The sequence below is a fragment of the Streptomyces sp. NPDC088116 genome (assembly GCF_044741745.1).
Lineage (GTDB): Bacteria > Actinomycetota > Actinomycetes > Streptomycetales > Streptomycetaceae > Streptomyces.
The window spans coordinates 56378-114048 of sequence record NZ_JBIUTF010000009.1; the positions used below are offsets into that span (position 1 = coordinate 56378).

At 71.0% G+C, this 57671-nt stretch carries 44 protein-coding genes and 3 pseudogenes (1 of these 47 cut by a window edge); 14 read left to right on the forward strand and 33 right to left on the reverse strand.

What is annotated here, in order from left to right; translation table 11 throughout:
• Both ACIOJD_RS31125 and ACIOJD_RS31130 read right to left on the reverse strand, forming a co-directional pair.
• A protein-coding gene (locus ACIOJD_RS31125) for a Gfo/Idh/MocA family protein (RefSeq protein ID WP_401919481.1) crosses the window boundary here: on the reverse strand, nucleotides 1–930 show its 5' portion. The gene continues 414 nt to the left of window position 1, outside the view; only the first 930 of its 1344 coding nucleotides appear in the window; the start codon lies at nucleotides 928–930; its stop codon lies beyond the left edge, outside the window.
• Nucleotides 931–1320: 390 nt separating this feature from the next.
• On the reverse strand, nucleotides 1321–2322 hold the full coding sequence (locus ACIOJD_RS31130) for a LacI family DNA-binding transcriptional regulator (RefSeq protein ID WP_401919483.1): 1002 nt from the start codon (nucleotides 2320–2322) through the stop codon (nucleotides 1321–1323).
• Between the two features lie 165 nt (nucleotides 2323–2487).
• On the opposite strand from ACIOJD_RS31130, the gene ACIOJD_RS31135 reads away from it, so the two are divergent.
• The 5 genes from ACIOJD_RS31135 to ACIOJD_RS31155 all read left to right on the forward strand — a co-directional run bounded on the left by ACIOJD_RS31135 (nucleotide 2488) and on the right by ACIOJD_RS31155 (nucleotide 8067).
• Complete coding sequence (locus ACIOJD_RS31135; protein WP_401919484.1) at nucleotides 2488–3768, forward strand: ABC transporter substrate-binding protein; 1281 nt, start codon at nucleotides 2488–2490, stop codon at nucleotides 3766–3768.
• On the forward strand, nucleotides 3769–4710 hold the full coding sequence (locus ACIOJD_RS31140; RefSeq protein ID WP_401919486.1) for a carbohydrate ABC transporter permease: 942 nt from the start codon (nucleotides 3769–3771) through the stop codon (nucleotides 4708–4710).
• Nucleotides 4711–4823: 113 nt separating this feature from the next.
• The gene (locus tag ACIOJD_RS31145) at nucleotides 4824–5600 is read left to right on the forward strand and encodes a carbohydrate ABC transporter permease (RefSeq protein WP_401919740.1); all 777 of its coding nucleotides are present in this window, start codon (nucleotides 4824–4826) and stop codon (nucleotides 5598–5600) included.
• The gene (locus ACIOJD_RS31150) at nucleotides 5597–6253 is read left to right on the forward strand and encodes a hypothetical protein (protein ID WP_401919487.1); all 657 of its coding nucleotides are present in this window, start codon (nucleotides 5597–5599) and stop codon (nucleotides 6251–6253) included. The genes ACIOJD_RS31145 and ACIOJD_RS31150 overlap by 4 nt, the downstream gene beginning before the upstream one ends.
• A complete protein-coding gene (locus ACIOJD_RS31155; protein WP_401919488.1) occupies nucleotides 6250–8067 on the forward strand; it encodes a hypothetical protein in 1818 nt (605 codons plus the stop codon). The genes ACIOJD_RS31150 and ACIOJD_RS31155 overlap by 4 nt, the downstream gene beginning before the upstream one ends.
• Before the next feature lie 118 nt (nucleotides 8068–8185).
• Here the strand turns inward: ACIOJD_RS31155 and ACIOJD_RS31160 are convergent, their stop codons facing one another.
• The 15 genes from ACIOJD_RS31160 to ACIOJD_RS31230 form a co-directional block, all read right to left on the reverse strand.
• Nucleotides 8186–9109 (reverse strand): LysR substrate-binding domain-containing protein, encoded by a 924-nt coding sequence (locus ACIOJD_RS31160; RefSeq protein ID WP_401919490.1) that lies wholly within the window; start codon nucleotides 9107–9109, stop codon nucleotides 8186–8188.
• Between the two features lie 482 nt (nucleotides 9110–9591).
• On the reverse strand, nucleotides 9592–10269 hold the full coding sequence (locus ACIOJD_RS31165) for a 4-carboxy-4-hydroxy-2-oxoadipate aldolase/oxaloacetate decarboxylase (protein WP_401919491.1): 678 nt from the start codon (nucleotides 10267–10269) through the stop codon (nucleotides 9592–9594).
• A gap of 111 nt (nucleotides 10270–10380) precedes the next feature.
• Nucleotides 10381–11421 carry an L-idonate 5-dehydrogenase gene (locus tag ACIOJD_RS31170; RefSeq protein WP_401919492.1) on the reverse strand — a complete coding sequence of 347 codons (1041 nt, stop codon included), beginning with the start codon at nucleotides 11419–11421 and terminating at the stop codon, nucleotides 10381–10383.
• A 93-nt stretch (nucleotides 11422–11514) separates the two neighbouring features.
• A complete protein-coding gene (locus tag ACIOJD_RS31175) occupies nucleotides 11515–12300 on the reverse strand; it encodes an SDR family NAD(P)-dependent oxidoreductase (RefSeq protein ID WP_401919494.1) in 786 nt (261 codons plus the stop codon).
• Nucleotides 12297–13343 carry a TIM barrel protein gene (locus tag ACIOJD_RS31180; protein ID WP_401919496.1) on the reverse strand — a complete coding sequence of 349 codons (1047 nt, stop codon included), beginning with the start codon at nucleotides 13341–13343 and terminating at the stop codon, nucleotides 12297–12299. Before ACIOJD_RS31180 ends, ACIOJD_RS31175 begins: the two co-directional genes overlap by 4 nt.
• Nucleotides 13336–14103, reverse strand: coding sequence for an SDR family NAD(P)-dependent oxidoreductase (locus tag ACIOJD_RS31185; protein ID WP_401919498.1), 768 nt, complete (start codon nucleotides 14101–14103; stop codon nucleotides 13336–13338). Before ACIOJD_RS31185 ends, ACIOJD_RS31180 begins: the two co-directional genes overlap by 8 nt.
• Nucleotides 14100–15146 (reverse strand): NAD(P)-dependent oxidoreductase, encoded by a 1047-nt coding sequence (locus tag ACIOJD_RS31190; RefSeq protein ID WP_401919499.1) that lies wholly within the window; start codon nucleotides 15144–15146, stop codon nucleotides 14100–14102. The genes ACIOJD_RS31185 and ACIOJD_RS31190 overlap by 4 nt, the downstream gene beginning before the upstream one ends.
• A gap of 336 nt (nucleotides 15147–15482) precedes the next feature.
• Nucleotides 15483–16295 carry an aldo/keto reductase gene (locus ACIOJD_RS31195; protein WP_401919500.1) on the reverse strand — a complete coding sequence of 271 codons (813 nt, stop codon included), beginning with the start codon at nucleotides 16293–16295 and terminating at the stop codon, nucleotides 15483–15485.
• 94 nt (nucleotides 16296–16389) lie between these two features.
• Nucleotides 16390–17424 carry a M24 family metallopeptidase gene (locus tag ACIOJD_RS31200; RefSeq protein ID WP_401919501.1) on the reverse strand — a complete coding sequence of 345 codons (1035 nt, stop codon included), beginning with the start codon at nucleotides 17422–17424 and terminating at the stop codon, nucleotides 16390–16392.
• A 55-nt stretch (nucleotides 17425–17479) separates the two neighbouring features.
• On the reverse strand, nucleotides 17480–18805 hold the full coding sequence (locus ACIOJD_RS31205; RefSeq protein ID WP_401919503.1) for an MFS transporter: 1326 nt from the start codon (nucleotides 18803–18805) through the stop codon (nucleotides 17480–17482).
• A gap of 285 nt (nucleotides 18806–19090) precedes the next feature.
• The gene (locus ACIOJD_RS31210; protein WP_401919505.1) at nucleotides 19091–20320 is read right to left on the reverse strand and encodes an aminotransferase class I/II-fold pyridoxal phosphate-dependent enzyme; all 1230 of its coding nucleotides are present in this window, start codon (nucleotides 20318–20320) and stop codon (nucleotides 19091–19093) included.
• Between the two features lie 78 nt (nucleotides 20321–20398).
• The gene (locus tag ACIOJD_RS31215) at nucleotides 20399–21370 is read right to left on the reverse strand and encodes a biotin-dependent carboxyltransferase family protein (protein WP_401919506.1); all 972 of its coding nucleotides are present in this window, start codon (nucleotides 21368–21370) and stop codon (nucleotides 20399–20401) included.
• The gene (locus tag ACIOJD_RS31220) at nucleotides 21363–22106 is read right to left on the reverse strand and encodes an allophanate hydrolase subunit 1 (protein WP_401919508.1); all 744 of its coding nucleotides are present in this window, start codon (nucleotides 22104–22106) and stop codon (nucleotides 21363–21365) included. Before ACIOJD_RS31220 ends, ACIOJD_RS31215 begins: the two co-directional genes overlap by 8 nt.
• Nucleotides 22103–22924, reverse strand: a complete 822-nt coding sequence (locus ACIOJD_RS31225) for a LamB/YcsF family protein (RefSeq protein WP_401919741.1) — start codon at nucleotides 22922–22924, stop codon at nucleotides 22103–22105. Before ACIOJD_RS31225 ends, ACIOJD_RS31220 begins: the two co-directional genes overlap by 4 nt.
• Nucleotides 22925–23223: 299 nt before the next feature.
• Nucleotides 23224–26157, reverse strand: coding sequence for a glycoside hydrolase family 3 C-terminal domain-containing protein (locus tag ACIOJD_RS31230; protein ID WP_401919510.1), 2934 nt, complete (start codon nucleotides 26155–26157; stop codon nucleotides 23224–23226).
• Nucleotides 26158–26544: 387 nt separating this feature from the next.
• Between ACIOJD_RS31230 and ACIOJD_RS31235 the strand changes: the two genes are divergently transcribed.
• The 6 genes from ACIOJD_RS31235 to ACIOJD_RS31260 all read left to right on the forward strand — a co-directional run bounded on the left by ACIOJD_RS31235 (nucleotide 26545) and on the right by ACIOJD_RS31260 (nucleotide 35506).
• Nucleotides 26545–28218 carry an extracellular solute-binding protein gene (locus tag ACIOJD_RS31235; RefSeq protein ID WP_401919511.1) on the forward strand — a complete coding sequence of 558 codons (1674 nt, stop codon included), beginning with the start codon at nucleotides 26545–26547 and terminating at the stop codon, nucleotides 28216–28218.
• A 72-nt stretch (nucleotides 28219–28290) separates the two neighbouring features.
• Entirely contained in the window at nucleotides 28291–29373 is a 1083-nt protein-coding gene (locus tag ACIOJD_RS31240; protein ID WP_401919512.1) for an ABC transporter permease, read from the forward strand.
• Nucleotides 29370–30368, forward strand: coding sequence for a carbohydrate ABC transporter permease (locus tag ACIOJD_RS31245; protein WP_401919514.1), 999 nt, complete (start codon nucleotides 29370–29372; stop codon nucleotides 30366–30368). The genes ACIOJD_RS31240 and ACIOJD_RS31245 overlap by 4 nt, the downstream gene beginning before the upstream one ends.
• Before the next feature lie 59 nt (nucleotides 30369–30427).
• Nucleotides 30428–32644 carry a 1,4-beta-glucanase gene (locus ACIOJD_RS31250; protein WP_401919516.1) on the forward strand — a complete coding sequence of 739 codons (2217 nt, stop codon included), beginning with the start codon at nucleotides 30428–30430 and terminating at the stop codon, nucleotides 32642–32644.
• Nucleotides 32644–34620 (forward strand): beta-galactosidase, encoded by a 1977-nt coding sequence (locus ACIOJD_RS31255; RefSeq protein WP_401919518.1) that lies wholly within the window; start codon nucleotides 32644–32646, stop codon nucleotides 34618–34620. The genes ACIOJD_RS31250 and ACIOJD_RS31255 overlap by 1 nt, the downstream gene beginning before the upstream one ends.
• A 178-nt stretch (nucleotides 34621–34798) precedes the next feature.
• Nucleotides 34799–35506 carry a hypothetical protein gene (locus ACIOJD_RS31260; RefSeq protein WP_401919520.1) on the forward strand — a complete coding sequence of 236 codons (708 nt, stop codon included), beginning with the start codon at nucleotides 34799–34801 and terminating at the stop codon, nucleotides 35504–35506.
• A gap of 35 nt (nucleotides 35507–35541) precedes the next feature.
• Here ACIOJD_RS31260 and ACIOJD_RS31265 read toward each other — a convergent pair whose 3' ends face one another.
• The 8 genes from ACIOJD_RS31265 to ACIOJD_RS31300 all read right to left on the reverse strand — a co-directional run bounded on the left by ACIOJD_RS31265 (nucleotide 35542) and on the right by ACIOJD_RS31300 (nucleotide 44979).
• A complete protein-coding gene (locus ACIOJD_RS31265) occupies nucleotides 35542–36567 on the reverse strand; it encodes a LacI family DNA-binding transcriptional regulator (protein ID WP_401919521.1) in 1026 nt (341 codons plus the stop codon).
• Between the two features lie 251 nt (nucleotides 36568–36818).
• A complete protein-coding gene (locus tag ACIOJD_RS31270; protein WP_401919522.1) occupies nucleotides 36819–39089 on the reverse strand; it encodes a 2-dehydropantoate 2-reductase in 2271 nt (756 codons plus the stop codon).
• On the reverse strand, nucleotides 39086–39940 hold the full coding sequence (locus ACIOJD_RS31275) for an SDR family NAD(P)-dependent oxidoreductase (RefSeq protein WP_401919523.1): 855 nt from the start codon (nucleotides 39938–39940) through the stop codon (nucleotides 39086–39088). The genes ACIOJD_RS31270 and ACIOJD_RS31275 overlap by 4 nt, the downstream gene beginning before the upstream one ends.
• Nucleotides 39940–41253, reverse strand: coding sequence for an MFS transporter (locus ACIOJD_RS31280; protein WP_401919525.1), 1314 nt, complete (start codon nucleotides 41251–41253; stop codon nucleotides 39940–39942). The genes ACIOJD_RS31275 and ACIOJD_RS31280 overlap by 1 nt, the downstream gene beginning before the upstream one ends.
• Nucleotides 41250–42182: a polysaccharide deacetylase gene (locus ACIOJD_RS31285; protein ID WP_401919527.1), complete on the reverse strand. Its 933-nt coding sequence runs from the start codon at nucleotides 42180–42182 to the stop codon at nucleotides 41250–41252. The genes ACIOJD_RS31280 and ACIOJD_RS31285 overlap by 4 nt, the downstream gene beginning before the upstream one ends.
• Before the next feature lie 100 nt (nucleotides 42183–42282).
• Entirely contained in the window at nucleotides 42283–43266 is a 984-nt protein-coding gene (locus tag ACIOJD_RS31290; protein ID WP_401919743.1) for an Lrp/AsnC family transcriptional regulator, read from the reverse strand.
• A gap of 291 nt (nucleotides 43267–43557) precedes the next feature.
• Complete coding sequence (locus tag ACIOJD_RS31295) at nucleotides 43558–43776, reverse strand: ferredoxin (RefSeq protein ID WP_401919528.1); 219 nt, start codon at nucleotides 43774–43776, stop codon at nucleotides 43558–43560.
• 3 nt (nucleotides 43777–43779) lie between these two features.
• On the reverse strand, nucleotides 43780–44979 hold the full coding sequence (locus tag ACIOJD_RS31300; protein WP_401919529.1) for a cytochrome P450: 1200 nt from the start codon (nucleotides 44977–44979) through the stop codon (nucleotides 43780–43782).
• A gap of 241 nt (nucleotides 44980–45220) precedes the next feature.
• Here ACIOJD_RS31300 and ACIOJD_RS31305 point away from each other — a divergent pair, with 241 nt between their 5' ends.
• Nucleotides 45221–45928, forward strand: a complete 708-nt coding sequence (locus ACIOJD_RS31305; RefSeq protein ID WP_401919530.1) for a TetR family transcriptional regulator — start codon at nucleotides 45221–45223, stop codon at nucleotides 45926–45928.
• Nucleotides 45929–45958: 30 nt separating this feature from the next.
• Here the strand turns inward: ACIOJD_RS31305 and ACIOJD_RS31310 are convergent, their stop codons facing one another.
• The 3 genes and pseudogenes from ACIOJD_RS31310 to ACIOJD_RS31320 form a co-directional block, all read right to left on the reverse strand.
• Nucleotides 45959–46336 carry a toxin Doc gene (locus ACIOJD_RS31310; RefSeq protein WP_401919532.1) on the reverse strand — a complete coding sequence of 126 codons (378 nt, stop codon included), beginning with the start codon at nucleotides 46334–46336 and terminating at the stop codon, nucleotides 45959–45961.
• Nucleotides 46336–46578 carry a hypothetical protein gene (locus tag ACIOJD_RS31315; RefSeq protein ID WP_401919533.1) on the reverse strand — a complete coding sequence of 81 codons (243 nt, stop codon included), beginning with the start codon at nucleotides 46576–46578 and terminating at the stop codon, nucleotides 46336–46338. Before ACIOJD_RS31315 ends, ACIOJD_RS31310 begins: the two co-directional genes overlap by 1 nt.
• 42 nt (nucleotides 46579–46620) lie before the next feature.
• Nucleotides 46621–47167: pseudogene (locus ACIOJD_RS31320) on the reverse strand (EamA family transporter); the annotation flags it as partial.
• A 285-nt stretch (nucleotides 47168–47452) separates the two neighbouring features.
• Here ACIOJD_RS31320 and ACIOJD_RS31325 point away from each other — a divergent pair.
• Nucleotides 47453–50482 carry a glycoside hydrolase family 2 TIM barrel-domain containing protein gene (locus ACIOJD_RS31325; protein ID WP_401919535.1) on the forward strand — a complete coding sequence of 1010 codons (3030 nt, stop codon included), beginning with the start codon at nucleotides 47453–47455 and terminating at the stop codon, nucleotides 50480–50482.
• Between the two features lie 69 nt (nucleotides 50483–50551).
• Here the strand turns inward: ACIOJD_RS31325 and ACIOJD_RS31330 are convergent, their stop codons facing one another.
• The 4 genes and pseudogenes from ACIOJD_RS31330 to ACIOJD_RS31345 form a co-directional block, all read right to left on the reverse strand.
• Nucleotides 50552–51424: a phosphogluconate dehydrogenase C-terminal domain-containing protein gene (locus ACIOJD_RS31330; protein WP_401919537.1), complete on the reverse strand. Its 873-nt coding sequence runs from the start codon at nucleotides 51422–51424 to the stop codon at nucleotides 50552–50554.
• Complete coding sequence (locus tag ACIOJD_RS31335) at nucleotides 51424–52224, reverse strand: sugar phosphate isomerase/epimerase family protein (RefSeq protein ID WP_401919539.1); 801 nt, start codon at nucleotides 52222–52224, stop codon at nucleotides 51424–51426. Before ACIOJD_RS31335 ends, ACIOJD_RS31330 begins: the two co-directional genes overlap by 1 nt.
• A 207-nt stretch (nucleotides 52225–52431) precedes the next feature.
• Nucleotides 52432–53721, reverse strand: a pseudogene (locus ACIOJD_RS31340) (dihydroxyacetone kinase subunit DhaK); the annotation flags it as partial.
• A complete protein-coding gene (locus ACIOJD_RS31345) occupies nucleotides 53718–55094 on the reverse strand; it encodes an MFS transporter (RefSeq protein ID WP_401919540.1) in 1377 nt (458 codons plus the stop codon). The gene ACIOJD_RS31345 and the pseudogene ACIOJD_RS31340, both read right to left, overlap by 4 nt.
• Nucleotides 55095–55444: 350 nt before the next feature.
• Here ACIOJD_RS31345 and ACIOJD_RS31350 point away from each other — a divergent pair.
• Nucleotides 55445–55837 (forward strand): annotated as a pseudogene (locus ACIOJD_RS31350) (FadR/GntR family transcriptional regulator); the annotation flags it as partial.
• A 7-nt stretch (nucleotides 55838–55844) separates the two neighbouring features.
• Here the strand turns inward: ACIOJD_RS31350 and ACIOJD_RS31355 are convergent.
• Nucleotides 55845–57605, reverse strand: coding sequence for a DUF885 domain-containing protein (locus ACIOJD_RS31355; protein ID WP_401919542.1), 1761 nt, complete (start codon nucleotides 57603–57605; stop codon nucleotides 55845–55847).
• Nucleotides 57606–57671 lie beyond the last annotated feature (66 nt).

Genomic DNA, 57671 nt, shown 5'->3' on the forward strand with positions numbered 1-57671 from the left:
GGTGAGGTGGTAGGTGAGCGTGGCGCCGGAGGCGTACCGCACCAGTACGGCCATGTCGTCCTCGATCGTCACCCCGGGGCCGAACACGTTCTGGTCGCGGTGGTAGCCGTCCTCGGCCTCAGCGTCCAGGTAGAGCGCGCTGAGCACCGGGGAGTCCGCCAGGTGTACGGCGAACGGGTCGTCGGCCGCCGCCGGGGAGCCGTGCGCGCGGGCGTAGTCGCGGGCGAGGCCGCGGCGCCGGCCCGCCTCGTCGCCGTAGAAGAAGCGCCCGCCCTGCGCGAACACCGTCTCCGGCTCCGAGTCCAGCCACCAGTTGACCAGGTCGAAGTGGTGGGTGGCCTTGTGCACCATCAGCCCGCCGGAGTTGGCCTTGTCGCGGTGCCAGCGGCGGAAGTAGTCGGCGCCGTGCCGCAGGTCGAGCAGCCACTCGAAATGCACCGAGCCGACCTCGCCGATCCGGCCGGCCGCGAGGGTCTCGCGTACGGCGGCGTGCACCGGGTTGTAGCGGTAGTTGAAGGCCACGCGCACCTGGCGTCCGGTACGTCGCCGGGCGTCCAGGATGCGGCGGGCGCGCTCGGCGTCCGTGGTCATCGGCTTCTCGGTCACCACGTCGCAGCCCGCTTCCAGCGCCCGCACGATGTAGTGATCATGGGTGCGGTCCACGGTGCACACGACGACGAGGTCGACGCGTTCGCGGCGCAGCATCTCCTCGAACTCCCCGGCGCCGTAGGCCGGTACGGCCGGCCGGCCGGTGCCGGAGGCCGCGATCCATTCGTTGTGGACGGCCATGCGGTGGGCGTTGACATCGCAGAGGCCGACCAGCTCGATCCGGTCCGCGTACGGTCCGGTCAGGGCTTCGGTGAAGAGCTGGGCGCGGGCGCCCAGGCCCACCACGGCGCAGCGGCGGCGTGCGGTGTCGTCGGGTGACATGCGGTCTCCGTTCGGCGAGGTGGTGTGTACCGTTGCGTGGCATCGCGCGGTGTTGTGTTCGGTGTTCTCCTTCACGCCGGGGGCGGATGACGGCGGCAACGGTTGCACGCGGCCCGGCGAACGGCAAGAGACGCGACGTGCCCAAGAGGCCACCCCCGGCCTCTGCGCGCGGCCTCCAACTTTCAGCTGGTGATTCGGTACACGGCATTGACGGAAGTCCGCCGACGCGCGTAACTTCCGGGCCAGTTCGAGACAGAGTGGGAACGTTTGCAGACGTGCCTCCGCTCTCCCAGACCCGTCGAGCGAAGGACCGCGATGTCCGCCACCCGCTGTCCCACGGCGGCCCCGTCCGGGCCCCGGGCACCCCGGCGCCCGGCGCGGAGTCCGGCCTCAGCTCTCGATCGCGGCGGTCGATCCCCGTACCACCAGGTGCGTGGGCAGGATCCGCTGCAAGGGCTCCGCCCCCTCGACGGCGGGCGTCCCCAGGGTGCGGAACAGCAGATCGACGGCGGCCCGTGCGCCGTGCGCCTTGGGTACGTGGACGGTGGTGAGCGGCGGGGCGGCCATCCCCGCCAGGGCGATGTCGTCGCAGCCGACCACGCTCATCTCGTCCGGCACCCGGACCCCGCGCGCGGTGAACCGGCTGATCAGACCGAACGCGACGATGTCGTTGAAGGCCACCACCGCGCTCGCCCCGCTGGCGAGGACGACATCCGCCGCGCCGGTGATCCCGCCGTCGAAATGGGGGGCCACGCTGCCGACATGGACGATCTCGACCTTGCCGGACTCGGCCATGGCCTCGATCCCGGCCGCCCGCTCCCCCGCCGCCCAGGTACTGCGCGGGCCGCCCACATAGGCGATCCTGCGGTGGCCCAGCGCGTGCAGATGGGTCAGCGCGTCGCTCATCCCCTCCAGCAGGTCGGCCGTCACACTCGCGAAGCCGGGCTCCTTGCGATGCAGCAGCACGATGGGCTTGTCGGTCAGTTCGTGCAGGGACCGCAGCTCCTCGCCGCTGAGGTGCGGCGAGCACAGCAGGATGCCGTCCACCTGCGGGGCGAGGGTGCGGATCGCGTCCAGTTCCAGGCCCTCGTCGCGCTCGGCGTCGCTCACGAACACCGCGTGGCCGAGGCCCCGCGCGCGGGCCTGCACACCTTTGCAGATGTCCGCGAAGAAGGGGTTCAGCAAATCCGGGACGATCAGTCCCAGGTGGCCGCTGCGTCCGGTGATCAGGCCGCGCGCGGCGGGGTTCGGCTGGTAGCCGAGCCGGTCCGCGGTGGCCCGTACACGTTCACGCGTCACCGGACTCACCGTTCCGCCGGGCGCCAGCGCCCGGGACACCGTGGAGGGGGAGACCCCCGCCGCCTTCGCTACCTCTCGAATCGTCACCTGCACGCCCCGAGGTTGGCACCCCGGTCCACCGGCGTCAATGAAGATCGCTCCCTGTTCGAGGAGCACCGTATGCGCCGCCGGCGGTTCCGGCACCGCGCGCCCGCTTCCCGGCGGGGACCAACAACGCGACACATCTGTCAACTCACATAGACACGACGGGAGTTCAGAATGCCCGCAGACAGGACAACGAGGTCCTGTGCGCTCCTCGCCACCCTCGCGCTCAGTGCGCTGCTGACCGCATGCGGCGGTTCCGGCGGTACGAGCGTCGACGGCAAGGCCACGCTGCGCTACACCTGGTGGGGAAATCCCGACCGGGCGGCCCGTACCGAGAAGGCCGTCGCGCTGTTCGAGAAGGAGCACCCGGGGATCGACGTACAGACGTCGTTCGCCGGTTACGACGCGTACAAGCAGAAGCTCGCCACTCAGGCGGCCGGCGGCGACGCGCCCGATGTGATGCAACTCGACTACCGGCAGATCGACCAGTACGCGTCCGGCGGGGTCCTGCTCGACCTCGGCGGGCAGTCGAAGTCGCTGCGCACGGACGAGATCGACGCCGGGCTGCTCGCCACCGGAAGGCTGAGCGGTACGCAGTACGCGATCCCGATGGCCCGGGGCACCGAGACCGTGGTGTACGACGCCGAGGAGTGGAAGTCCTCCGGGGTCGCGCTCCCGCGCGAAGGCTGGACCTGGGACGAATGGGCCGATTCCATGCGCGAGCTGAAGCGGAAGACCGGGAAGGCCGGCTCCGTCGACCCCGGTCAGAGCGAGGACGCCTTCGAGGTGTGGCTGCGCGGCCAGGGCAAGTCCCTCTATCTCAAGAGCGGCGGGCTCGGTTTCACGGCCGGTGACCTGGCCCGCTGGTGGACCTTCGCCGATGGGCTGCGGCGCGAGGGCGTGGTCTCCGCAGCCGAGCAGACGACACAGCTCGACGGCTCGGTGGAGAACACCCCGCTCGGGCGGGCCAAGGCCGTCTCGGACCTCAACTGGGACGCCCCGTCCAGCGGTTTTCTCGCGCTCGTCGGGGACAGCGTGACGCTGGCGCCGATGCCGTCCGGGAAGGACGGTACGCCGGGGCAGTACTTCAAGCCGTCGATGTTCGTCGGCGCGGCGGCCACCACGGCGCATCCCGAGGCGTCGGCCCTGCTCATCGACTTCCTGATCAACGATCCGGAGGCGGCGAAGATCCTCGGCGCGAGCCGTGGCATCCCGGTCAACGAGTCGATCCGCGAGGACGTGGTCCCCGGTCTCGAGGACTTCGACAAGACCATCGCCGACTACCAGGCCTCCCTGGAGAAGAGCCTCAAGTCCCCTCCCCAGGCGCCTCCTTCGGGCGACAACGCCTTGCAGACCACCTTCAGCCGCGACTACGACCAGGTGTCGTTCGAGCGGATGTCGCCGCGTGAGGCGGCCGAGAACTACGTCACCGAGGCGAAGGCGGAGCTGAGGTAGATGACCACCACCGACATACCCGTGACCAGCCCCCGCACCGGGCGGCCGGCACCCCCGAAGAAGCCCGGCAGGCGCCGGCGCGAGGGCGCGGCGTGGGTGTTCCTCTCCCCCTGGGTGCTCGGCGCGACGGTGCTGACCCTGCTGCCGATGGCCGTGTCGCTGTATCTGTCGTTCACCGACTACGACATGTTCAACGCCCCGAGATGGGTGGGGCTGCGCAACTACGCGCAGATGTTCACCGAGGACCCCCGCTACTGGCGGTCGGTGGGCGCGACACTGACGTATGTCGTCATCGCCGTGCCTCTCCAGCTGGCGCTCGCGCTGGCCGTCGCGCTCGCGCTGAAGTCGATGCGGCGCGGCAGGGGTTTCTACCGGTCCGCGTTCTACGCGCCCTCACTGCTCGGCGCGTCCATGTCCATCGCCCTGGTCTGGCGGGCGATCTTCAACGACGGCGGTACGGTCGACAAGCTGCTGGGCACCGGCGGCTGGGTCACCCGGCCCGGCTGGGCACTGGTCGCGGTGGCCCTGCTGACGGTGTGGCAGTTCGGCGCCCCCATGGTGATCTTCCTGGCCGGTCTCCAGCAGATTCCCGCCGAGCTGTACGAGGCCGCGGCGGTGGACGGGGCCGGCCGGCGGCGGCAGTTCCTCTCCATCACCCTGCCGATGCTGTCCCCCGTCCTCTTCTTCAACCTGGTGCTCCAGACCATCCAGTCCTTCCAGGTCTTCACGCCGGCCTTCGCGGTCAGCGCGGGCAAGGGCGGGCCCGCCGACTCCACCCTCTTCTACACGCTCTACCTCTACGACCGGGGCTTCGTCGCGTCCCACATGGGCTACGCGTCCGCCATGGCCTGGGTGTTGCTGCTCGTCATCGGCGCCGTCACCGCGGTGCTGTTCCGTACCTCCCGCTCCTGGGTCTTCTACGCCGGCGAGGAGGCACGATGACCACCACCCTGCCCACCACGAACCCCACCGCTGCCGTGAACGGTGCCACGCGCGGGGGCTTCGACCGACGCCGGATCGCTCTGCACGCCGGCGCTCTGGCCGCGCTGCTGGTGATGCTCTATCCGCTCGGCTGGCTGCTGGCGACCTCGCTCAAGCCCGCCGACGAGGTGCTCGCCAGCCTGAATCTGCTGCCCAGCCATCTGGAGTGGTCGAACTACACGACCGCTCTGGACGGTGTGAACGACGTGTCGATCGGGCGGCTGCTCGGCAACTCGCTGCTGATCGCGGGCGGTGCGGTCCTCGGCAACGTACTGAGCTGCTCGCTGGCGGCCTACGCCTTCGCGCGGCTGCGCTTCCGCTTCCGGGGGCCGCTGTTCGGCTTCATGATCGCGACCATCATGCTGCCGCACCACGCCGTGCTGATCCCGCAGTACATCATCTTCAACCAGCTCGGCATGGTGAACACCTACTGGCCGCTGATCCTGCCGAAGTTCCTGGCCACCGAGGCCTTCTTCGTGTTCCTCATCGTGCAGTTCATGCGTGGCCTGCCGCGTGAGCTGGAGGAGGCGGCCCGGATCGACGGCTGCGGTCCCTTCCGCAGTTTCCTGCTCATCATCCTGCCGCTCATCCGGCCGGCGCTGATCACCACCGCGATCTTCACCTTCATCTGGACCTGGAACGACTTCTTCACCCAGCTGATCTACCTCTTCTCTCCGGAGAAGTTCACCCTGACACTGGCGCTGCGCTCGTTCGTGGACGCCTCCAGCCAGTCGGCGTTCGGCCCGATGTTCGCGATGTCGGTGATCGCGCTGCTGCCGATCGTGCTGTTCTTCCTCGCCTTCCAGCGGTTCCTGGTCGAGGGCATGGCCAACTCCGGGATCAAGGGATGAGCGCGGCACGGGCCCGCGAGGCGGGCGAGATGTTCGGACCGCGGATGACCCTGTTCGCGGATGTGCTGAGTGTCGGGGTGGTGACGGCGGTGTCCTGTCTGCCGCTGGTCACCGTCCCGGCGGCGCTCTCCACCGCCTGCGCGGTGCTGCGCGGGGCGGGAGAGGGCCGGCCTGCCACCGCCGTACGGTATTTCGCCCTGCTGCGGCGGCGGCTGCGCCCCGGCGACCTCGCCGCGGGGCTCGTCGCTCTGGCCGGTGTGCTCCTGCTCATGGCGGACGCGGCGCTCGCCGGGGCCGGACTGCCCGGGGCACGGGTCTTCGCGGTGGCCGCCGCGGTGATCGGCGCGTACGCCCTGGCCGTGGGGGCGCGCTCGTGCGGGCGCCCTGAATCGCTCACCGACTGGCGTCAGGCGCTTCGGCACGCGGCCCGGGACACCACGCGGGACCCGGGCGGCAGCGGGCTGGTGCTGCTCGCCCTCGCCGCGGCCGTGCTGTGCGCCTGGACGATGGTGCCGCTGGCCTTTGTGGCGCCGGGTCCGCTGGCGCTCGCGCTCACGGCCGTCGACGTACGCCACCGCGTGTCCGCGGCGCGTGCCGCCCCCGGCGCGCCCGACCAGAGCCGTACCTACGACAAGCACCGGGAGATCGTGTGATAGCCCGCAGAACCTTCCTCGCCGGCACCGCCGGCACGGCCTCGGTCGCCGCGACCACGGCCCGGGGCACCGCCGAGGCCGCCGACGGCTCCGGCGCGCAGCAACAGGTGGACGACGACTTCGTCGCGTTCCTCACCACGGCAGCCGACGCACGGGTGGCGGCCGTCCTCGACGGTGTGACCGGCAACCTCACCGAGCTGCGCGACCAGTGCAAGGCCCGCGCCGCCGCCCGCTCGGTGCGCGCCCTCGTCTCCGTCTACGTACACGGCGGATCGGCCCATCACCACCGGCGATCCCTCCTCGCGCCCCTCGGCCGGCTCGCGGACGCGCTGGCGGAGGAGCAGTACGACGACGGCCTGTGGGACCAGGGCGCGGTCCACTCACCACCGGACACCGCCTTCTCCGTCGTCGACCTGAACATGGCCCACAGCCTGCTCACCGAGGACGCCCACCCGCCCACCGAGAGGCTGCGGGCCACGATCGCGCGCATCCTCCGCAAGGCGGGCCCCGGACTGGCGACCGGTGGTGTGCACACCGCGAACCACCGCTGGCTGGTGTGCGCGGCGCTCGCCCGTATCCACCGCCGATGGCCCGATCCGTCATACGCGCGACGCATCGACGCCTGGCTCGCCGAGGGCATCGACCAGCTGGCGGGCGGCGAGTACAGCGAGCGCAGCCCCACCTACTCGGGGGTCGTGACCAACCCGGCGCTGCTGACGATCGCCCGCCACTACGGCCGCGCGGACCTCTACACGAACGTACGGGACAACCTCACCGGATCCCTCTACGTCACCGAACCCAACGGCGAGCTGGAGAGCGTCCATTCGCGCCGCCAGGACCAGACCGCACTGCGCTACATGCCGGAATTCCTGATGCAGTACCGGGAGTTGGCGATCCGCTACGGTGACGGGCGATTCGCCGCGGTGGCCGCGCTGCTGCGCGAGCGCGGGGCCGGGCAGACGTTCGGCGAGACGCCGCTGGGCGACCGGCTCGCCGAGGTGCTCGACCGTCCCGAACTGGCCCGCCCGCTGCCCGGCATCACCTCCTTCCCCACCGATTTCGAGCACCACGACGCCAGTTGCCGGCTGGTGCGCGTCCGGCGCGGCGAGCGCACCGCGACCATCTTCGGCGGTACGGACCTCCCCGAGCTGCACGCCATCTCCTCGGGGCTGTCCACCAATCCGACGTTCTTCAAGATGCGCAAGGGCGCGGCGATCCTGGACTCGCTGCGGCTGTCCCCGCAGTTCTTCTCCCTCGGTCACTTCCGCTCCCAGTCCCTGGAGCGCGACGGTGACGGCTGGCGGCTGCGCGCCGATGTGCGCGCCGCGTTCCACCAGCCGCTGCCGCGCCGCCACCGCAGGCGCGACGGCCTGTATCCGCTCACGAACGACGGGCGTTTCTGGTCGTCGATGGACTTCCCGCACCGCCCGAAGGAGTACCGCCGGCTCCGTACGGAGATCCTGCTGCGGGAGACGGCGGACGGCGGCTGGGACCTGTCCTTCGAGGTGTCGGAGTCCGAGGTGCCGCTGGCCCTGGAGCTGTGCTTCCGCCGTGGCGGCAGGCTGACGGGGGACGGCCTGGAGTCCGTCGCCGGCGCCGCGGACACGTACCAGCTGGTCAGCGGCGAAGCCATCTACGCCGTCGGCGACGACCGGATCGTCTTCGGCCCCGGCAACGGCAAGGGCGGCCGACAGCCCCCGGTCGTCGACCCCGGCGAGCGCTACACCTGGCTCGGCGGCTCGCTCACCCCGGACGGCATCCGCGTACTCATCACGGGACGCTCGCCGTTGACGTACCGGCTGAGCCTGCACTGACGGGGCGTCAGGTCAGGGCGCTTCCGCCGGGAGGGCGTCCGGCCCCGTTGTGTGTCCGCTCCCAGGACGGGGCTGGACGCGCCCCCGGCTCTCCTGTGTTCACGCGGATGTCCCACGCTCACGCGGACTTCCGGCCGGAGACCGGCGGGTCCAGCAGCAGCGTGCGCAGCAGGTCCGCCACCAGCGCGGCGGCGTGCGAGAGCGGCTGCACCTCGGGGGTGCACAGGGACATCGCGGTGGACAACTGGGCGTCGGCGAAGCGGTAGACACGCACCTCGTCGGAGGCGAAGTTGGCCCTGGCGGCCGTGAGCGGCAGCACCGTGACCCCGAGCCCGTTCACCACGGCGTCCCGCAGCACCTTGTCCGGCTCGACCTCGGCGACGACCGAGCAGTGCAGTCCCACGGAGCGGAAGGCGGCCTCGGTGACGCGCCGGACGGTGTGCAGTTCGCTCGGCATGATGAAGTCCAGGCGGCTCGCCTCCTTGAGAGTGATGGTGTCGCGGCGGCTCGTGACGGGCGGTGTCCTGACGCCGGTGATCAGATGGAACTCCTCCTCCAGGACGTGCTCGAAGACGACCCCCTTGACATAGCCGGGGTCGTAGATGAGCGCCATGTCCACCTGGCCGAGCAGCACGGCCTGGCTCATCACCACCGTCAGGTTCTGGATCAGCTGCAACTGTATGTTCGGGTACCGTTCGCGCACGGCCCGCAGCAGTGGTGCGGCCAGGCCCGGCGCCATGCTGTACGAGGCCAGGCCGACGGTCACCAGCCCGGCCGGGGTGTCGCTGCCGGCGCGCAGGTCGATCCGTGCGGCCTTCTCCAGGCGGAGGATGCCCTGCGCGTAGCGGTAGAGGGAGCGTCCGGACGCCGTGACCTCCACGCCTCGGCCGGTACGTTCGAGCAGACGGGTCTTGAAGTCGTTCTCCAGCGCCGAGATGTGCTGGCTGAGCGCCGATTGCGTGATGTGCAGCGAGTCCGCGGCCCGGGTGATGTTGCCGATGTCGACCACCCTCACGAAATAACCGAGCCTGCGGGTGTCCATCGCGCTCCTCCTCGGAAATCGTCGACTGGTCTCACACTCCGTCGAGCGTGAGTGGGGACGGCCGCCGTGAAGGACTCCGCACCCTCTCCTGGGTGGCGGTCCTCGCCGTGGCCGGCCGCGTCCGACGCTGCGGCCCATCGCGTGAGGACGGTCGGCGGCGTGCGGGCCCCGGGCCGGAAGGCCGGGACGGCCCGCGCCCGCCGGAGAGGGTAACCACAGGTCGGGAGGCACGCAGGTGAAGGTACCCCTTGATGGCCACGAGGGGAATGCGTGTGCGTGTTCGAAGGGGCTCGGGCCTCCCGGGCAGGTGCCCGGGACGCGCCGCCCGGATCGTGGGACGACGTTCGCACGGGCGGCGGCCCGCCGCGTCGTTCCGCCGGGACGACTGCCGAGGTCGCCGGGACGACTGCCGAGGTCCCTGGCGAGCCCGGTCGTGCACCGGAGGTATTCGACCTGGCCGGCCGCGGCGACCGGGGGTTGCCTCATTCCTCGACGACCAGCCCCTTGGCCTTCAGCTTCTCGACGAGTCCGTGCACTTCGATCAGCGTCCTGTCACCACGGCGGTGCTCCTCCCGGATCCTCGCCTCGTGATCCTCGCGCTCCTGGCAGAGCCGGACGACCTCCTCGGCCTCCAGCGGGTCGACCACGACGATGCCGTCGGCGTCGCCGCGCAGGATGTCGCCGGGCCGGACGATCTGTCCGCCGATGGAGATCGGGCGGTTCACCGGGCCGAGGGTCTCCTTGACCGTCCCCTCGATGCAGACCGAGCCGGAGAAGACGGGGAAGCCCAGCTCCCGCAGGTCCGCGCTGTCGCGCACCCCGGAGTCGGTGACGAACGCGGCCAGCCCCTTGCTCCGGCAGGCGGTGGCGAGAACGTCACCGAAGGAACCGGCCTGCTCGAACTCCGAGCCGGCGACGATCACGACGTCACCGGGCTCGGCGTACGAGATCGCGACCTGGACCATGATGTTGTCGCCGGCCTGCGCCTGGGCCGTGAAGGCCGGTCCGCAGAACGACATGGCGGGGTCCACGGGCTTCAGCCGGTGCGCCAGGGCGCCCTTGCGGCCCTGCGCCTCGTGGATGGTCGCGGCGGAGAACCCGCCGAGCGCGGCCACCACCTCGGCGGACGGGCGGTCGATCTTGGTGCGTACGTGGATCATGACAGGGCTTCCCTTCTTCGTGGCTCGGGTCTTCGTGGCTCGGGTCCTCGGGCCCGGGTCCTCGGGGTCAGGTCCTCGGGGTCAGGTCCTCGGGCCCGGGTCTTTCGGGGCTCAGGACTCAGGGTCGTCGGACACCCGCAGCACCGTCTTCGACGACTGTGAGGAGTCCGCCGCGCGGCGGAACGCCTCCGCGGCGTCGTCGATGGCGAACTCGTGGCTGAGCACCGCATCGAGCGACGGGTCCGCGGTGAGCACGGTGATCGCGGCGTCCAGTTCGATGTCGAAACGCTGCGAGCCGTACAGCGCGACCTCTTTGGCGATCACGCTCGACATGGCGACCGGAACCGGCTCACGCGGCAGCATGCCGAGCTGAAGCACCGCGCCGCCGGGGCGCACCGCGCGCAGCGCGGTGGCGAGCGAGGGGACCGCGCCGGCCGCCTCGACCACCACGTCGAACGAGGACTCCGCGACCGTGCCGTCCCGGGACAGGTTCACCGTCGAGGAGGCCCCGACCGCGGCCGCGATCTTGAGCGGGAAGTCCTGGAGGTCGGCTGCGGTGATCTCGGCGGCGCCCGCGTGCCTGAGCGCGGCGACGGCCAGGGCGCCGATCGGTCCCGCGCCGCTGACCAGTACCTTCGCGCCCCGTACCCGCTCGCCCAGGCGCGCGACTCCATGCAGGGCGACGGCCAGCGGTTCGGCGAGCACGGCCCGGCGCAGGGGCAGTCCGGCCGGCAGGGGCCGCAGCTGGCCGGGCAGCACCTCCAGCAGTTCCACGAAGCCGCCCTGGGTGTGCGGCCGGGTGGAGGCACTGCCGAGGTAGGTGCCGCCGGGGCGCAGATGCAGGCCGGTGGGGGTGGTGGCACCGGGCGGCGCGCAGGGCGTCGCCGGGTGCAGCGCGACGCGGGTGCCGACGGCCGGTGCGTCCGGCACGTCCCGGCCGACCTGCGCGACGACGCCGACCACCTCGTGGCCGAGCACCAGCGGCTCCGTGACGGTGTAGGGCCCGTTGCGGCCGTCCGCGGCGTAGTGCAGATCGGAGCCGCAGACACCTCCGTACACGATGCGGACCACGACCCGGTCCGGTGTCACCTGGAGGTCGGGCAGTGTGTCCACACGCAGGTCCCGCGCTCCGTGGACGACGACGGCTTTCACGGCAGTCGGTTCCTTGTCTGTTGTCCGGTTCGGCATTCGGTGTCTGTTGTCCGGCTTGGGTATTCGGTTGTCCGCTTCGGCATTCCCACGGGCTCAGCGCCCGAGGTAGCCGCCGTCGACGGGCAGCACGGTCCCGTGGATGAACCGGGCGGCGTCGGACACGAGGAACAGCGCGACACCCGCGATGTCCTGCGCGGTGCCCCACCTTCCCGCCGGGATGCGTTCGAGGATCTGGCGGTTGCGGGTCTCGTCGGCGACGAGCGTGACGTTCATCTCGGTGTCGATGAACCCCGGCGCGATGGCGTTGACGCGGACGCCCTTGGGCGCCCACTCGTTCGCCACCGACTTCGTGAACTGCCCGACGGCGCCCTTGGACGCGGCGTACGCGGAGGCCGTGAATCCGCCGGTGAAGGAGAGCATCGACGCCAGGTTGACGATCGCCCCCGCGCCCCGCTCGAGCATCGGCCGGCCGAACAACTGGGTCAGCTCCATGACCGTCCGCACGTTGAGCTGCTGCACCCGGTCCCAGTCCTCGGCCGGGAAGTCCTCGACCGGGTGGCGGATGTTGAGCCCCGCGTTGTTGACCAGGATGTCGACCCGGTGCTCCCGCAGCACCCCGGCCGCGGTGGCGCGCACCTGCGCAGGGTCGCCGAGGTCCGCGACCACCGGTACGTACTTCCCCTCGTGCCCGGTGACCGCGCGGCGGTGGATGCCCACCACCGTCGCGCCGTTGCGCAGATAGAGGTCGGCTATCGCGTGACCGATGCCGGTGCTCGCTCCGGTGACCACGGCGGTCCTGCCGGTCAGATCGGCGGTGAAGGGAACATTCACGGTGACGTCCTTGTCGTCGTGCGCGTTGTGCTGGTCCTGTCGCCTCATGCGATGGGGGTGCGGGGAAGGACGCGCCTCAGGTACGCGGCGTTGGTGGCACCCACGCTCAGGCCGTCACCGCCGTAGTGCTCGACCACGAACGTGCCGCTGAACCCGTGGGCGATGGCGTAGCGGACAGCGGCGCGGTAGTTCACGACACCGAGTTCGAGGGAGGTCGGGTGGGTGAGGACGGTGCCGGTGGCCGGGTCCTCCAGGCGTGCGTAGTTCTTGACGTGCCAGTAGTTGGCGCGTGGTGCGGTGACCGAGACCAGGTACTCCCAGGAGTCCACCGGAGCCTGCTGACGGATGAGGTTGCCGAGGTCGGGGTTGAGCCCGACCGCGTCGTGGCCGATGTCGTCGAGGAAGCGGACCGCCTCGTCGCCGCTGCCCAGGTAGGTGTTCTCGTACAGCTCCAGGGAGAGTTCCACGCCGACGTCCGCGGCGTGGTCGCCCAGTTCCCGGAACCGGCGCACGGCGAGCGCGCGTACGTCGGGGTCGCTGGCCGGGGGTACGTCGCCCTGCGGCGCCGTCCAGAACCACAGCGCCCGCTGCTGCTCGGGGCCGAGCGTGTCGTGGATGCCGAGGCACACGACCTTCGTGCCGAGGGCGGCGGCCGCGTCGATGGTCCGGTGCGAGAACGCGAGGTTGCGCTCTCCGCGCTCGGGATGGAGGACGCTGCGCCGGACGACGACGGCACCGGCAACGGTCAGCCCGGCGTCGTCCAGGACGTCGTGGAGTTCGGTGAGCCGGGCGCTGTCCAGATCGCCCAGGGGCAGCCAGGAGGTGGCCAGCTCCAGGTGGGTGAAGCCCTCGTCGACGACGGGCTGGAGGAGGCGGCGCCACTCGTCGGGCGCCAGCTCCTCCACCGGGGTGCCGTCCGCCGCGTGCGGCGGGAACTGGAGCATGGCGGCGGCGATGGGCCAGTCCTCGGGCGTGTGGGGCACGGGGAACCGGGACGGCGCGACCAGGGACGGCCGCTCGACGTGTACGGGCGCGGGGGGTGCGGGCGTACGGGACGCTGGGGGTGCCCAGGACGCCGGGGACTCAGCCAATGCGAAGACCTCCGTTGATGTTGTGCGTCGCGCCGGTGATGTAGCCGGCCTCCTCGCCGACGAGGAATTCGATGAGCGCGGCCACGTCACGTGTGGTGCCGAGGCGTCCGACCGGGAGCTGCGCCAGGAACGCCGGCCTGCGGTCGTCGGTGATCGGGCCGCCCATGATGTCGGTGTCGATGGTGGCCGGCGCGACGACGTTGACCGTCACACCGTGCGGGGCCACCTCCAGCGCGAGCGCGCGGCTGAACGCCTCGATCGCGCCCTTGGACGCCGCGTAGGTGGACTTGCTGTACGTGCCGCCGCCGTTCTGCATCGCCGTCGACCCCAGGCTCACCACCCGGCCGTAGCCGCGCTCGACCATGCCGGGCACGACACGCTTGCTCACCACCCAGGTGCCGGTGGCGTTGATCCGCATGACGCGTTCCCAGGTGGCCAGGTCCGTGTCGAGGAACGACACCGGCGAGCTGACGCCCGCGCTGTTCACCAGCGCCGCGACGGGCGGCAGTTCCGCCTCGAAGACGCGGACGGCGGCGTCCACGGTGGTGGGGTCGGCGATGTCTGCGACCGCACCGAGGGCGGGGACGCCGTGCTCGGCGCCCAGGTCGGCGGCGGCCTGCTCGACGTCCGGGTCGATGTCGAGCAGGCCGAGGCTCCACCCGGTGGCCGCAAGCCGGTTCGCCAGCGCGCGGCCGATGCCCCGCTCCGAGGCCGCTCCGGTGATGACCGCCGTGCCTCGGCGTCCGGTGTTCTCCGTCATGCCCTGTCCCTCTCGTCCTCGTTGTCGTGACCGGGTCGCGTATCGGGCCATGTGCCGGGCGGGAATGGCGTGTTGACCGTCTCGTGGGGCTGTTCGCCCCGGCTCACCGCGATGAGCGACGCCATCACGCTCGCCGAGACCGCTTCGGTGTACCGGTCCGTCCAGCACAGGGAGTGCGGGGCGAGGACGACGTTGTCCAGCGTGGTCAGCGGGCTGTCCGTCCTCAGCGGCTCCTCGGTGAACACGTCCAGGCCAGCGCCGGCCAGCCGGCCGTCCGACAGCCGCGCGGTCAGCGCCTCCTCGTCGACCACCACCCCGCGGGAGACATTGATCAGCCGGGCGGTGGGCCGCATGAGGGAGAGTTCACGCTCCCCGATGAAGTGCCGCGTGCCGGGATTCGACGCGACGATGACGACGACGTAGTCGCTCTCCGCGAGGACCTCGTCCAACGGGCGCGTCTCGATGCCGATGTCCGCCGCCTCCCGGCCGCGGTCGCCGCGGTTGTACCCGAGTACGCGCAGCCCCTGCGCACGCACCCGGCGCGCGGTCTCCTGTCCGATGCCGCCGAGCCCGACGATGCCCACCGTCGCTCCGGTCAGTCCCGAGCCACGCCACGCCGCGCGTTCGGCCCACCGCCCCTGTCGCACCAGCCGGTCCTTGACGACCAGGTGGTGCGACAGGGCGTAGAGCAGGGCGACCACGGAGTCGGCCACCGGCCGCCGTACCGCGTCGGGGGCGTTGGTGACCAGCACACCGCGCCGGGCGCAGGCGCCGGTGTCCACGGCGTCGAAGCCGGCGCCGAACCGCGCGACGTGCCGCAGCCGTCCCGATGCCGGTATCGACCGCGCCGAGACCCGCTCGTGCCCCAGTACGAGAACCGCGTCCGCCCCCTCCAGCTGGTCGGCCCGGAGCTCCTCGACCTCCTCGTCCAGCACGCGCCACGCCAGCCCGGCGCCGGTCAGCCGGGAAAGCCCGATGTCGCCGAAGACGGTGCTCCCGTCCGGCTCGGCATAGCCTCGTGTGACCACGACCTGATAAACCACGGCGGCCTTTCTGAAAGATCGGGGAAGAGAGAGGAAGAGATCGGGGAACTGCTTGGTGAAGCGTAGGTCCGCGAGTCTGCGTGAAGAAGGCGGAAGGGAAATCGGCATGGCGGCATCACGATTGCCGATGACAGGTCGAAGCCGGGCTTGATCAGCGCGTATGGCCAGGTCGACGGCAGGGAACGGGCCGTCGGAATACTGCCGGAGAAGGACATGGGAATATCACGGTCGCCTCATGGGATGGGCGACCGTGATATTCCCGTGCCTGGCCGGCCGGCATCCGGGAATACCGGAAGGCCGGGGGTCTTCGGTATTCCCGGATGCCGGTCCGTTCGGCTATCGCGCCGTCGGCACGGTCGACAGGCCGTCGATCGCCTCGACGTCCGCCGGGGACAGCGCGATGCCGACCGCGGACAGGTTCCGCTCCATGCGTACGCGGTGCGCTGACTTCACGGTCACCGCGACCTTGTGGTGGAGGTTCCACGCCAGGACGATGTCGCGCACCGAACAGCCGTGCCGCCGCGCGATGCCGCCGAGCACCGGGTGGTCGAGATCGGTGCTGCGCAGCGGGCTGTGCGCGCTGAGCACCACACCGCGCCGGCGCATCGCCTCGGCGAAGCCGGGGTCGTGGTCGGCCGGCCCCCACTGCACCTGGTTCACGGCCGGGTAGACGCCGGTCTCCTCGTGGAGCGCGTCGATGAGTTCGACCGAGTAGTTGCTCACGCCGATGGCCCGTACCAGGCCCTCGTCGCGGGCGCGGACGAACTCGCGCCAGCTGGTGACGCCCGGGTAGCCCCCCGGCGGCCAGTGGATCAGCCACAGGTCGACGTAGTCGCAGCGCAGCGCGGCAAGGCTCTGCTCCAGCGTCAGCCGTTCCCCGCCGACCCGGTCGGGCGGCATCTTGGTGGTCACGAACAGGTCGGACCTGGGCACGCCGGTGGCCGCCAGGGCCGCTCCGACGGCGTCCTCGTTGCGGTAGCGGGTGGCTGTGTCGACGAGCCGGTAGCCGACCGAGAACGCGGTCAGCACGGCCTCGGTGGCCAGGTCGCCGCGCATCGGATGGGTGCCGAAGCCGATCAGCGGCATGGCGCGGCCGCCCGCGTCGGCCGTGGGCACCCGGCCCGCTCCGGGCGGGAGGGTCGATTCCATGGCGGTTCTCCTCATACGGTTCGCACGGCCGCACCGTCGTACGGCCGTGGCGTCGCAAGGTCGTACTGGCGTACGGCCGCGGCGGGTCGGTGGGTCAGTACAGTTCGACGAGCCGCAGCGGTGTCCCCGCCTGCGGGTCGGCGCCCGAGGCGGTCACCACGACGGTCTCGGCGAGTTCGACCGAGCCCCGGCCGGGGGCCACGACCTCGGTCCGCACACCGAGCACCATGCCTGGCTCGGCGATCACCGTGCTGTCGGGCAGCAGCGGCGGCGAGGCCCCACCTCCGCGCAGCGCGACGATCCGGCAGGCCGCCATGTGCGCTTCGGCCTCGCGGTCGAAGGCCGCGCGTGCCTCGCGGAGCGGTTCGCCCGGTCGCAGCGCCGCCAGCAGCGCGGCGGTCGCGGCGGCACAGGTGTCGCCGGCGGCGCGCAGCGGGCCGTCGGCCTTGCTGAGCACGGCGGTCGCGGCGGCGTACCCCGCGACCCCCGCCAGCAGCGGGTGCAGGACGTAACGGAGCGGGCTCGTGGCGGTCAGCAGGGCGGTGCCGGGGTCGTGGCCGCGTACGGTCACCAGGTCCGAGCCGGCCGCCCCGTTCGCGCCGTACGGGTCGTACCACCCCAGCAGGCCACCGGCCCGGCGGATCGAGCGGTCGACGTTGCCCGACAGCTCCCGTACGTCCATGCCGACACGCAGGTGGTCCATGACCGCCGTGTAGCCGACGGCGGCGAGTTCGGCGGCCGCGGCGAACGCGGGAAGCTCCCCGGGTTCGCAGCGGGCGAGTTCGGCGAAGACCACGTCTGCCGCGGGGCGCAGCAGGACGCCCGCGTCGCCCAGCCGCTCGAACACCTCCCACGGCAGGTCGGCGTCCGCGCCGATCACACCACCCACGACGCCGGCCGCGCCCAGCGCGGTGGTGATCGCGGAGGAGAGGTCACCGGCCGCGCTCACCACCGTGCCGTCGGTGGTGAGCAGGACGGCGGTCCCGTCGGCGAGGCCGGGCGCCGACCCCAGCGCGTACCGTCGCCCGCCGGGCGAGGTCAGCACCAGGGCCGTGAAGCCCTCCTTGTCCAGTTGTCCGCGGAGCCCGTCGAGTCCGGCTCCGGCCTGGCACGTGGCCGCTGTCGCCACGGGACCACCGTCCTTTCGAAAACGTGTGTTCGGCAGTGTGTCCGGCTGGGCCGGTTCAGCGTTTGAGCGGTTCGAAGGCCGTCTCACGGATGCGCAGCGCGGTGAACCCGGCGACGGCGGAGGTGAGGACGAGATAGATCGCCGGTATCCAGATGCTGCCGGTCGAGGCGATGAGCGCCGAGATGAGCAGGGGCGCGGCGCCGCCGAAGATCGCGGTGCCGAGGTTGTAGCCGACGCCGTACGCCACGGTGCGCACCCGGGTGGGGAACATTTCCGCGAGCGTCACCTGCATCACGCCGTTGGTGCCGGCGAAACACACGGCCATGAGCACCGCGCCGACCACGGCCGTGGCGAAGGATCCCCGTGTCAGCAGCCAGTAGCAGGGGAAGCCGATGACGACCATGCCGAAGGCCGAGGTGCTGAGCATCTTCTTGCGGCCCACCCGGTCGGACAGCCGGCCGGCCCACAGCACCGCGAACGTGCCGACGGCCAGCATGATGGCCGTGACCAGCAGCCCCTCCAGGGCCGTGAAGTGCATCTCGGTCTTCATGTACGTCGGCATGTAGATGAAAAGGACGAAGTAGCCGGAGCTGTTGAGCAGCGGCAGCACGATGGTCAGTCCGATCGCACGGAGAGTCTCGGGGGAGGTGAACGCCTCCTTCAGGGGGCTGCTGGTCACCTGGCCCCTCTCCTCGGCCTTTTCGAACTCCGGCGACTCGTCGGACAGCCGCCGGACGATCAGGCCCGCCGCGCCGAGCGGGATCGCGAGCAGGAACGGCAGCCGCCACCCCCATGCCTCCATGGACGAGGTGCTGAGGACCGCGGTGAGCAGGGCGGCGAAGAGGGTGCCGAGCAGCATCGCGACGAACGTGGCGGCGTTGGCGTAGCTGACCACCTGTCCCCGGCGCCCGTCCCCGGCGTGTTCGGCGAGGAACGAGTTGCCGTTGCCGGGCTCGCCGCCCATCGCGAAGCCCTGGACGAAACGCAGCAGCACCAGAGCGATCGGCGCCCAGACACCCGCCACGGCGTAGCTCGGCAGGAGGCCCACCAGGCCGGTGGACAGGCTCATCAGGGTGATGAGCACCAGCAGAACCCGTTTGCGGCCTATCCGGTCGCCCCACGACCCGGCGACCGCGGCGCCCACCGGGCGGAAGAAGAACGGAATCGCGAAGGCCAGGAAGGTCAGCATGACACTGGTGGCCGGAGCGTCGGTGGGGAAGAACACCACCGCGAGGGTCCCCGCCACGAAGCCGTAGACGGCGTTGTCGTACAGCTCGATGAAGACGCCGACGAGGCCACCGACGATGGACACCCTCGTCGCTTTCGTGGGGGCCGGGGGAGTCTGCGGATGCGGCGGAGCCGCGGAGACCTTGCTGTTCACGGGCACTACCTTTCACAAATGGTGACGTCGTCGTCACCAGAAGGTTGACGTCGACCGACAGGTCATCGGACCAACCCGCCCCGCGACTCCACCGCGGGAGTCGTCACATCGGCCGCGTCTTCGCGTTGTGGCGGGTCACCGACACGAAGAACTCTGGCCCGTTATTATTTCCTCGGCATTGCCGACTGGTATACCTGTCGGCAAACTCAGCTCGTTTTCCTGTTCCGCCATAACGGAAACTTATTGCTATCGGCCCGGCGGGCCGGAGAGCGGCGGAAAGAAATTTCAGCGGTGCAGCAGGGAAACCGAATGCGCGAGCCCCGCGACGGCTTCCCGAATGGTGTCGGAGGACAATGCGAAGCTCGCCCGGAAATGACCTGGGCAGCCGTAGGAGTCGCCCGCGATCACCACTACGCCGGACGTTTCCAGGAAGTGCTCCGCGAGATCGGCGTCGGATTCCAGCACCGCCCCCGAGGGGGTCACGGCCCCCATCAGCGCGGAGGAGTCGATCCACACGTAGAAGCCGCCTTCGGGGACCGTCGGGCTCAGCCCGTCGATCGCGTCGAGACCGGACACGAGCAGGTCCCGGCGCCCGGCGTAGATGCCCACCGTGCGGTCGATGAACTCCCGGCCGCCGTCCAGCGCGGCGACCGCCGCCGCCTGGCTCACCGACGACGGGCACGACGAACTCTGCGACTGGAGCGTGCCTATCGCCCCGCACAGCCGAGCCGCGCCGGCGCCGTAGCCGATCCGCCACCCGGTCATGGCGTACGCCTTGGACACACCGTTGACGAGGAAGACGCGTTCTCGCAGGTCGGGAGCTACGGTGACCAGGCTGGGCACTGGCTGTGCACCGAAGTTGATCTCGTCGTAGATCTCGTCGCAGAGAATCGATACATGCGGGTGCGCGCGCAGCACGTCGGCGAGTCCGCGCAGTTCCTCCTCGCCGTAGACCGCGCCGGTCGGATTGTTGGGCGTGTTGAGTACGACCCATTTCGTCCGGTCGGTGATGGCCTCGCGCAGCGGGTCCGGGGTGAGCTTGTACCCCTGGGCGGCCGATGTGCCGACGACCACGGGGCGCCCGCCGCTCACCGCGACCATGTCCGGGTAGGACACCCAGTACGGCGCCGGGACGATCACCTCGTCCCCCTCGTTGAGTGTCGCCACGAACGCCAGGTAGATGAGCTGCTTGGCGCCGCCTCCCAGGCAGATTTGGTCGGTGGCGTAGGTCTGCCCGGTCTTCCGCAGCAGTCGGGAGGTGATCGCCTGCCGCAACGCGGGGGTGCCGTTCGCCGAGGTGTATTTCGTCTCGCCCGCGCGGATGGCCGCGATCGCCGCTTCCTTCACATGGTCCGGCGTATCGAAATCGGGCTCGCCGATCGTCAGCGGGAGTACCTTGCGGCCCGCCTCCTGAAATGCGCGCACCCGGTCCGCGACCCGGGAACTCGGTGACTCTTTGACACGCGACATCCGCTCGGCCGGCACGGGCCCCGGGAGCGTTTCGGAAAGGGTCATCCCTTTTCTCCTTCGGTGGTACGAAAGTTGTGGGCGAAAGGTCCTGAGGCGAGGGGTCGGGGGCTCGATCGTGAGGTGTCAGAGAAGCGCGGCGAAAGCGGTACGCGCGCGCAGCGCGATCCGGTCCAGGAGCCGTCGCCGCTCCAGGTAGGCGGCCGTGGCGACGGCGGCGGTCGTCCGGCGGAAGCGGATCTCCTGGCCGGGCCGGAGCTGCGCCGCGTTGTCCAGGGCGCAGGAGGTCAGCACCGCGAGCACCGGATACCCCGCGGTGATGCCCCGGCCGCGCATCAGAACGAGCAGTTCGTCGCCCGTCGGGGTCTCGACCGCCCCGATGGGCACGCCGCGCGACAGCACCTCCCCCGCGACCGGACGCTGCGGCACATGCCCGGCCACGCGCAGCCCGACGTGGTTGATGCGTGGCGTGACCAGGTACGGGGAGTCGTAGAGCCGCTGGAGCCCCGGGCCGAATTCGGCGGCGTCGGGCCCGTCGACCACGTCCAGGACGGCGGGCACCCGGCCGACGTCGTGGGGGATGCCGAAGTTGAACACGGTGGCGCCGAAGCGCCGGTTGACCAGCGGCGGGTGGGAACGGAAGAGGGACAGGGAGGTTCCGGACGTGACATGCGTGCCGAATTCGATCATCGAGTCCGGTGCGCAGCTCCCCATCAGCCGGGGAACGTCGAACGAGCCGTGCACGGCGACGTAGGCGCGCAGCCCCGCGTCCGAGACGCCGACTCGCACCGTCTCGCCCGCGCGCACCGACAGCGGCGCCCAGGCCGGATGCGGGCGGCCGTCGACGGTGGGCTCCGCGGGGGCGCCGGTGACGGACATCAGGACGTCATGGCTGGGGCGCAGTGTGACGCCGAAGCCGGTGGCCTCGATGAGCGGGTCCGCGGGCGCGTTGCCGACCAGGGCGTTCGCGGCACGGGCGGCGAACTGGTCGAGCGCGCCGTTGACCGCCAGTCCGCGCGGGGGGCCCGAGACCCGGCCGAGGTCGGTGACCACGCAGGCCGTCGCGGACTCGACGTACAGCTCGGGGCGATCACTCATCATTGCGGTACCCCATCGGAGCCCCGAGCAGGCAGGTGTAGGTGGCCTCGTCGACCGGCAGGAACCGCACCCTGTCCCCCGGCCGGTAGGGGACGACGCTGTCGGCACCGGTGCCGTGGTCGGTTCCGGTCCGCAGAATGTCCAGGGGGGTGCGTCCTATCTGCCGCCAGCCGCTCGGCGCGGCCACGGGGCCGATGACCGCCTGCCGGCCGGCGACGGAGATCGCGCCGGGCGGCACACGCAGCCGGGGGGTCGCCAGCCGGGGAATCGGGACGTCGAAATCGGGTCCGTCCATCATGGCCGACGCGGCCGGGCCGCCCAGGCAGCGGATGAGGTGTTCCTTCGCGCAGACGAGGTCGACGACCTTCTCCGCCGGCGCGCCGACCACCTCGGCGACCCATTCCAGGTCGGGGCCCGCCTCACCGCCGAACAGCACCGGCACGTCGATGACACCGCCGCCGGTCTCCTCCCCCTCGCCGGCCGTGGTGTCCCAGGAGCGGATGTGCGAGGCGATCACGTCACCCGTCGTGTGGTACGGGTCGAACTCCACGAGCACCGCGTCGTAGGTCGGCACGGCCGTCACCGTGGGGTGGATGTCACCGTGGTTGAGCCATCCCGCGAGGCGGTGCACGGCCGTCCACACCCGGTCGGTGTCGGCGCCGTCCACGGTGACGCGCAATGCGGAGTCGCCGCACGGCGAGATGGCGACGGCGGTCGCCGTCCGGGTGTCCGTCATGCGGCCGGCGCACCCAGCACGTCGTGCAGCGGCGCCAGCCGGACACCGGCGGCCTGGAGTTCGCCGCGGATCCGGGTCGCGAGCTCCAGTGCCCCGGGGCCGTCGCCGTGCAGCTGGACGCAGTCCGTGCGCACCGGCAGGTCCGTTCCGTTCCGGCTGGTGATCACCCCTTCGGTGACCATCCGGACGGTCCGGCGGGTGACCTCGTCCGGGTCGTGCAGTACGGCTCCGGGCTCGGACCGCGACACGAGCGTGCCGTCGTCCTCGTAGGCGCGGTCGGCGATGCCCACCATGGCCGTGCGCAGGCCGCGTTCGCGCGCCACGGCCGCCATCGCGCCCTCCTGCACCAGGATCACCAGGGACGGGTCGAACGCCTCGACCGCGTCGGCTACGGCCTCGGCGTAGTCCCGCCGGGTGACCACGAGGTTGCCGAGGCGGCCGTGCGGTGCCAGGTGCCCGATGCGGGTACCGTGCGCGCGGGTGAACGCGGACAGCGCGCCGACCTGGTACAGCACGTCGGTGCGTACCTCGTGGGGGGTCAGGTCCATCGCCCGGCGCCCGAAGCCCACCAGGTCGGGGAAGCTCGGGTGCGCGCCGACGCCTACACCGCGCTCCACGCAGGCACGTACGGTCGCGTCCATCACCCGGGGGTCCCCCGCGTGGAATCCGCACGCGACGTTCGCGGAGGTCAGCAAGTTCAGCAGTTCGGCGTCGTTGCCCATGGTATAGGCACCGAAACTCTCACCGAGATCGGCGACCAGATCGACGACAGGCACGTGAATCTCCTTTCCTGCCGGAACGGGACGGCGCCGGACCATGTCCGGCGCTCGTGTCATCGGTCCCGGTGAGGGACCGTGTCCGGGTCAGACGCTAGATCCGGCGGGGGCGGGGCAGAAGGGCACATCACGAAGACGCATGGCCGCATAGCCGTTCGCGATGGATCGCGCGGGGGGTTGTGGGGGCGCGCCAGGACGCACGAGGCACCGGTGCCGGCCACGATGGCCGTACCGGCGCCGCCGTCCCACCCGGCGTCCTCACCCGCCGGAACGTGCGCGAGCCCACTCGCCTCCGCCTGCCCGGTAGCCCGGTAGCCCCGGGCGACCGGGCTACCGGGCGCTCAGCCGGAGAAGTCGATGCGCGCGAGCCGCACGGGCCCGCGCAGTGTGGCGTGCAGGTCCTGCACGCCACAGAGCAGGACCCTGGCGCGGACGGTGGTGTAGTCGTACGGTCCTCCGGTCGCCGGGACATCGAGCACGGCGACCGCCTTGCCGCCCGGCAGCGAGAGTTCGACCGACCCCGCGCCCGCCACCTCCACACCGACTCCTACCACCGATTCCCCGAAGTCGCAGTCGCGGAAGACCAGTTCGCCGGTCTGGCGGACCGGGGTCACCGCGTCGCCGGACACCTTGGTCAGGTCGACGATCTCGGTGCCGGTCTGTTCGTCGTAACGGGCGGCGGCCAGGCCGTCCGTACGTACGGACCGGGCGCGCGGGGTGTCTCCCTCGATCGTGCAGCCGACGGATCGGCGGATGTCCGCGCTGGAGGCGGCCGCCTCGAAGACATAGTCCCCGCCCGGCACCATCCAGCGGCCGTGCGCCACGTCGTAATGGCCGAGTTCCCTCAGCCGGACGGTCAGTTCGACATCCCGGGACTCCCCCGCGACGAGATGAACGCGCGCGTGGGCGACGAGTTGCCGGTGCGGACGCGGGACGCGGGCCCGCGCCTCGCGGACGTAGAGCTGCACCACCTCGTCGGCCGCGGATGTGCCGGTGTTGGTGACGGTCACCCGCGCCCGCACACACTCCTCGGAGACAACGGATTCGGCAGGACCGGCGGGACCGGAATGCGGATCGGCGGTCGTCTCCACCACCAGGCCGTCATAGGCGAAGGTGGTGTACGAGAGTCCGTGACCGAAGGCGTAGAGCGGTGTGCCGTCGAAGTAGAGGTAGGTCTGGCGCGATCCGATGATGTCGTAGTCGAGCGGGTCGGGCAGGTCGGCGTCTGCCGCGTACCAGGTCTGCGGCAGACGCCCCGCCGGTGACACGTCGCCCGCCAGCACCCTGGCCAGCGCGGTGCCCGCCGCCTGGCCGCCGTGCGCGGTCCACAGCAGCGCCGGGAGCCGGTCGTGTGCGTCCGGCACGGCGTACGGGTACGCGGAGGCCATCACCAGCACGGTGTGCGGGTTGGCCGCGTGGGCGGCCCGCCACAGCCGGTCCTGCTGCTCCGGCAGGGCGAGGGTGCGGCGGTCCTCGGTCTCACGGCCGTTGATGTGCGGGTCGTTGCCCGCCACGACGACGACCAGATCCGCGTCGGCCGCGGCACGGGCCACCGCGTCCTCGCCGCGCTCCACGACGACGATCTCGAACCGTTCGCCCTGATCGGCAACCTTCACGCCGTCGGCGGCGACTGAGACATACCGGCCGGTGCCCGCGTGTACGAGGAGCTGTCCCCCCTCATGTCGTCCCGTCTCACTCTCCTGTCGTCCCGTCTCGTCCCCCTGTTGTCCCGTCACCTCCCCCTGCCCTTCGAACCGGAAGGTCTCCCGCACCACCCAGCCCCCGGGCTGGTCGGCGGAGGCGCGTACGTAACCGTCCTCCGCGACCGACAGATAGCGGCCGTCCGGCGCGCGCAGCGTGATCAGCCCGTCGCCCCAGTCGATCAGGGCGAGTTCGGTGGCACCCTCCTCGCAGGTCAGCGGGGGCAGATCGGTACGGCCGGCGAGCAGGGCCGGGTCGAGCGCGCCCTGCGCGCCACGCGCCCCGGCCGCCGCGTCGGAGGCGGGGACATGCAGCCAGCCGCCCGTCGCGGCCCGCAGCTTCACCCGGTCCACGCCTTCGGCGAAGGTGACCTGTCCGGCGCCGAATCGCTCGCGCAGAGCGTCGAGCGGGGTGGAGCGGTGGATCAACGTCCCGCTGTACCAGTCGAGTTTGCACTCGTCGGCGAGCAGGCCGACGACCGCGACCCGCCGGCCGGAGGCGACCGGCAGCACACCGTCGTTCTTGAGCAGGACGACGGACTGCTCGGCGGCCTCCTGGGCGAGCGCCCGGTGTCTGGCGGTGTCGAAGTCCTTCACGTCCCCGTACGGGTCGAGTTCCGGATCGAACTCCCCGAGCGAGAAACGCACCGTCAACTGGCGCCGTACCGCGGTGTCGATGTCGCTCTCGGCGATCAGTCCCTGCTCCAGGGCCCCGCGGATCCGGCCGGTCATGACGGACGCGTCGGTGCCGTGATCGGTGAAGCTGTCGACGCCCGCGCGCAGCGACGCCGCGGTGGCCTCCTCGTGGGTGTCGAAGTAGGCCTCGGCGTCCACCAGGTTGCTGGGCGCGCCCGCGTCGGAGCAGACCAGCAGCTCCCGGTCGCTCCAGCCGCGCAGGTGCTCGCCCAGATAGGGCGAGAGGTGGTTGGGACGCCCGTTGACCAGGTTGTACGCGGGCATGACACCGGCCACGGTGCCCGCTTCGACGGCCGCGCGGAACGCGCGCAGATCGTATTCGTGCAGGACGCGGGGACGGACCGAGGAGGACGTGGTGGCCCGGTCCGTCTCGTTGTTGTGCGCCAGCCAGTGTTTGAGGACCGGCGCGGTGCGCCAGTACGCGGGGTGGTCGCCCCGCAGGCCTCTGGTGTAGGCGACGGCGGTGGCCGCGGTGAGCGCGGGGTCCTCCGAGTAGCCCTCCTCGTTGCGTCCCCACAGCGGGTGGCGCAGCAGATTGACCGTCGGCGCCCAGACGTTGAGCCCGACCCGGTCGTCCCGTGCGCGCATCGCCCGTACTTCGCAGGACACCGCCTCGCCGACCCGGCGTACCAGGTCCTCGTTCCAGGTCGCGCCGAGCCCGACCGCCTGAGGGAACACCGTCGCCGGTCCCATCCAGGCCACACCGTGCAGCGCCTCCTGACCGGTACGGAACGACGCGACGCCGAGTCTCTCCACCGCCGGCGCGAACTGGTGCAGCATGGCGGTCTTTTCGTCGAGCGTCAGCCGCGCGAGCAGGTCGTCGACGCGTTCGCCGGGGGAAAGACGCGGGTCACGGAAGGGCGGCTGGTCTGCGGTCACGGGCGGTTCTCCCTGGAGAAGTGCGGGCCGGGAGCTGTCGAAAGGCTTTCGAAGCGCTTCGATGCTCAGGTTCCCGTGCGCGGGTGTCAAGACGTACCGGAGCAACCGGCCACCGTTTTACCTCCGGCAACAATGCGTCATTTACGGTCTGTTGAGGACGTCCTACCGGTGATGGGGAAATCTTGGGATCGGCTCTTGTGCCTCCGGAAGCGTTCACTTAACCTCGCAGCAACATCGAAGCGCTTCGACTCAGGACGAGGCAGCCGGTGGCCGTTCTTCTCCGACGCCCGCCTCGGATCAGCCAGTTACGCCAGTTCCACCGATGACACCGCGGCCGACCGGCGGGCTCCCGCCGGGTGTCCTGGCGCGCCACGAAGGGTTGATGCAATGACGCAGAACTCCTCCTCCGCCCCGAGCCGGAGAAGCTTTCTCGCCTCCACGGCGGTGGCCGCCGCCGCGGTGGCGGGCGGGGCACCGCTGCTGACCGCCTGTGGCGGTGGGCAGAGCGGCAAGAAGGAGGGCACCACCTCCGGGAAGAACGCGCGGAAGATCCTCCCCGCCTTCGTGGCACAGACCGTCGTGTCGCCCGACATCCCCGCCAAGAACGGCTCCGCGGCCGGATTCACCAAGGCTGTCGCCACGGCGGACCTGCGGACGTCCGTACCCGAGAAGCTCGGCAAGGGCAGCACCATCAGGATCATGTCGATGTTCTGGGGCACACCGCCGAGCGGTGCGAACCCCTACTACACGGCCATGAACGAGGCGATAGGCGTCAAGGCCGTCTGGCAGAACCAGGACGGGAACACCTACGACGAGAAGCTGGGGGCCGTGCTCGCCTCCAGCGAGATTCCCGATGTGGTGATCCTGCCCGGCTGGAATCTCTCCGGCAAGATTCCCGGCGCCGTCAACGCCAAGTTCGAGGACCTCGGGCCCTACCTCTCCGGCGACAAGGTCAAGGACTTCCCGAATCTGGCGGCCGTCCCGACGGATGCCTGGCAGCGCTCCATCTTCGGGGGTGCCCTTCGCGGTATCCCGATGCCCACCTCGTATGTCACCAGCATCGCGCCCTTCTACCGCAAGGACATCTTCGACAAGAAGGGCTACGAACTCCCCGGGAGCGCCGCCGAACTCCTCGCGCTGGCCAAGGATGTCACCAGCGCCAGGTCGAAGGTCTGGGCCTGCGACGACCTGAAGTGGACCGCCTTCAACATGTTCGGTGTCCGGCCGGGCGACGACAAGGCCCTGTGGTGGGACCTTGTCGACGGCAAGCTGGTCAACCGCGTCGAGAGCGCGGAGTATCTCGAAGCCCTGGAGTGGACCCGCAAGCTGTACGCGGCCGGTGTCGTCCACCCCGACGCCGTGGCGGTTCAGGGCGACGCGGGCAACCGGTTCACCGCCGGTGAGGTCCTGATCTACAACCAGAATCTCGCCGACTGGTACGGCAGGACCGCCGAGCAGAACGGGAAGGGTGAGTTCCGGATAGCCGCGATGGACATCTTCGGCCACGCGGGCGGGGACCCGGAGCTCCATGCCGTACAGCCCGCGAACATCTGGGCGTTCGTCAAGAAGGGCTCGTCCGAGAAGCTCATCAGGGACTTCCTGGCCATCTCGAACTTCACCGCCGCTCCGTACGGCACCAAGGAGCGCATGCTCACCGACTACGGCGTCGAGGGCACGCACTACACGATGCGCGAGGGGCTGCCCGTCAAGAACGACCGGGGCAACCAGGAGATCATCGGCGCCTTCGACTACACCGGCGACCCGACCGCGTACATCGCCCATCCCGACCTTCCCGGGATCGCCAGGGCCCAGGTGGAGTGGCAGCAGCGGATGGGGGCCTTCACCAAGAAGACCGCGTTCTACGGGCTGACCATCACCGAACCCAACCGCTGGACCAATCTGGCAGACGATTTCGAGCAGTTGGAGGACGACGTCATCCGCGGCCGGAAGAAGCTGAGCGATGTACAGCGGGCCGTCTCCGACTGGAAGCGCGGGGGCGGCGACGACCTGCGCGACTGGTACAAGAAGCTGCTCGACTCCTCCGGGTCCGCCGCGAACTGACGTACGACACGAGCAGACGTACTTCGACGCAACGAACGACGCAACGAACGACGCACGACGCAAGGAGTTCACGTGTCGCACAGCGCAGTGCCGGACGCGCGGCCCGCGCCGGAGGGCGGCCCCGAAGGCGGGGCCGGGCCGGCGGGGGCCGTCCCCGGGGAGCCCCCGCGGAGGGAGACGCACCGGGCGAGGGCCGGGCGCCGGACCCCGGACGGGAAGCGGGCGCCGAAGCAGAGTCTGAGGATCCGGCTGCGCCGGGACCGGACGCTGCTCCTGATGACCGTACCGGCGGTGCTGCTGGTCCTGGTCTTCACCTACATACCGGTCCTCGGCAATGTGGTGGCCTTCCAGGACTACGACCCGTATCTCAGCGCGAACGGGTTCGTCGCCATGCTGGAGAGCCCCTGGACCGGGTTCGACCAATTCGAGCGGATCTTCGCCGACTCCGCGTTCTGGGCCGCCGTGCGGAACACCCTCGTGCTGTTCTTCCTCCAACTGGTGCTCTTCTTCCCGGTCCCGATCGTGTTCGCGCTGCTGATCAACAGTGTGATCAGGCCCCGGGTGCGCGCCGTGGCGCAGGCCGTCATGTACCTGCCCCACTTCTTCTCCTGGGTGCTGGTCGTCACCGTCTTCCAGCAGATCTTCGGCGGCGCGGGCATCATCGCGCAGACGCTGCGGCAGCACGGCGTCGAGGGCTTCGACCTGATGACCGACCCGGGAATCTTCAAGTTCCTGCTGACGGCCGAGGGCGTCTGGAAGGACGCCGGGTGGGGCATCATCGTCTTCCTCGCCGCGCTCTCCTCGGTCAACAACGAGCTGTACGAGGCCGCCGCCATGGACGGGGCGGGCCGCCGGCGCCGGATGTGGCATGTCACGCTGCCCGCCCTGCGTCCGGTGATCGCCCTGCTGCTGGTGCTGCGGGTCGGCGACGCACTGACCGTCGGCTTCGAGCAGATCCTGCTCCAGCGCGACGCGGTGGGACGGGACGCGGCGGAGGTGCTGGACACCTTCGTGTGGTGGACGGGCATCCGGAACCAGGACTTCAGCTATGCGGCGGCGGCCGGTCTGATCAAAGGCGTCATCGGTCTGGGCCTGGTCCTCACCGCCAACAAGGTGGCCCACCTCATGGGCGAGCAGGGGGTATACAAAAAGTGAGCGCCACGGACACGGCCACCGACGCCTCCACCGACACCGACGCCGCGACGCGCCCCGGCACGCACACCCGCGCGGGCAAGCCGGCGCGCCCGCGCTCCCGCTGGGCCGCCCCGCCCCGCCCGGTCTGGGAGGAGGCACCCACCAGGACCGGTCTCGCAGGCAAGGCGATCGCCCTGACCGCCGCGTGTCTCGTGATCCTCTTCCCGCTCTGGATCGTGATCGTCACCAGCCTCTCGTCACGGCAGACCATCCAGGCGGCCGGCGGACTGGTGCTCGTGCCCAGGGACATCACCTTCGTCGCGTACCAGGAGCTGCTCGGCGGCGGACAGGTGCAGCGCGCCGCCCTGGTCAGCCTTGGGGTGACCCTCGTGGGCACGCTGTTCAGCATGGCGGTGTCCGTGCTGTGCGCGTACGGACTCTCCCGTACGGGCTCGCTCGGGCACCGCTGGATCCTGATGACGCTGCTGGCCACCCTGTTCTTCGGCGCCGGGCTGATCCCCACGTATCTCCTGGTGCAGGCGCTCGGGCTGACCGACACCTATCTGGCGCTGATCCTTCCGAGCGCGGTGAGCGTCTTCAACATCCTGGTCCTGCGTTCGTTCTTCATGAACATCTCCCAGGAACTCGTCGACAGCGCGCGGATCGACGGCGCGGGCGACCTGCGGATCCTCTGGCGGATCGTCATGCCGCTCTCGCGCGCGGTGATCGCGGTGATCGCGCTGTTCTACGCGGTCGGTTACTGGAGCGCCTGGTTCAACGCGTCGATCTACCTCACGGACCAGAGCATGATGCCGCTGCAGAACGTCATGATCCAACTGGTGCAGAAACAGCAGCCACCGACCGGGCTCGGCCAGCAGATCAAGACCGGCCGGCTGTCCCCCCTCTCCGTCCAGATGGCGGTCATGGTCATGGCGCTCCTGCCCGTCGCGATCGCCTCGCCCTTCGTCCAGAAGCACTTCCGAAAAGGCATGCTCACCGGCGCGGTCAAGGGCTGAACCACCGCGCCACGGGTGCCACCCCCGCTCGCACTCCCCCACCGACGGAAGGTGACGTCATGTCCGACCCGAACCAGGGCCCCAGCAGACGTACGGTACTGGCCGGGGCCTCAGGGGCGGCCGCGGCCGTAGCCCTGACCGGCCCGTCCGCGCTCGCCGCGCCGCGGTCCTCCCACGCGCCCCGGGCCACCGACCGGGTGGCGGCCGCGCAGGCGTACACCTGGCGGACGGCTGCCATCGGCGGCACCGGGTTCATCACCGGAGTGCTCTTCCACCCCAAGGTGAAGGGGCTCGCCTACGCCCGTACCGACATCGGCGGCGCCTACCGCTGGGACGACACGGCCCAGCGCTGGACGGCGCTCACCGACCACCTCGGCTGGGACGACTACAACCTGCTCGGCGTCGAGGCCATCGCCGTCGATCCGGCCGACACCGACCGGCTGTATCTCGCTCTCGGCGCGTACGCGCAGTCCTGGGCGGGCAACGGGGCCGTGCTGCGCTCGGCGGACCGGGGCGCCACGTGGAGACGTACCGACCTGTCCGTGAAGCTCGGTGGCAACGAGGACGGCCGGGGCACGGGCGAGCGGCTGCTCGTCGACCCGCGCGACAGCGCCGTCCTGTATCTCGGCACCCGGCACGACGGACTGCTCAAGTCCACGGACCGGGGAGCGACTTGGGCCACCGCGTCCTTCCCCGCCGCGGCGAACGCGAGCGGCCAGGGCATCACCTTCCTCGTGGCCGCCGAACGTGTCGTCTACGCCGGCTGGGGCGACGGCGGCAGCGCCCTGTACCGGACGAGGGACGGCGTCACATGGGAGTCCGTCCCCGGCCAGCCGTCCTCCGCGGCCACACGTGTGCCGGTCCGCGCTGCCTTCGACACCAACACCCGCTCCCTGTACGTCACGTACGCCAACACGCCGGGTCCCAACAACCAGACGGACGGGGCCGTCCACCGGCTCGACACCGCCACCGGGGCGTGGAGCGATGTGACCCCCGTCAAGCCGTCGGGCGGTGACGCCTTCGGCTACGGGGGCGTGGCGGTCGACGCCCTGGTCGCCGGCACGGTGGTCGTCACCACCAACAACCGCTGGGGCCCGGTCGACACGCTCTACCGGTCCACCGACGGCGGCCGGAGCTGGACCTCTCTCAAGGACACGGCAGTGCTGGACGTCCGGGAGACGCCGTATCTCAACTGGGGTGGTTCCGCACCCAAGTTCGGCTGGTGGATCCAGGCCGTCGGCATCGATCCGTACGACTCCAGGCACCTGGTGTACGGGACCGGTGCGACGCTCTTCGGGACCCGCGACCTGGTGCACTGGGCGCCGCAGATCCGGGGTCTGGAGGAGTCGGCGGTACGGCAGTTGATCGCGCCGCCCGCCGGGGGCGCCCAGCTGCTCAGCGGCCTGGGCGACATCGGGGTGATGTACCACGACACACTGACCGCCTCCCCGTCCCGGGGCATGGCCTCGAACCCGGTCTTCGGCTCGGCGACCGGCCTGGCGATGGCCGCGCTGAAGCCCGCCGTTGTCGTCCGGGCCGGCTGGGGCGACCAGGGCAACGGCGCGCTCTCGACGGACGGCGGCAGGAGCTGGCGCCCCTTCGCGACGCAGCCCGCGATCGCGTCGACCGCTCCCGGACCGATCGCGGTGAATGCCGACGGCTCCACCCTGCTGTGGTCGTTCGTCCACTGGGACGGCACGAAACACCCCGGATTCCGCTCCACCGACAGCGGTGCCACCTGGCGTGAGGTGCCCACGTTCCCCAAGGGCGCGGTGCCGGTCGCCGACCCCGTGGACCGCACGCGGTTCTACGTGTACGACACGGACGGCGGCGCCGTGTACCGGTCCACGGACGCGGGCGCCACCTTCGTGAAGGGCGCGAGCGGACTGCCCTCCGGTGACGTCCAGTTCCGCGTCGCCGCGGCCCCGGGGCGGACGGGTGATCTCTGGCTCTCGGCCAAGTGGAACGGTCTGTACCGGTCCACCGACGGAGGCTCCTCCTTCACCAAGGTGACCAGTTGCTGGGGCTCGTACGCCCTCGGCTTCGGCAAGTCCGCGACGGCCGGCGGTTATCCCGCGATCTTCCAGACCGGCGCGACGGAGAACTTCGTCGGTGTGTACCGCTCCGACGACACCGGGGCGAGCTGGACCCGGATCAACGACGACACCCATCAATGGGGATGGACCGGCGAGACGATCACCGGCGACCCCCGAGTCCACGGCCGGGTGTACCTGGGCACCAACGGCCGTGGCATCCAGTACGGAGACCCCGCCTGATGCCTTCCCTGCACGACTCCACACGTGGCCGCATCCTCTTCGGCGGCGACTACAACCCCGAGCAGTGGCCGGAGGAGACCTGGCTGGAGGACGTACGGCTGATGAAGGAGGCCGGCGTCAACTCCGTCACCCTGGGGGTCTTCTCCTGGGCCAGGATCGAACCCCGGCCCGGGGCACGGGACTTCGGCTGGCTGGACCGGCTGATGGATCTGATGCGGCTGAACGGCATCGGGGTGGTACTGGCCACGCCGACCTGCTCCCCGCCGCCCTGGATGGGCTCGCGCCACCCGGAGACACTGCCGCGCGACGAGGACGGCCGGACGGTGTGGTGGGGCTCGCGCCAGCAGTTCTGCCCCAGTTCACCGGTCTACCGCGGTTACGCGGCCGCCCTCACCGAGGATCTCGCGGCCCGGTACGGCGGACATCCGGCGCTGCGCATGTGGCACATCAACAACGAGTACTGCACCCACTGCTGGTGCGACGAGACGGCACGCCACTTCCGGACCTGGCTGCGCGCGCGGCACGGCACGATCGACGCGCTCAACGAGGCGTGGGGCACCGCCTTCTGGAGTCAGCGCTACGACACCTGGGACGAGATCATCCCGCCGCGCCGCGCCCAGTACATGAAGAACCCGGCTCAGGTGCTGGACTTCCGGCGCTTCACGTCCGACGCGCTGCTGGAGTGTTACGTGGCCGAACGGGACATCGTCGCCCGGCACACGCCGCGGACCCCTGTGACCAGCAATTTCATGCCGCTCTGGTCCGGGCAGGACGCCTGGAAGTGGGCGGAGCACGAGGATGTCGTCTCCGTCGACCTCTATCCGGACCCGAGGGACCCGCACGGCGGCCAGTACAACGCGATGCTCGGTGACATGACACGTTCCCAGGCGCGGGGACCGTGGGCGCTGCTGGAGCAGGCCGCCGGGGCGGTCAACTGGCGGGGCGTCAACCATCCCAAGCCCCGTGGCCTCAACCGCCTCTGGTCCCTCCAGTCGGTCGCCCACGGCGCCGACGCCATCTGTTACTTCCAGTGGCGCCAGTCGCGGCAGGGCGCCGAGAAGTTCCACTCCGGCATGCTGAGTCACGCGGGCGAACAGGGCCGCACCTTCCAGGAGGTCAAGCGGATCGGGTCCGAACTCGCCCTGCTGGGGCCGCTCCTGGAGGGCACCGGGGTGCGGAGCGAGATCGCGATCCTGCACGACTGGGACTCCTGGTGGGCGGACCAGCAGGACGGCCGGCTCTCCGCGCACGTCGACTACCCGGAGATCGTACGTTCCTGGCACCGCGCCCTGTGGGAGTCGAACCTCCCCACGGCCTTCGCCCGTCCCGACCACGATCTGAGCGCGTACCGGCTGGTGGTCGTGCCACACCTGTACCTGCTGGACGACATCGCGATCGACAACCTGGTCCGGTACGTGCGGGACGGGGGCACGCTCGTGTCCGGCTTCCTGACCGGCGTCGCGGACCAGGACGACCGGGTGCGCGCGGGCGGTATGGACGCACGGCTGCGCGAGCTGTTCGGTATCCGTACGGTCCACGAGTGGTGGCCGCTCGACGCGGACGAGACCGTGGAGTGCGACGGATTCAGCGCCACCCTGTGGTCCGAGGAGCTGGAGGTGTCGACGGGCGAGACCGTCGCCTCGTACGGGAGCGGGGAGCTGACCGGGCTCCCGGCGATCGTGCGCAACGGCCGCGCGTGGTACGTCTCGACGCTTCCCGAACCGGCGGCGCTGCGGGCGCTGCTGGCCCGGGTGGCGGGCGACGCGGGCGCCCGGCCGGTGCTGGACGGACTGCCCCAGGGGGTGGAGGCGGTACGCCGCGGCGAGCTGCTCTTCCTCCTCAACCACGGCGCGAAGAGTGTCACCGTCCCGGTCCCCGGCCGCCATCAGGACCTGCTCGGCAAGCGGTGCGTGGACGGCTCGGTCGAGCTGGAACGCCATGGTGTGGCCCTCCTGCGGGCGCGCACACCCGCCTGACGCATGCCCCTCGAACCCGCGCCCCCGTGCACGCGCAACGCATGAGGGCGCCCCGGACCTCCGCCGGCTCCCCCACGGTCCGACCGGTCCACGATCCGGTCGGCCCCTCGGCCCTGCCCGACGGAGCCGCCGCCTCACCCGAGGCCGCGGTATCTCCCCCACCCATGGAAGGGACACCATGGCACGTCGCACCCTCACCGGCCTGCTGCTCGCCCCCGCGGCCGCGTTCGCCGCACTCGTCGGATTCGCCGCCGCCCCCGCTCAGGCGGCCGTCTGGTCCTCGTCGGACCAGTGGGGCACGTACAACACCTCCGACGGCTACACCCTCTACAACAACATCTGGGGTTCGGGCGCGGGCTCCCAGACCATCTGGGCCAACTCCTCGTCGAACTGGGGCGTGTGGGCCAACCACCCGAACACCGGAGGCATCAAGTCGTACCCCAACGCCAAGAAGGTGATCGGAAAGCCCCTCAACTCCCTGTCGTCGCTCAGGAGCGGCTACAACGTCACGGTGCCGTCGGCGGGTGCCTACAACACCTCGTACGACATCTGGGACAGCGACTACGACTACGAGGTCATGCTCTGGGTGAACTACAACGGCGCCGTGGGCCCGCTCGGCACCGCGCAGGGCACGGCGACACTCGGTGGCCACACCTGGACCGTCTACAAGGGGACCAACGGCAGCAACGAGGTCTTCTCGTTCCTGCGCACGTCGGACTCCAACTCCGGCACGGTGGACATCCTGCCGATCCTCAAGTGGATCAAGGACACCAAGGGCTGGTGGGGCAACGAGACCATCGGTGACGTCCAGTTCGGCTACGAGGTCACCTCGTCCTCCGGCGGGCTGAACTTCACGACGAACAGCTTCTCCGTCTCGGGCGGCTGACGTCGGCCCGGTCCGGAACGGAGCCTGACACGGACTCAGGACAGCGGGTCCCCGGGCACGGCCCGGGGACCCGCGCTCTCCCGTACGGTCAGCTCCGGCTTCAGCAGCACAACCTCGTCGGTGCCGCGCCCGGCGAGCTTGGCGACCACCTGCTCGACCGCGTGCCGCCCCATCTCCTGGGCCGGGACGGCGACCGAGGTGAGCGGGACGGAGGCATGGACGGCCACCTGATCGGGGCAGATCGCGACCACCGAGACGTCCTCCGGAACGGCTCGGCGCTGCTGGCGCAGCAGGGCCAGCAGCGGGTCGGTGGCGGCCTCGTTCTGGACGACGAAGGCGGTGGTGCCGGGGCGTTCGTCGAAGATCCGGCCGACGGTGGCGGAGACAGCGGCGTAACTGCCCTCGCAGGGACGGTGCAGCAGCCGCAGGCCGAGTTCCTGACTGCGCTCGCGCAGCCCGCTGAGTGTGCGCTCGGCGAATCCGGTGAGCCGCTCGTACACCCCGGGCGCCTCGCCGATGACGGCTATCTCCCGGTGGCCGAGCCCGGCCAGATGATCGGCGCACAGCGCGCCGGCCGCGGCGAAGTCGAGGTCCACGCAGCTGAGTCCGACCGTGTCGGCGGGCAGCCCGATCAGAACCGCGGGCCGGTGTGCCTCCCGCAGCGGCGGCAGCCGGTCGTCGTGCAGTTCGACGTCCATCAGGATCATCGCGTCCGCGAGCGCGCTGCCCTCGATCCGGCGCACGGCCGTCGGCCCCTCCTCGCCGGTCAGCAGCAGGACGTCGTAGCCGAAGGTGCGGGCGGTGGTGGCGACGGCGAGGGCGATCTCCATCATCACCGGTACGTACATGTCGGTGCGCAGCGGCATCATCAGCGCGATGATGTTCGACCGGCTGCTGGCCAGCGCGCGGGCCCCGGCGTTGGGGTGGTAGCCGAGCTGCTCGATACTGCGCTCGACGCGTTCGCGGGTGGTGGTGGAGATGGACCTCTTGCCGCTCAGGACGTAGCTCACGGTGCTGGCGGAGACTCCGGCATGCTGAGCGACATCGGCGAGGGTGACCATTCAGCTCTCCAGGGCAGACCGTCGGTGAAGCACTCCATCGGTGAAGCGCTTCGACGCATGTGCCTTCGAGGTTAAGTCGCACGACTATGACCTGTCCATAGGTGGATCGAAGCGCTTCGACACCTGGCCCACACATACGTACGCGCGGGCATCCGCTCCCTTCGCGCAGCGTAGTGAAGTCGGGCGTCACGGCCGTCGCCTCCACAGGGGGCCTGTGGGGGCGACGGCCGTGGACGGTCAGCCGCGGGCGGTCAGCCGCGGGCCATCGTGCCCAGGATCACAGCGGTCAGCGCGGCGCGCTCCACCAGGCCGGTGACGGTGGTGTGTTCGGTGCGGGCGTGCGCGCCGGAGCCGATCGCGCCGATGCCGTCCAGCACCGGGAGGCCGGCGGCGACGACGAAGTTGCCGTCGCTGGCGCCGCCCACCGCGGTCTCCCGCAGTTCGTACCCGAGCAGGGCCGCGCAGTCGCGTGCCAGGTCGGCCAACTCCGCGACTGCCGGGGTGCGTTCGAAGACCGGGCGGTTCCAGTCGCCGGTCACCTCGACCGAGGTACGCGGATCGACCGGCCGCGGCGCGGCCAGGGCCGCACCGACGCGGGCCTGTTCGGCGGCGGTGGCGACCCTGATGTCGAGGCGGCCGACGGCCCGGCCCGCCGTGACATTGCTGCGGGTGCCGCCCTCGATCACACCGACGTTCAGCGACGTGCCCGCCTGCGGATCGCGCAGCGCGCCCAAGCGGAGGATCTGGTGGGCCAGTTCCTCGACCGCGCTGGCGCCGGCCGTGGGATCGAGGCCCGCGTGTGCCTCCTGGCCGGTGACCGTGACGGTGAACAGGCCGACGCCCTTGCGCGCGGTCTTGATGGCACCGTCGGCGGCGGCTTCGAAGACCAGGGTGGCGCGGCTGTCACGTGCCTCGGCGACGATGGCGTCGCCGGAGGCGAGGCTGCCGGTCTCCTCGTCCCCGTTGAGCATGAGTGTGCAGGCCGGGCGGGGCAGCCCGAGGGCGTCCAGGGCGCGCAACGCCCAAACCGCCTGCACCAGGCCCGCCTTCATGTCGAAGACACCGGGCCCGGTGAGCCGGTCGCCGTCGCGCTCGAAGGGCCACTCGGCCAATGTGCCGGTGGGCCATACGGTGTCGTAGTGGCCGAGCAGCAGGACGGGGCGCTCGCCGGTGCCGGCGTAGCGGCGGACCAGGATGTCACCGGCCTCCTCGCACTCCCGCACCTCTTCCGTGTACGCGGTGCCGAGCGCGTCGTCGAGCCAGCCCCGCAGCCAGGACAGGCAGGCGGCCAGTGCCCGGGGGTCGTCGCTGGCGCTCTCCTGGGAGGTGTACCGGGCCAGGTCGCGGACCATCTCCTCCTGGCGAGCGGCCAGCCAGGCCCGTACGGCTTCGGCTTGTGCGGCATCGGCTCGTGCGGATGCGGCCTCTACGGATGCGGCGTCGGCCCGCACGTCGTCGGACCCCGGGACGGGCGGTGCGGCAGCGGGCACGGCGCCCGGTCCCGCCAGCCGGTCCAGCGCGTCCAGGCGCGACTCCGCCATCAGCTCCGGGGTGCGCTCCAGCTCCCGGAGTCCTTCGATCACGGCCCGCAGCACCGGAGTCGCGACCCCGTGGCGGTCGGCCAGTTCGAAGACGTCGGCGTAGTGCGTGGTCACCTCGACCGGCCTGCGCCGTACGGCCAGATCCCGCCAGATCCCGCTGCGGTCCTTGGACTGGGTGCGCAGCCAGGCGGTGAGCCGGCCGGTGGCGGCGCGGCGGGCCGCGGGGTCGGCGCCGCGCCGGAACGCCTCGGGTTCGAAGGCGTCGAACGCCTCCAGGGTGATGCCCAGCGTGTCGGCCACGTCGAAGACTTCGGCGGCCACCGTGTCCATCGCGGGACCGTGCCGGTCGATCAGTTCGGCCATCGGCGCGTCGGCCAGCGCGGTGGCCGCCAGCATGGCGCCGAATCCGGCCTTGGCCCACAGATAGCCCTCGACATTGTCGCTGGCCACGGCCGGTCCCCAGCTCCGCAGGTCGTCCACGAGGCGGCTGACCCGCGGGGAGACGGGCGCGCCGCCCCGCTCGCCGATCACCAGGGCTCCGGCGCCGCCGTCGAGGACCACACCGGGCTCGATCACATCGGCGAAGATGTTGACGAAGGCCGCGACGGTGCGTTCCGGCCCGATCCGCCGGGCTATCAGGTCCTCGTTGAAACCGTTCTGGATCGAGACGACCCAGCCGTCCGGCGCCAGCCGGGGGGCGATCCAGCGCAGCGCCGTGTCGGTGGCCTGCGCCTTGACGGCCAGCAGGACACGGTGGACGGTGCGGTCGAACTCGTCGGGGGTGGCGGCCTCGACGGGCACGCTCTCGCGGTGCTCACCTCGGGCGACGGTCAGACCATGGGCGCGGATCGCGGCCACGTGCGCCCCGTCGGCGTCGATGACGCGCACCCGGTGGCCGGCCCTGGCCAGGCTGAAGGCGAGGGTGCCGCCGATGGCTCCGGCTCCCACCACCGTGTAGGTGTCGTCGCGCGTGTCGCTCATACGGGGTGTCCTTCCGCGGCGTCGGCCGGTCGGTGGGGGGTGTGGTGCGCGTGCGGTGCGTCCTGGCCGCCCGGTGCGGGCGATCCGCTCCGGGCGTGGTCGTCCGGCGGCCGGATCCGGGGCAGGTGGAGGGCGCCGGTGCTGGAGCCGCCGTCCACCCGCAGGATCTCGCCGGTGATCCAGGAGGCGTCGGCGCCGGCGATCCAGCGGACCGCGCGGGCGATGTCGCGGGGGGTGCCGGGCCGCCCGAGGGGGTTGGCGCCGATCGCCGCCGCGTACTCCTCGGAGACCGGGTTGCAGTCGCTGTCGACCGGGACGAAGCCGGGGCTGACGGCGTTGACCCGGATGCCGTGCGCGCCCAGTTCCAGGGCGGCGGCACGCGTGGCCATCTCCAGCGCGGCCTTGGAGCTGGCGTACGGTCCGCCGCCGGGGCGGGCCCGCAGCGCGGAGCCCGAGGAGATGTTGACCACCGCGCCCGTCCTGCCGTGCTCGACGGCCAGCCGGGCGAAGGCGGCGGTGGCCAGCACCGGGGCCCGCAGGTTGACGGCGAAGAGCCGGTCCCACTCCTCGGCGCGCAGGTCGGCCATGTCCAGGGACGGGTAGACGCCCGCCGCGTTGACCAGGACGTCGACCGGTCCCTGGGACTCCCACGCCCGGTGTACCAGGTCCGCCGGGGCCTCCGGGCCGGTCAGGTCGACGGTGTGGGCGCTGCCGCCGAGCCGTACGGCGGTCTCTTCCAGCGCCGCGCGGTCGCGGTCGGCGAGGGTGACGGCGGCGCCCTCGGCGGTGAACTCCTCGGCGATCGCCCGTCCGATGCCGCCGGCGGCGCCGGTGACGAGGACATGCGTCATCAGTGGAACTCCTTGTCCTTGGTCTCGGGCATGGTGAGGTAGACGAGCAGGGAGATCAGCGACGCGGCCGAGACGTAGACCCACAGCAGGTCGCTGTGACCGCTCTCGTGGAGCCAGGTGGTGAGGTACGGGGCGGTGCCGCCGAAGACGGCGACGGCCAGCGCGTACGGCAGGGCGATCCCGGTGGCCCGGACCTCGGGCGGGAACTGCTCGGCCATGATCACCGCGCAGTTGGCGGAGTAGCCGAGGACCAGCAGCATCCCGGTCAGCTGCACCAGGAACAGGCTGAGGAAGCTGTCGCCCAGCAGATGCAGCAGCGGCCAGGCCAGCACCACGAAGCCGCCCGCGAACACCGCCATGGTCGGCTTGCGCCCGAGGCGGTCGGAGAGGAGGCCCGCGAACGGCAGCAGGACGACGAAGATCACCAGGCAGAGCGTCTGGGACAGCAGCGCGGTCTTGAGCGGGATGCCGGTGGTGAGATTGGCGTACGTGGGAAGGTAGTTGACCCAGATGTAGTACGTCAGCGTGCCGGCGATGGTGATACCGGCGACCCGCAGGGCGGCGGCCGGGTGCTCGACGAACATCGCCTTGAGCGGGTTGGTCCGGGTGCGTCCCGACCCCTGGGCCTCGGTGAAGGAGTCGGTGTCCTCCACCGAGACGCGCAGCCACAGGCCGACCAGACCGAGCAGGCCGCCGAGCACGAAGGCCAGCCGCCAGCCCCAGGAGTGCAGGGCGTCGTCGCTGAGCGTCGAGGTGAAGACGGTGCCGAGCAGCGAGGCGATCAGCACGCCACCGGCCACCGACACCTGCTGCCAGGATCCGGCGAACGCGCGCCGGCCACGGGCCGCGGACTCCACCAGGAACGCCGACGACGAACCGAACTCACCGCCCGCCGAGAATCCCTGGACCAGCCGGGCGAGCAGCAGGACCAGCGGGGACAGCACCCCTATGGACTCGTAGCCCGGGGTGAGCGCGATGACGAAGGCGGCGCCGGCCATCAGACCGACGGTCAGGGTCATGCCCTTCTTGCGCCCGTGCCGGTCGGCGTAGACGCCGAGCACGGCGGCGCCCACGGGCCGCATGACGAAGCCGACGGCGAAGACGGCCAGGGTGGACAGCAGGGCGACGGCTCCGTCCCCGGCCGGGAAGAACTCATCCGCGATGATCTTGACGAAGATCGAGTAGAGGGCCCAGTCGACCCATTCGACGGTGTTGCCGATGGTGCCCGCGATGATGGCCTTGCGCTGCTTGCCGCTCAGCCTGTGCGCCGCCGGCGCGGTGGCGGCCACGGTCTCGGGGGACTCGGTGCTCATGGCGTGTGCTCCGGGGATTCGTGGCGAAGCGCGGTGCGGGCGGCCTCGGCCAGTTGGGCGTGGGTGGCATACCAGACGTCCGGGTGGGCGGCGATGTGGTCCAGCAGTTCGCGCAGCACGGTCATCCGCGAGCGGTGGCCGATGACATGCGGGTGCAGGGTGAGCTGGAAGACGCCGCCGGCGCGGTAGGCGGCGTCGAACTCGTCGGTCCAGATCTCCAGCACGTCGCGCGGGCGGCTGTGCGGGCGGACCGAGCCGTAACGGTCCATCGTGAAGTACGGCGCGTCGTCCCGGATCCAGTCCACGGGGATCTCGACCAGGCCGGTGGGCCGGCCCCCGGCCAGGATCTCGTACGGCTCGTCGTCGGCCATCAGCGAGGAGTCGTAGGAGAAGCCCAGGTCGATGATGGTGTCGAGGGTCGATTCCGAGAAGTCCCAGGACGGGGTGCGGATACCGGCCGGACGCTGTCCGGTGAGGTCGGTGAGTGTGTCCAGGGCCCGGCGCACCAGCGCCTTCTCGTCCTCCCGGCCGAGCAGTGTGTTGCGCTCGTGGATCCAGCCGTGGACGGCGATCTCGTGGCCGTCGCGGGTGTAGGAGCGTACTTCCTCGGGGTGGAGCAGGGCGGAGACGGCCGGCATGAAGAACGTCGCGGGGATGCCATGGGCGGCGAGCAGCTCCAGCACCCTCGGGGCGCCGACCCGGGCGCCGTACTCCCCCTGGGCGAGAGCGCCGGGGCTTGTCTCCCCGTCGCGCAGCGGGATGGTCTCGTGGTCGGAGTCGAAGGACAGCGCGACCGCGACGCGGGCGCCGTCCGGCCACCGCTCCGGGAGCAGTGGGCGCCCGGCGCGCACCGCGTCGACGTGCCGGCGCCACTCGCTCTCCGGCCAGCGCCAGCTCTCGACGGGCGTGTTCGGGTCGGTCTGGGACATGAGGGCTCTCCACAGGGAGGTTCGGGTACGAGGGAAACGGGTGCCGAGGGAACGGGTAGGGGAAGGCGGCGTGCGACACCGGGTGTCCGGCGGGCGCCGCTCAGTCGAACTGGTCCAGCCGGGTCCAGGCGCCCTTGAGGGTCGCCAGGTGCACGGTGACATCGGAGGCGTTCAGTCCCGGCAGGGCGCCGATGACCTCGCCGGTGTAGCGGAACAGGTCGGTACGGCGCGGCAGGACCATGTGGCCCACCAGGTTGAACCGGCCGGTGGCGGCGGCCAGGAACTTGGTGCCCGAGTGACGGGCGAGCTGCCGCCCGGCTGCGTCGAGCCGGTCCGGCTCGATGGACAGCCACACCATGAACTCGGCCTCGTATCCCAGGAGTGCCGGCTCCACCAGGGTGCGGAAGTGCAGGGTGCCCCGCGCCACCAGCCGGTCCAGGGCGCGCGACACGCTGGACTCGCTGCGTTCGAGCCGGCGGGCCAGTGTGCTGACCGGCAGCCGGCCGTCCTGTGCGAGGGCGCCCGCGACGGCGTGTTCGATCTCGGAGAGCGCTTGTGGCGCCTGGTCCCAGTCCTCGCGGTCGAACGGTGTGGCCAGCGAGGCCGGCCGCAGATCGGCGGCGGCCTCGCGCGGCAGCAGACCGGTGTCCCACAGCGCCGCCGAGGTGAACGTGCGGATGACGGCGACACACTCGGTGCTGGTGATCAGGTGCGCGCCGGGCAGGTCGGTGAAGAGCAGCCGCATCAGCTGCTCGTTGTCCTGTGCGACGAAGTCGACGATCAGGTCGGCCGTGCCGGTGACCACGGCGAGGAACCGTACCTCCGGGCATTCGGCCAGCAGTTCGGCGAGCTGAAGCCCTTTGCCCGGCCGGGCGTGCACCCGTACCAGCATGGAGGAGCCGGCCCGTGTGCGGTCCAGCTCCAGGGCACCCACCACATGGACCAGCCGACGCTCGCGCAGCGCCTGGTAGCGCCGCTGCGCGGTGGTCTCGCTGGCGCCCACCCACCGGGCGATCGAACTCCACGGGGCACGGCCGTTGAGCTGGAGCGCGGCGATGACGCGGCGGTCCAGCTCATCGATCATGTCGGCGTGAGCTCGGGTGGTCATGGAGCGGGACGCTAATCATCACTCCGGCACCCGTCAACGAAGGAATCCCGCATCGCTCCTGGTCACCGGCGCGTTCTCCGACGACGGACGTGTTACGGGCGGGGAAAACCCGCAGATCGGGAGGGACGGTCCGGCGCGGTGACGGGTTGCCGGATCACCTCGCGGGCTCGGTGAATTTTTCCGTCGGACAGCTGACCGCCACCGCGCGGTACGGCGGTGGCGGTGCCGCTGTGGTAGGGGCGGCGGCCGGTGCCGGTGACGTCGGTGTCAGCCGCGCGGACCGATCTCCCGTTCCCCGTCGAAGACCGTGATCGCCATCGCCGGGCAGGAATCGGCCGCGTCGAGCACGGTCTCGTCAGGGCCGACGCTGTCGGCGAGCGGCCTGGCGCGATCGTCGTCCCCCAGGGCGAAGTACTCCGGCGCCATACCCGCGCACATGCCCGACGCCATACAGCGGTGCCCGTCGATCTCCAGCCGCCAGCCCACCGGTCACCACCCGACCGGCATGGTGCGCGGACCACGGACGATCATCTGTTCCTTCCAGACGATGTCACCGGCCTGCCGCAGACCGGGCAGCCGGGTCAGCAGGGCACGCAGCGCCTCCTGGAGTTCCACCCTGGCCAGCGGTGCGCCGAGGCAGTGATGGACGCCGTGCCCGAAGCCGAGGTGCTGGCCGACCTCGCGCCCGATGTCCAGAACTCCCGGCGCGCTGAAGCGGATCGCGTCCCGGTTGGCCGAGCCGACCGCGACCAGTACGGGTTCACCGGCCCGCACCAGCGTGCCGCCGACCTCGATGTCCTCGGTGGCGTAGCGGGGGAAGGCGGCGCCGGCTCCGAGCGGGACGAACCGCAGCAACTCCTCGACGGCGCCCGGGACCAGCGCGGGGTCCGCGCTCAGCCGCCGTAACTGTTCCGGGTGGTCGAACAGGGCGAGGACGAAGTTGGGGATCTGGGTCGCCGTGGTCTCGTGACCGGCGATCAGGATGGCGACGCACAGATCGATGAGTTCCGTCTCGGAGAGCCGGTCGTCGACGTCACGGGCCTGGATGAGCGCGGACATGAGGTCGTCGGCTGCCTCCGCGCGGTGCCGTTCGACCAGACCCGCCATATAGGCGCGGAGTTCCTCCTGCTTGGTGTGGAACTCCTCGGGTGTCAGCCCGCTGGTGGACAGCGCCGCATCGCTCCACTCCCGGAAGAGCGGCCGGTCCTCGACCGGCACACCGAGCAGTTGGCAGATCACGGCGACCGGGATCGGCAGCGCGTAGTCCTCGACGAGATCGGCGGGCGGGCCGGTCTCGATCAGTCGGTCCACGAGTCCGTCGGCGAGCCGGGCGACGTCGGGCCGCATCTTCTCGACCCGGTGGACGGTGAACGCCTTGGCCACCAGAGTGCGCAGCCGGGTGTGGTGCGGCGGGTCCATGCCGAGGATCCCGCCGGGCCGCTCCTCGGACCACTGACGCGGCGCGTCGTGATGCTCGTCCTGGGCCCGGCTGAACCGGCGGTCGCCGAGCACGAGTCGGGCGTCGGCATAACGCGTGGCCAGCCAGGCCGGTTCCCCGTACGGCAGTTGGACCCTGAGCAGCCCGGGGAGTTCCCGGGCACGGGCGTACGCGTCGGACAGCTCGATCCCGCTCGACTTGTTGAACGGGTAGCTGACGGGGTCGGCTGGTGCGTGGTGTAAGTCGGTCATCGAAGAGCCCCGATCGCGAGTGGTTGATGCACGGGTCGTTGATACGCGGGTCGTTGGTACGCGGGTCGTTGACGCACGGCTCGGTGGAACGCGGATCGCTGAAACACGGATCGCACGTGTAAGCACGCGATTACAAACCGTAGGAGGGGTATACCTCCCCGTCAACGGGGCCACCCACCAGGCGGCTTCGGTCCAGCGGCGGGCGGACGGCGTCCGGCGCACGGAGTACGGGAGGTACGACATGGCCCAGCAGCGGCCGGAGCGGCGGCGCAATGCCGCCGAGACCAGGCAGGCGCTGCTCGGCGCCGCGTCCGCGCTGTTCGCCGAGCGCGGCTTCGACGGCACCACGGTGCGGGACATCGCCCGTCGGGCCGAAGCGAATCAGGCCCTGGTCTTCCGCTATTTCGGCTCGAAGGAGTCGCTGTTCGAGGAAGTCATGGCGGGGGTGGGCCGCGACAGACTGGCAGGCACCCCCGCGGAACAGTTGCTGGCCGAAGCGCTCCGTGACCTCTTGGCGCCGGAATCCGAGCGGGACCGGTCACTGGAGGCGTTCCTGCGGTCGGGAGGCAGCGGCGGTGCGGTCTCGGCCGTACGCCGGCAGTTCGGTGAGGAGTACGCGCGGGTCCTGAGCACACTGACCGACGCCCCGGACGCGGCCCTGCGGGCGGATCTCGCTCTGTCGTGGCTGCTGGGGATCGGGCTGATGCGGGTGGTGGTCCCCAAGGAGCCGCTGTCGACGGCGGATCCGGCGCGGGTCAGCGCGTTGGTGCTCGACGCGATGGCCACTTTCCTGGAACGGGCCGACCGGACCCCGCTTCCCCCTCCGCCCGAGCCCATACCGGCGGCGCCACCGCCACCTTCACCTTCACCTTCACCTTCACCTTCACCTTCACCGAAGCGGGAACGGGAGCGGGTGCGGCCGGTGCTGTCCCGCTCGCGTGAGCCCTGAGCCCCGTCGGTACCGGACGTGCGGAAGGCGTCATATACGCCAGCCGCGGAGGTGGTCCGCCGCCTGGTAGACGCTGACCTTTCCGGACTGGATGGCGCGCACCAGTTCCACGAGAGCGCCGTACGGTGGATCGATCCCCTCGCCGGACGCGTGCATGTACGCGGCGGCCACCTGGCAGGCGTACAGGCTGTTGCGGTACGGCAGCGGCTCCAGGCGCACCAGCGTGTGGAACAGGGACGCCGCCCGCCAGGACACATCGGGTTCGCTGGTCGCCGGGCGCGGGATACGGGTCTTGTGGCGGGCGACGGCGGCGACCAGAGCCGAGTAGTCGGCCACGGACACGTCTTCCGGTACGGCCTGTTCCTGCACGTCCAGGAGCCAGGCCACATCGATGTACACGACGGGCATCAGGCGGCTTCCACCCGCTGCCTGTCCTGCGGGCGGGGCGGGACCTCGTTGGCGAACGCCTCGTCGAACTCCCCCCGGTGCTGCTCCCCCCAGGCGACGGCGTACCGGACGAACTGCAACCGCTGCTGCTCGCGGAGGGGAAGGTCGTGAACGTACTGCTTGAGCGACTTGCCCTCGGCGGCGGCGGCCGCACGGACCGCCTCGAGTTCGTCCTCGGTGAAACTGATGTTGAGTGATGGCATGCCCTTACGGTACCTAACCGGTACCTGCCACGGTAGTGAGGATCAGCGGTCCCGGACGGGGGCCGGCCCGGCCGGTCGGGTGGCGGGACGGTGTGCGGTGGAGAGCGCGGCGGTGTTCGCGCCGACGATCACGGCGATGGCGAGCCAGGCGAGGGGATCGAGTCGCTGGCCGAGGACGACGAGGCCGGCCAGGGCGGCGAAGACCGGGTTGACACTCATGAACACGCCGAAGAAGTGCGCCGGTATGCGGCGCAGGGCCAGCAGGTCGGCCAGGAACGGCACCGCCGAGGAGAGCACCCCGGCCGCCGGCGCACAGCCCAGCGCCTCGGGCGTGGGCGGGTGGTGCCACAGCACCCACGCGCCGACGGGCAGGTAGAGGGCACCGGAGACGGCCGCCGCGGCGGCCGAACCCTCCAGGCCGGGCAGCCGGCCCGACGGTCCGGTTGAGCAGGATGTAGCAGCCCCAGCACGTCGCGGCCAGCAGGGCCAGGCCGATGCCCAGGTAGTCGGTGGACGGGGTGGGGCGGGTGAGGACCACCACCGCGCCGGCCGCCGCCACCGCGGCGACCAGGTCGATACGGCGCCGGGAGCGCTCCTTGCCTTCACTCCGATCACGGATCGATCGGACGAAGTGAGAACGCTTCAAGAATCCTGAAGTTGCGTCACCAGCTCGAAGACAACCCCAAGGAGGCAGAACACCCCGGCCACGGGGACAAGGACACAGCAGGGCTCAGGTGAACTCACGGGATGTCGCACATTCCGGCCGCCCCGTTTTCGCGGACCGAGGGGGCGACGATGCCGGGACCGGTCACTTACGCTGCGTGGAAAACGTCACCTGATCAGGCCTCGCTCTTCCTTGAAGGGACACCCCTCCATGCCCAGCGATCGTCTCGACCACGCCTTGCTCGACCATGTCGAGAGCCCTGCCCCGGGACAGGGGCGACTCGCCCCGCGGGCCCGGTACCGCTCCGATGCCATGTCCCTTGATCTGGACGGGCGTTGGCGCTTCCGGCTCGCTCCGTCGGCGCGCGAGCTGACCCCGGGCTTCGAGGCGCCGGACCATGACGACACGCGGTGGGAATGGATGGACGTTCCGTCGAGCTGGCAGATGCGGGACATCGCCGGCTCCCCGCGCTTCGGCACCCCTGCCTACACCAATCTGACCTACCCCTTTCCCGTCGACCCGCCGCGTGTGCCCGACGCCAACCCCACCGGTGAGTACCGCCGGGAGTTCACACTGCCGGAGGGATGGCCGGATTCCGGGCGGAGTGTGCTGCGCTTCGAGGGTGTGGACTCGGCCTTCGCCGTGCATCTGAACGGCGTCCCGCTCGGCAACGGCAAGGGCAGCCGCCTGCCCACCGAGTTCGACGCCACCCAGGCCCTGCGTCCGGGCCGCAACGTACTGGCCGTACGCGTGCATCAGTGGTCCGCCGGCAGCTATCTCGAAGACCAGGACATGTGGTGGCTGTCCGGGATCTTCCGTTCCGTGGCGCTGCTCCACCGGCCGCTGGACGGGGTGGCGGATGTCTTCGTCCACACCGGCTACGACCCCCGCACCGGCGAGGGCACCCTGCGGGTGGAGGCCGACGCCGTCGGCAGGATCACTGTGGCGGAGCTGGGGCTCGACCTCGCCATCGGAGAGGAGGGGAGGGCCCCGGCCGATCCGTGGACCGCCGAGGCGCCCCGCCTCTACGAGGCCGAACTGACCACGGCCGGCGAACGCGTGCACCTGCGTGTCGGTTTCCGGACCGTGACGGTGGAGGACGGCCTCCTGCGGGTCAATGGCACCCCGATCCTGCTGCGCGGGGTGAACCGGCACGAGTGGGACCCGGACACCGGCCGCACGCTGAGCCCCGGGACGATGCGCCGTGACATCGAGCTGATGAAGCGGCACAACATCAACGCGGTGCGCACCAGCCACTATCCGCCCGACGGCCGGTTCCTCGACCTGTGCGACGAACTGGGTCTGTGGGTGATCGACGAGTGCGACCTGGAGACCCACGGCTTCCACCTCACCGGCTGGCGGAACAACCCGAGCGCCGAACCGAGTTGGCGCGACGCGTATCTCGACCGGATGAGCCGCATGGTCGAGCGCGACAAGAACCACGCCAGTGTCATCATGTGGTCGCTGGGCAACGAGGCCGGGACGGGCGACAATCTGCGCGCGATGGCCGACTGGGCCCACGACCGCGATCCGGGACGGCCGGTGCACTACGAGGGCGACTGGGACTGCGGCTATGTGGATGTGTACAGCCGCATGTACGCCGACCACGAGGAGACCGAGCGCATCGGCCGGGGGACGGAGGACCCCACGAAGGCCCCGGAACTGGACGCGCACCGCCGCGGGATTCCGTTCATCCTGTGCGAGTACGCCCACGCGATGGGCAACGGACCCGGCGGCCTGAGCGAGTACCAGCGGCTCTTCGAGCGGTACCCCCGCTTGCAGGGCGGTTTCGTCTGGGAGTGGATCGACCACGGCATCCGCCGGCGTACCCCCGACGGCCGGGAGTTCTTCGCGTACGGCGGAGACTTCGGCGAGGTGGTCCACGACGGCAACTTCGTGGCCGACGGGCTGGTCTTCCCCGACCGGACCCCCTCCCCCGGGCTGGCCGAGTACAAGAAGGTGATCGAGCCGCTGACGATCGGTGTCGACGCCCGGTCGCGCGCCCTCGTGGTGCGCAACGGCCTGGACTTCGCCGATACGGGACACCTGCGCCTCCACTGGCGCGTCGAGGACGAGGGGATCCTGCGCGCGGAGGGCGAACTGCCCCTGCCGGCCGTCCTGCCGGGCGACTCGGCCACGGTGGCCTGGTCCGAGGAGCTGCGCGAGGCCGCGGGGGCCGACGCGGACGGAGAGCGGTGGCTCACCGTGAGCGCGGTGCTCGCCAAGGACGAGGCCTGGGCGCCCGCCGGCCATGAAGTCGCCTGGGTACAGGAGCGGTTGGCCACTGCGGAGTCCGAATCCGACGCGGAGTCCAACTCCGGCGCGGCATCCGCGTACGACGCCGTGCCTGAACCCGCCGCCGAGCCCGCCACCGCGCGCGGGGCACTGCCCCGGCTCGACGGAGCCCGGATCGCCCTGGGGGACGGCGTCTTCGACGCGTACACGGGACGTCTCGCCGCGATCGGGACGCTGCCCGTCGACGGGCCCCGCCTCGATCTGTGGCGGGCGCCCACGGACAACGACCTGCGTGGTTTCGGCGGTTCGGTCGCCGCCGAGTGGCGCGGGGCCGGGCTGGACCGGCTGGAGCACAAGGTCCTCTCCGTCGACACGGACGACGAGGGCCTGACGGTCACCACCCGGGTGGCCGCCGCGGGCAGCGATGCCGCCATGTCGGCCGTCTACCGGTGGACGGCGCCCGCCGGCCGGCCCGGACCGCTGCGGCTCACCCTCGACGTCAGGCCCGTCGGTACCTGGGACGTGCCGCTGCCACGCCTCGGGCTGCGCGCCGCCGTTCCGGCCGGCCTGGACACGGTGACCTGGTTCGGCGCGGGACCGGGCGAGGCGTATCCGGACACCCGGACGGCCGCCCGCGTCGGCCGGTTCACCTCGGCTGTCGACGGCCTCCAGACCCCGTACCTCTTCCCGCAGGAGAACGGCAGCCGTGCCGACGTCCGCTGGGCCCGGCTGACGGACCGCACCGGCGCCACGGGGGTGCGCGTCAGCGGCCCCGAGCGCTTCTCGTTCACCGCCCGCCGCTGGACCAGCGAGGACCTGGACGCCGCGGCGCACCCCACGGATCTGGTGCCTCGCGACGCGATCCACCTGAACCTCGACGCGGCCCAGCACGGCATCGGCAGCGCGTCCTGCGGCCCCGGTGTCCTGCCGGAGTACCGCCTCAACGCCGAACCGGCCACGTTCGTCGTCGAATTCGAGGTCGAGTCCGCGGCTGAAGGACGGTGAGAGCGGCGGCCCCATGACTGCCGCCGGGGTGGCCCCCGCACCACCCCGGCGGCGGTCACAGCGCGCGGGTCAGCGCTTGATCTCCTTGATCCGCAGCATGCGCGTGATGACCTTGTCTAGCTCGTCGTCCTCGAAGACCTTCTTCCAGTCGTCCTTGACGATCGACTCACGGCCGTAGTCCATGGCGATCAGGCAGGCGTCGGAGAACGGGTTGTCGCCCTTGAGGGTGTTGGCGAGAGCGACCTGGGTGTGACCGAGGAGCATCGCGCGGGCGGCCGCCTCCGGCACACCGACGGTGTGGACCGTCTCGTGGAGCGCCTCCGTGAGCAGCGCGCCGACCATACAGGCGATGGTCTCGACCAGGGTCGGCTCCAGGACGGCGAGCTGCTTGACCGTCACCCAGTGCACGTCCACGACCGGGGCGTACATCGTACGGATCACGGCCTCGGCCAGCTCCTGGGCGGCCGGGTCGGCGCCCTCGGAGGAAGCGTCCTCGAAGGAAGCGACGACTTCCTGCGGCGCGGCGATGCCGCCGAAGGTGTCCGCGTACTCCTCCTTCGTGGTGCGCTCCAGGAAGACGGAGGGGTGGCACGGGTGGGCGACGGCGTTGTGCACGTCGTCGCGGCGGGTCAGCAGGCCGGCGTAGGCCGCGGCCGGGTCCAGCGTGAGCAGTACGGCACCGGGCTTCATCACCGGGACGAGCTGCTCGGAGACGACTCCGAGCACGACGTCCGGCACGGCCAGGATGACCACGTCCGCCTGCCGGGTGGCCTCTTCTGAGTCGGTCAGCTCGCGGCCGAGTCCGCGGATGAGCTCCTGGCCCTTGGGCGAGTTCTCGCAGAACAGCACCCGGAAGTCGCTCTTGACGAGGTTGTCGCAGACGCGCCGGCCCATCTTGCCGGCGGCACCGATGACGGTGACTGTCTTGTTCTCGGCGGCCATTACCTGCTCCTCTGAAGTGTGGTGATGCTGTGCCTGGTCCACTGGTCCTCGAGCCGGACGGTCGCCTCGAAACCCTCGTCCTGCCACGGGAGCCAGTGCTCCACGATCTGGTTGATCCGCCGCTGCTCCGGCCGTACGGTCTCGATCATGTGGGTGTAGTCGAGCAGGCCCTCGCCCAGTGGGCGGCCGGCGAGGGTGAAGCCGACCCAGCCGTCCCGCCTGCTGAAGGCGAAGTCCTTGATGTGCATGTTGACGACATACGGGGCCGTGGCGTCCACGACGTCCCGGGGGCGTTCCAGAGCGGCGACGCAGTTGCCGGGGTCGAGCACGATGCCCAGGTTGGGATCGTCGACGGCGCGGACGACGCCGAGGAGGACGTCGGTGGCGACCTGCTCGTAGGTCTCCAGACCGAGGGTGACTCCCCGCTCGGCGTACGCGGGGACGCTCTCCCGCAGGAGGAAGGTGGCCTCGGCGGCGTCGGGCCGGTGTTCGGCGCTGTTCATCATGGAGCGGACGAGTGTGACCCCGAGCTTGCCCGCCAGTTCGAGGTAGGTGGCGAGATGGCCGCGCCGGATCCCGCGCGTGCCGAGCTCCAGTGTGATGCCCAGGTCCTCGGCGGTCGCGCGGATGTCGGCGAGGCGGGCGTCGTCGAATGTCCCGATCGGTGGGTAGTCACAGATCTGGAAGACATCGCCGCCCAGCTCCCGGGTGTCGCGCAGCATCTGTTCGACCGTCAGGGGCGCTGGCGCGTAGGGGGAGTTGCGCCAGAAGTAGCAGTAGGTGCCGAGTCCGTACGCCATTACACGCTCGCCTTTCCGGCGGCACGGCCGCTCATTTCGTCAACGATCAGCTCGACCGCTTTCGGGTCGTGGGCGATGCGGCCGAGGAACAGACCGTCCGCGCCGTCGCCGAGTGTGCCGAGCAGTCCGGGGCCCGCACTGCCACCGTAGATGACGCGGCTCGTGGTGTACCGGGGGCGTGCGGCCGGCCAGTGGGCGAGGGCCACGCAGGGCGAGGGAGTGGGCTCCGGCGTCGGGGGTCCCGAGGGACCGTTCGACGTGCGGGCGGGCGCGTCCGATACGGGGGACGAGGCCGGCGGTGGCCTCGGCGGCCCGCTCGGCGGCGGTGGCGGCCCGGTCCCAGGCGGGAACGGGGCCGGCGGCGGGGGTTCCCGCGGCCTCGGCGAGAACGTCGGCGAACGGAACGAGGACATCCACCATCGTCTGGTCACCGACCTCCGCCTTTCCTCGTCGCCGGACCTCGGCGGACGCCTCCCTCACGCCGTGCGCCACGGTGCGCGCGGTGGGGCGTTCGGTCTCCCCGAGCGCGGCGACCACGGCGTGCAGCAGTACGCCCCACAGGGCGCCGGAGGTGCCCGCCATGTCGAAGCCGGTCACCAGCTCGCCGACCTCAGGCTCCACGGTCTCGACGCCCGCCTCGGAGAGGAGTTGGGCGACCCGGCGGTAAGACGACGAAGAGTTCCTCGTACGTGACCGAGCCGAGCCCGTCGAGGATGACCGCGGCGCGCTCTCCGTGCGGCCTCGCGACGCCTTCGGGGAGTTCGGCGAGCAGTGAGGAGACCAGCAGTCCGGCGGCCTCGTCGGCGCTCGGCACGCCCCGCTCGCGGATGCCGGACTCGCCGTGGATGCCGAGACCGGCCGCCATCCTGCCCTCGTCCACGGTGAACAGGGGGTGATCGGCGCCGGGGAGCGTACAGCCGCCGAAGGCGATCCCGAAGGAGCGGGTACGGGCATTGGCGTGCGGGGCCGTCCGGACGGGCCTCGTCCAGCGAGCGGCCCTGTTCGGCCGCTGTCGCGGCGGCCTTGGACACCGGGAGGTCACCGGCGATGCCCCACCGCTTGTCCGGATCGGCCGGGCCCGCGCTGGAGATGTCGTCGGTGACGGCCACACAGCGTGCCTCGATGCCCTGCGCGTTCAGCTGTTCGGCGGCCTGCCCGAAGTGGAGGATGTCGCCCGCGTAGTTGCCGTACATGAGCAGAACACCGCCGCCGGCGTGGGCGCCCCGCGCGACCTCACGGATCTGCCGGGCGGACGGGGAGGCGAAGACGTTGCCGACCGCGGCGCCGTGGGCCAGGCCGGGGCCCACCAGACCCGAGAAGGCCGGGTAGTGGCCGGATCCGCCGCCGATGACGACGGCGGCCTGGCCCGGGGCGATGGGCGCCCTGCGCACGACACCGCCGGACAACACGGGCCGCACCCAGCGGCGGTGGGCCGCGACGAAGCCCTTCGAGCGCCTCGTCGGCGAAGGCGGCGGGAGCGTTGAACAAGCGGGTCATGTCAGAAGCGGCTGTTCGGCGGGGTCGGTGGGACCGGCGGGACGGCGCCGGGCAAGGGCGATCATGAGAACCGCGGAAAGGATCATGAAGCCGCCCACGACGAACATGGACAGCGTGTAGCTGCCGCTGAAGTCCCTGAGCCAGCCGGTGATGTAGCCGGCCGCGAAGCCCGCGATGTTGCCGACCGTGTTGATCAGGGCGATCCCCGCGGCCGCGGCGGCGCCGGCGAGGAAGCGGGAGGGGATCGACCAGAACACCGGCAGCGCCGCGAAAATGGCGCACGCCGTCACGGTGATCACGGCGATGGTGGCGGCCGGCGAGTTCATGAACAGGGCGAGCGGGATGGAGATACCGCCGATGACGGCCGGTCCCGCGACATGCCAGGTGCGTGTCCCGTGCCGGGTGGCGTTCCGGGACCAGAAGAAGAGGACGACCGCGGCCGGTACATAGGGGATGGCGGTGATCAGCGCCTCCTGCATCACGCTGAACGACGTGCCGAAGCCCTGCTGGAAGCCCTCGATGATGGTCGGCAGGAAGAAGGCCAGCGCGTAGAGGCCGTAGACGAATCCGAAGTAGACCATCGCGAGAACCCAGACCCGGCCGCTGCGGAAGGCTTCCTTGAGCGCCTCACGGCCATGGCTGCGCTCCGAGTGGCCCGTCTTGGTCGCGTTCTCGGCGGCCAGTGCCCCGGTGAGCCACTCCTTCTCGTCCGCCGTCAGCCACCGGGCGTCGGAGGGGCGGTCGATCAGGTAGAACCAGGCGACGACGCCGAGGAGGATCGCCGGGATCGACACGAACAGGAACATCACGCGCCAGCCCTCGAGGCCGAACAGGCCGTGCTGGCCGATCAGCCAGCCCGCGAGCGGGGCTCCGACGACCGTGGTCAGCGGCTGCGCGAGGTAGAAGAGCGCGAGCACGCGCGTACGGTGCCGGGTGGGCACCCACTGGCTGAGGAAGAGGATCGCCCCGGGGAAGAAGCCCGCCTCGGCGACACCGAGCAGGAAGCGCAGGGCGTACAGCTGCTCGGTGCTCTGCACCCAGGTGAACAGCAGTGACACGATGCCCCAGGTCACCATGATCCTGGACAGCCAGCGGCGGGCGCCGAAGCGGTGCAGCGCCATGTTGCTGGGGACCTCCAGGGCGATGTATCCGATGAAGAAGACCCCGGACGCGAACCCGAACTGCGCCGCGGTGAGCGCCAGGTCCCGCCCCATCCCGTTCGGCTCCGCGAAGGACACCGCGGTGCGGTCCAGATAGTTCACGAAGAACATCAGGGCCACGAACGGAACGAGCCGGAGCGAGACCTTCCTGATCGCTGTTTTCTCCACTGCGGATGGCGCGGATGGCGCGGACGACAACGCGGTGGCACCCATGGCGACTCCTCGGCTGCGCCGGACAGCTCTGTCCGGATTGGGGGGCATAGTCGGCAGCGATCGTGACTGAAGGAGAGCGCAGCACCCGCTCGACCGGCTGATGTGTCTTCAACGCAACCCCGGAAGAAAATTGGTCATTAATTGACCAATGCGGTCCGGCTCACTCTGCGAATGGCGGACTTGCCCCTTGGCAGGGGGCCCGGCGAGCGCCTGCGCGAGGTGTCTGAGCAGCGGAAACAGCCATCAGGTGTACTGGTGACCGTGACCAGTCAGCCCGCTCGGAATGCGTCCGGAACCCCGGATCCCGCCCAGCTTCTGCGCCCCGTGGTGCGCGAGTCCTCGGTCAGCGCGTCTCGGCGCGGCTGGCGGCGGAGCGCGCCTCCGAGGAGGATGTGGCGCGGCTCGAGGAACACCTCCAGCGGATGCGTGACGCCGGCACGGAGGTCACGGCGTTCATCGACGCCGACATCGCCTTCCACCTGGAAACGGCGAACATCGCGCGCAACTCGGTCCTCAGCGACATCCTGCACAGCGTTCGGGCCTTGTTGCAGGTGTGGATGGAACGGGTCAGCGATCTGGAGGGCGCGGTGAGCGGCACACTGTGCGAGCACGACGCGGTGCTGGACGCGATCCGCGCTCACGATCCCGACGCGGCGAACCAGGCCATGGTCGAACACATGCGCATGGCCAACGCACGGCTGCGGGCGTCGATCACGTCCGACGACGAGCAGGAGCGGTCCTAAGGTCCTGTCACAGAACCGCCAGCTCCGCCTCCAGATCGGCAAGGCCCAGCGAGCCCTGCGACAGTGCGGCCATGTGCCACCGCTTCAGATCGAAATCGCGGCCACGCGCCGTCCGGGCGGCCTCCCGGCCGCGCAGCCATGCCCGTTCGCCCAGCTTGTAGCCGATGGCCTGCCCCGGCGCTCCCTGATAGCGGATCAGCTCGTTCCGTACGAAGGCGTCCGGGCGGCCACTGTGCGCCGCGAGGAACTCCCCCGCCAGCTGGGGCGTCCACCGTCCGCCCGGGTGGAACGGTGAGTGTGCGGGGATGTCCAGCCCCAGATGCATCCCGAGGTCGATGACCACCCGCACGGCACGCATCATCTGAAGATCGAGGTACCCCAGCCGGTGTTCGGGGTGGGCGAGGAAGCCCAGTTCGTCCATGAGCCGCTCCGCGTACAGCGCCCACCCCTCGGTGTTGGCGCTCACCGAGCCGACGCCCGTCTGGTAGCGGGAGAGCCGGCCGGACAGGTGCGCCCATTGCGCCAGTTGCAGATGGTGGCCGGGGACGCCCTCGTGGTACCAGGTGGCCACCAGCTCGTACGTCGGGAAGCGGGTCCTGCCCATGGTCGGCAGCCAGGTGCGGCCAGGACGGCTGAAGTCCTGCGACGGCGCGGTGTAGTACGGGGCCGCGCCGCCGCCGGCGGGGGCGATACGGGACTCGACGCGCCGGACCGGCTCGGCGATGTCGAAGTGGGTACCGTCCAGTCGGCCGATGGTCTCGTCCATCAGTTCCTGGAGCCAGGCACGTACCGCTTCCTCCCCTTCCACCGCGTGGCCGTGGGTGTCGAGATGCTTCAGCGCCGCCCACGGGGTCGGCGCGCCCGGCAGGACCTTCGCGGCCTCGGTCCTCATCTCGCCCAGCACACGGTGGAATTCGGACCAGCCGTACTCGTACGCCTCGTCCGGATCCAGGTCGAGCCCGGTGAAGTGGCGTGCGCAGACGGCGTACCGCTCGCGCCCCACCACGTCCGGGGTGCCCTCGGTGCCGGGGCCGTACACCTCGCGCAGCCAGTCCCGCAGCCGGGCCGCGCCGTCGGCGGCCTGCCGCGCCGCGCTGTCCAGCTCTGTGCGCAGCGACGCGGGTCCGGCGGCGGTGAACCGGGCGAACCAGCCGCCCCGCACACCGAGCCACTCGTCCAACTGCTCGATCATCGTGGTGACTTGGGCCGGGCCGCCGGGCAGCCCCCGCCGCAGGCCTTCGGCGAGCGAGGCCCGGTAGCTCTCCAGGGAGGCCGGGACGGCCCGCAGCCGTGCGGCCGCCGCTCGCCAGTCCTCCGCGTCCTTCGTCGGGGTGAGGAGGAGCGCGGTCCGCACGCGGTGCACGGGCGAGTAGATGGTGGAGAGTGAACGCAGTGTCTCGCCCGTCTCGTGCATGGCCAGTTCGGCGGTGAGCCGCTCACGCAGCAGCCGCGCGCAGTTCCGTTCGACGGCAGCATCGGTGCCGCCTCCGGTGCCGGTGCCGCCGGCGTCGATATCGGCGTCGGCGCCGGGCAGTTGGCCCGTTCCGGCGAGACGCCGCAGGGTGTCCCCGGCCAGGGCCGCGATCTGATCGCCGCCGTCCGGGGAGAAGTCGGGCAGTGCGCCGTGACTGCCCCGGTCGCCGAGCATCGTCCCGGTGACCGGGTCCAGGACGACCAGGGCGTCGACGTACGCGTCCGCGATCCGGCGTGGCAGCGGGAGCGGTGACGGCTGCGGAGGCACTGACTGAGCGTTCGTCGCGTCGGACATGAAGTCATCCTGGCCGACCGCGGGAACGCCGGAAACACCGCTCGTACCGGCAGCGATCGCTTACGG

Bases quoted from the DNA above. Each gene is read 5' to 3' on its own strand.
- ACIOJD_RS31280 (WP_401919525.1), bottom strand. From the start codon at position 41,253: ATGAGCACCGAGTCCCCCGAGACCGTGGCCGCCACCGCGCCGGCGGCG.
- ACIOJD_RS31145 (WP_401919740.1), top strand. From the start codon at position 4,824: ATGCTCTATCCGCTCGGCTGGCTGCTGGCGACCTCGCTCAAGCCCGCC.
- ACIOJD_RS31260 (WP_401919520.1), top strand. From the start codon at position 34,799: ATGGCACGTCGCACCCTCACCGGCCTGCTGCTCGCCCCCGCGGCCGCG.
- ACIOJD_RS31160 (WP_401919490.1), bottom strand. From the start codon at position 9,109: ATGGACACCCGCAGGCTCGGTTATTTCGTGAGGGTGGTCGACATCGGC.
- ACIOJD_RS31255 (WP_401919518.1), top strand. From the start codon at position 32,644: ATGCCTTCCCTGCACGACTCCACACGTGGCCGCATCCTCTTCGGCGGC.
- ACIOJD_RS31275 (WP_401919523.1), bottom strand. From the start codon at position 39,940: ATGACGCATGTCCTCGTCACCGGCGCCGCCGGCGGCATCGGACGGGCG.
- ACIOJD_RS31165 (WP_401919491.1), bottom strand. From the start codon at position 10,269: ATGATCCACGTACGCACCAAGATCGACCGCCCGTCCGCCGAGGTGGTG.
- ACIOJD_RS31300 (WP_401919529.1), bottom strand. From the start codon at position 44,979: ATGACCGACTTACACCACGCACCAGCCGACCCCGTCAGCTACCCGTTC.
- ACIOJD_RS31270 (WP_401919522.1), bottom strand. From the start codon at position 39,089: ATGAGCGACACGCGCGACGACACCTACACGGTGGTGGGAGCCGGAGCC.
- ACIOJD_RS31150 (WP_401919487.1), top strand. From the start codon at position 5,597: ATGAGCGCGGCACGGGCCCGCGAGGCGGGCGAGATGTTCGGACCGCGG.
- ACIOJD_RS31210 (WP_401919505.1), bottom strand. From the start codon at position 20,320: ATGACCCTTTCCGAAACGCTCCCGGGGCCCGTGCCGGCCGAGCGGATG.
- ACIOJD_RS31140 (WP_401919486.1), top strand. From the start codon at position 3,769: ATGACCACCACCGACATACCCGTGACCAGCCCCCGCACCGGGCGGCCG.
- ACIOJD_RS31315 (WP_401919533.1), bottom strand. From the start codon at position 46,578: ATGCCATCACTCAACATCAGTTTCACCGAGGACGAACTCGAGGCGGTC.
- ACIOJD_RS31325 (WP_401919535.1), top strand. From the start codon at position 47,453: ATGCCCAGCGATCGTCTCGACCACGCCTTGCTCGACCATGTCGAGAGC.
- ACIOJD_RS31285 (WP_401919527.1), bottom strand. From the start codon at position 42,182: ATGTCCCAGACCGACCCGAACACGCCCGTCGAGAGCTGGCGCTGGCCG.
- ACIOJD_RS31235 (WP_401919511.1), top strand. From the start codon at position 26,545: ATGACGCAGAACTCCTCCTCCGCCCCGAGCCGGAGAAGCTTTCTCGCC.
- ACIOJD_RS31355 (WP_401919542.1), bottom strand. From the start codon at position 57,605: ATGTCCGACGCGACGAACGCTCAGTCAGTGCCTCCGCAGCCGTCACCG.
- ACIOJD_RS31345 (WP_401919540.1), bottom strand. From the start codon at position 55,094: ATGGGTGCCACCGCGTTGTCGTCCGCGCCATCCGCGCCATCCGCAGTG.
- ACIOJD_RS31175 (WP_401919494.1), bottom strand. From the start codon at position 12,300: ATGAGGCGACAGGACCAGCACAACGCGCACGACGACAAGGACGTCACC.
- ACIOJD_RS31195 (WP_401919500.1), bottom strand. From the start codon at position 16,295: ATGGAATCGACCCTCCCGCCCGGAGCGGGCCGGGTGCCCACGGCCGAC.
- ACIOJD_RS31290 (WP_401919743.1), bottom strand. From the start codon at position 43,266: ATGATCGATGAGCTGGACCGCCGCGTCATCGCCGCGCTCCAGCTCAAC.
- ACIOJD_RS31330 (WP_401919537.1), bottom strand. From the start codon at position 51,424: ATGGCCGCCGAGAACAAGACAGTCACCGTCATCGGTGCCGCCGGCAAG.
- ACIOJD_RS31220 (WP_401919508.1), bottom strand. From the start codon at position 22,106: ATGACGGACACCCGGACGGCGACCGCCGTCGCCATCTCGCCGTGCGGC.
- ACIOJD_RS31310 (WP_401919532.1), bottom strand. From the start codon at position 46,336: ATGCCCGTCGTGTACATCGATGTGGCCTGGCTCCTGGACGTGCAGGAA.
- ACIOJD_RS31185 (WP_401919498.1), bottom strand. From the start codon at position 14,103: ATGACGGAGAACACCGGACGCCGAGGCACGGCGGTCATCACCGGAGCG.
- ACIOJD_RS31305 (WP_401919530.1), top strand. From the start codon at position 45,221: ATGGCCCAGCAGCGGCCGGAGCGGCGGCGCAATGCCGCCGAGACCAGG.
- ACIOJD_RS31335 (WP_401919539.1), bottom strand. From the start codon at position 52,224: ATGGCGTACGGACTCGGCACCTACTGCTACTTCTGGCGCAACTCCCCC.
- ACIOJD_RS31135 (WP_401919484.1), top strand. From the start codon at position 2,488: ATGCCCGCAGACAGGACAACGAGGTCCTGTGCGCTCCTCGCCACCCTC.
- ACIOJD_RS31250 (WP_401919516.1), top strand. From the start codon at position 30,428: ATGTCCGACCCGAACCAGGGCCCCAGCAGACGTACGGTACTGGCCGGG.
- ACIOJD_RS31265 (WP_401919521.1), bottom strand. From the start codon at position 36,567: ATGGTCACCCTCGCCGATGTCGCTCAGCATGCCGGAGTCTCCGCCAGC.
- ACIOJD_RS31225 (WP_401919741.1), bottom strand. From the start codon at position 22,924: ATGGTCCGGCGCCGTCCCGTTCCGGCAGGAAAGGAGATTCACGTGCCT.
- ACIOJD_RS31215 (WP_401919506.1), bottom strand. From the start codon at position 21,370: ATGAGTGATCGCCCCGAGCTGTACGTCGAGTCCGCGACGGCCTGCGTG.